Origin of the sequence: Duganella sp. Root1480D1 (assembly GCF_001427305.1) — a bacterium.
Classification (GTDB): domain Bacteria; phylum Pseudomonadota; class Gammaproteobacteria; order Burkholderiales; family Burkholderiaceae_D; genus Rugamonas.
This window is the reverse complement of record NZ_LMFZ01000002.1, coordinates 57,672-112,420: the sequence shown is the minus strand read 5'-3', so window position 1 is coordinate 112,420 and position 54,749 is coordinate 57,672. Positions and strand designations below refer to the sequence as shown.

57 protein-coding genes (2 of these 57 cut by a window edge) are annotated in these 54,749 nt (G+C 62.8%); 16 read left to right on the top strand and 41 right to left on the bottom strand.

Features of this window, described 5'->3' with window-relative positions; all coding sequences use genetic code 11:
- On the top strand, positions 1 to 655 hold the 3' portion of the coding sequence (locus ASD58_RS03950; protein ID WP_057259805.1) for an alpha/beta fold hydrolase. The gene continues 299 nt to the left of window position 1, outside the view; only the last 655 of its 954 coding nucleotides appear in the window; its start codon lies beyond the left edge, outside the window; the stop codon is at positions 653 to 655.
- Here ASD58_RS03950 and ASD58_RS03945 read toward each other — a convergent pair.
- Both ASD58_RS03945 and pcaD read right to left on the bottom strand, forming a co-directional pair.
- Positions 606 to 1,505 (bottom strand): LysR family transcriptional regulator, encoded by a 900-nt coding sequence (locus ASD58_RS03945; RefSeq protein WP_057259804.1) that lies wholly within the window; start codon positions 1,503 to 1,505, stop codon positions 606 to 608. The genes ASD58_RS03950 and ASD58_RS03945 overlap by 50 nt on opposite strands.
- 75 nt (positions 1,506 to 1,580) lie before the next feature.
- Positions 1,581 to 2,360: a 3-oxoadipate enol-lactonase gene (pcaD, locus tag ASD58_RS03940; RefSeq protein ID WP_057259803.1), complete on the bottom strand. Its 780-nt coding sequence runs from the start codon at positions 2,358 to 2,360 to the stop codon at positions 1,581 to 1,583.
- A 104-nt stretch (positions 2,361 to 2,464) separates the two neighbouring features.
- Here pcaD and ASD58_RS03935 point away from each other — a divergent pair, with 104 nt between their 5' ends.
- Complete coding sequence (locus ASD58_RS03935; RefSeq protein ID WP_057259802.1) at positions 2,465 to 3,370, top strand: LysR family transcriptional regulator; 906 nt, start codon at positions 2,465 to 2,467, stop codon at positions 3,368 to 3,370.
- Here ASD58_RS03935 and ASD58_RS03930 read toward each other — a convergent pair.
- Positions 3,333 to 4,457, bottom strand: coding sequence for a branched-chain amino acid ABC transporter substrate-binding protein (locus tag ASD58_RS03930; protein ID WP_057259801.1), 1,125 nt, complete (start codon positions 4,455 to 4,457; stop codon positions 3,333 to 3,335). The two genes, ASD58_RS03935 and ASD58_RS03930, sit on opposite strands and share 38 nt — an antisense overlap.
- A 237-nt stretch (positions 4,458 to 4,694) precedes the next feature.
- Positions 4,695 to 6,884, bottom strand: coding sequence for a hypothetical protein (locus ASD58_RS03925; RefSeq protein ID WP_057259800.1), 2,190 nt, complete (start codon positions 6,882 to 6,884; stop codon positions 4,695 to 4,697).
- A 136-nt stretch (positions 6,885 to 7,020) separates the two neighbouring features.
- Here ASD58_RS03925 and ASD58_RS03920 point away from each other — a divergent pair, with 136 nt between their 5' ends.
- The 5 genes from ASD58_RS03920 to ASD58_RS03900 are packed head-to-tail and all read left to right on the top strand — an operon-like array spanning position 7,021 to position 13,802.
- On the top strand, positions 7,021 to 7,281 hold the full coding sequence (locus ASD58_RS03920) for a hypothetical protein (protein WP_057259799.1): 261 nt from the start codon (positions 7,021 to 7,023) through the stop codon (positions 7,279 to 7,281).
- 14 nt (positions 7,282 to 7,295) lie between these two features.
- The gene (locus ASD58_RS03915; protein ID WP_229209888.1) at positions 7,296 to 9,575 is read left to right on the top strand and encodes a catalase; all 2,280 of its coding nucleotides are present in this window, start codon (positions 7,296 to 7,298) and stop codon (positions 9,573 to 9,575) included.
- Between the two features lie 38 nt (positions 9,576 to 9,613).
- Positions 9,614 to 11,239 (top strand): MFS transporter, encoded by a 1,626-nt coding sequence (locus ASD58_RS03910; protein WP_057259798.1) that lies wholly within the window; start codon positions 9,614 to 9,616, stop codon positions 11,237 to 11,239.
- Positions 11,236 to 12,387 carry an HlyD family secretion protein gene (locus tag ASD58_RS03905; RefSeq protein ID WP_057259797.1) on the top strand — a complete coding sequence of 384 codons (1,152 nt, stop codon included), beginning with the start codon at positions 11,236 to 11,238 and terminating at the stop codon, positions 12,385 to 12,387. Before ASD58_RS03910 ends, ASD58_RS03905 begins: the two co-directional genes overlap by 4 nt.
- Entirely contained in the window at positions 12,384 to 13,802 is a 1,419-nt protein-coding gene (locus ASD58_RS03900; protein WP_057259796.1) for an efflux transporter outer membrane subunit, read from the top strand. Before ASD58_RS03905 ends, ASD58_RS03900 begins: the two co-directional genes overlap by 4 nt.
- Here the strand turns inward: ASD58_RS03900 and ASD58_RS03895 are convergent.
- The 8 genes from ASD58_RS03895 to ASD58_RS03860 all read right to left on the bottom strand — a co-directional run bounded on the left by ASD58_RS03895 (position 13,799) and on the right by ASD58_RS03860 (position 24,193).
- On the bottom strand, positions 13,799 to 14,317 hold the full coding sequence (locus tag ASD58_RS03895; RefSeq protein WP_057259795.1) for a hypothetical protein: 519 nt from the start codon (positions 14,315 to 14,317) through the stop codon (positions 13,799 to 13,801). The two genes, ASD58_RS03900 and ASD58_RS03895, sit on opposite strands and share 4 nt — an antisense overlap.
- Complete coding sequence (locus tag ASD58_RS03890; protein ID WP_057259794.1) at positions 14,314 to 15,099, bottom strand: archaeosortase/exosortase family protein; 786 nt, start codon at positions 15,097 to 15,099, stop codon at positions 14,314 to 14,316. Before ASD58_RS03890 ends, ASD58_RS03895 begins: the two co-directional genes overlap by 4 nt.
- Positions 15,096 to 17,444, bottom strand: a complete 2,349-nt coding sequence (locus ASD58_RS03885; protein ID WP_057259793.1) for a VIT domain-containing protein — start codon at positions 17,442 to 17,444, stop codon at positions 15,096 to 15,098. Before ASD58_RS03885 ends, ASD58_RS03890 begins: the two co-directional genes overlap by 4 nt.
- Before the next feature lie 86 nt (positions 17,445 to 17,530).
- The gene (locus ASD58_RS03880) at positions 17,531 to 18,034 is read right to left on the bottom strand and encodes a DUF1003 domain-containing protein (protein WP_057259792.1); all 504 of its coding nucleotides are present in this window, start codon (positions 18,032 to 18,034) and stop codon (positions 17,531 to 17,533) included.
- 11 nt (positions 18,035 to 18,045) lie between these two features.
- On the bottom strand, positions 18,046 to 18,510 hold the full coding sequence (locus ASD58_RS03875; RefSeq protein WP_057259791.1) for a GyrI-like domain-containing protein: 465 nt from the start codon (positions 18,508 to 18,510) through the stop codon (positions 18,046 to 18,048).
- A gap of 10 nt (positions 18,511 to 18,520) precedes the next feature.
- Positions 18,521 to 21,619 (bottom strand): efflux RND transporter permease subunit, encoded by a 3,099-nt coding sequence (locus ASD58_RS03870; RefSeq protein ID WP_057259790.1) that lies wholly within the window; start codon positions 21,617 to 21,619, stop codon positions 18,521 to 18,523.
- Positions 21,620 to 21,628: 9 nt separating this feature from the next.
- Positions 21,629 to 22,774: an efflux RND transporter periplasmic adaptor subunit gene (locus ASD58_RS03865; protein ID WP_057259789.1), complete on the bottom strand. Its 1,146-nt coding sequence runs from the start codon at positions 22,772 to 22,774 to the stop codon at positions 21,629 to 21,631.
- 15 nt (positions 22,775 to 22,789) lie between these two features.
- Positions 22,790 to 24,193: an efflux transporter outer membrane subunit gene (locus ASD58_RS03860; protein ID WP_057259788.1), complete on the bottom strand. Its 1,404-nt coding sequence runs from the start codon at positions 24,191 to 24,193 to the stop codon at positions 22,790 to 22,792.
- 140 nt (positions 24,194 to 24,333) lie between these two features.
- On the opposite strand from ASD58_RS03860, the gene ASD58_RS03855 reads away from it, so the two are divergent.
- Both ASD58_RS03855 and ASD58_RS03850 read left to right on the top strand, forming a co-directional pair.
- Positions 24,334 to 25,695, top strand: a complete 1,362-nt coding sequence (locus ASD58_RS03855; RefSeq protein ID WP_057259924.1) for a DUF1800 domain-containing protein — start codon at positions 24,334 to 24,336, stop codon at positions 25,693 to 25,695.
- A gap of 11 nt (positions 25,696 to 25,706) precedes the next feature.
- Complete coding sequence (locus ASD58_RS03850; RefSeq protein ID WP_057259787.1) at positions 25,707 to 26,954, top strand: DUF1501 domain-containing protein; 1,248 nt, start codon at positions 25,707 to 25,709, stop codon at positions 26,952 to 26,954.
- Here the strand turns inward: ASD58_RS03850 and ASD58_RS03845 are convergent.
- Positions 26,951 to 27,481 carry an ester cyclase gene (locus ASD58_RS03845; protein WP_373994440.1) on the bottom strand — a complete coding sequence of 177 codons (531 nt, stop codon included), beginning with the start codon at positions 27,479 to 27,481 and terminating at the stop codon, positions 26,951 to 26,953. The genes ASD58_RS03850 and ASD58_RS03845 overlap by 4 nt on opposite strands.
- Positions 27,482 to 27,581: 100 nt before the next feature.
- Here ASD58_RS03845 and ASD58_RS03840 point away from each other — a divergent pair, with 100 nt between their 5' ends.
- Complete coding sequence (locus ASD58_RS03840; RefSeq protein WP_057259785.1) at positions 27,582 to 28,532, top strand: LysR family transcriptional regulator; 951 nt, start codon at positions 27,582 to 27,584, stop codon at positions 28,530 to 28,532.
- A gap of 72 nt (positions 28,533 to 28,604) precedes the next feature.
- On the opposite strand, the gene ASD58_RS03835 is transcribed toward ASD58_RS03840, so the two are convergent.
- The 11 genes from ASD58_RS03835 to ASD58_RS03785 form a co-directional block, all read right to left on the bottom strand.
- A complete protein-coding gene (locus tag ASD58_RS03835) occupies positions 28,605 to 29,054 on the bottom strand; it encodes a hypothetical protein (protein ID WP_057259784.1) in 450 nt (149 codons plus the stop codon).
- The gene (locus ASD58_RS03830) at positions 29,051 to 29,839 is read right to left on the bottom strand and encodes an FAD:protein FMN transferase (RefSeq protein WP_057259783.1); all 789 of its coding nucleotides are present in this window, start codon (positions 29,837 to 29,839) and stop codon (positions 29,051 to 29,053) included. Before ASD58_RS03830 ends, ASD58_RS03835 begins: the two co-directional genes overlap by 4 nt.
- Positions 29,839 to 30,378: an FMN-binding protein gene (locus ASD58_RS03825; RefSeq protein WP_057259782.1), complete on the bottom strand. Its 540-nt coding sequence runs from the start codon at positions 30,376 to 30,378 to the stop codon at positions 29,839 to 29,841. Before ASD58_RS03825 ends, ASD58_RS03830 begins: the two co-directional genes overlap by 1 nt.
- 11 nt (positions 30,379 to 30,389) lie before the next feature.
- Positions 30,390 to 31,277 carry a DUF6662 family protein gene (locus ASD58_RS03820; RefSeq protein ID WP_057259781.1) on the bottom strand — a complete coding sequence of 296 codons (888 nt, stop codon included), beginning with the start codon at positions 31,275 to 31,277 and terminating at the stop codon, positions 30,390 to 30,392.
- Between the two features lie 74 nt (positions 31,278 to 31,351).
- Positions 31,352 to 32,161 (bottom strand): response regulator, encoded by an 810-nt coding sequence (locus ASD58_RS31775; RefSeq protein WP_082565203.1) that lies wholly within the window; start codon positions 32,159 to 32,161, stop codon positions 31,352 to 31,354.
- Complete coding sequence (locus ASD58_RS03810; RefSeq protein WP_057259780.1) at positions 32,143 to 33,504, bottom strand: hybrid sensor histidine kinase/response regulator; 1,362 nt, start codon at positions 33,502 to 33,504, stop codon at positions 32,143 to 32,145. The genes ASD58_RS31775 and ASD58_RS03810 overlap by 19 nt, the downstream gene beginning before the upstream one ends.
- A 42-nt stretch (positions 33,505 to 33,546) precedes the next feature.
- Positions 33,547 to 34,260: a 2OG-Fe dioxygenase family protein gene (locus tag ASD58_RS03805; protein ID WP_057259779.1), complete on the bottom strand. Its 714-nt coding sequence runs from the start codon at positions 34,258 to 34,260 to the stop codon at positions 33,547 to 33,549.
- A 14-nt stretch (positions 34,261 to 34,274) separates the two neighbouring features.
- Complete coding sequence (locus ASD58_RS03800) at positions 34,275 to 36,215, bottom strand: TonB-dependent receptor (protein WP_082565219.1); 1,941 nt, start codon at positions 36,213 to 36,215, stop codon at positions 34,275 to 34,277.
- A gap of 73 nt (positions 36,216 to 36,288) precedes the next feature.
- Positions 36,289 to 36,777 carry a DUF6702 family protein gene (locus tag ASD58_RS03795; protein WP_057259778.1) on the bottom strand — a complete coding sequence of 163 codons (489 nt, stop codon included), beginning with the start codon at positions 36,775 to 36,777 and terminating at the stop codon, positions 36,289 to 36,291.
- Entirely contained in the window at positions 36,774 to 39,149 is a 2,376-nt protein-coding gene (locus ASD58_RS03790; RefSeq protein ID WP_057259777.1) for a M1 family aminopeptidase, read from the bottom strand. Before ASD58_RS03790 ends, ASD58_RS03795 begins: the two co-directional genes overlap by 4 nt.
- Before the next feature lie 162 nt (positions 39,150 to 39,311).
- Positions 39,312 to 39,767, bottom strand: coding sequence for a MarR family winged helix-turn-helix transcriptional regulator (locus tag ASD58_RS03785; RefSeq protein ID WP_057259776.1), 456 nt, complete (start codon positions 39,765 to 39,767; stop codon positions 39,312 to 39,314).
- Positions 39,768 to 39,889: 122 nt separating this feature from the next.
- On the opposite strand from ASD58_RS03785, the gene ASD58_RS03780 reads away from it, so the two are divergent.
- The 3 genes from ASD58_RS03780 (at position 39,890) to ASD58_RS30345 (ending at position 43,701) form a co-directional block, all read left to right on the top strand.
- Complete coding sequence (locus ASD58_RS03780) at positions 39,890 to 40,201, top strand: hypothetical protein (protein ID WP_156401141.1); 312 nt, start codon at positions 39,890 to 39,892, stop codon at positions 40,199 to 40,201.
- Positions 40,202 to 40,240: 39 nt separating this feature from the next.
- Positions 40,241 to 41,308 carry an HD domain-containing phosphohydrolase gene (locus tag ASD58_RS03775; protein ID WP_057259774.1) on the top strand — a complete coding sequence of 356 codons (1,068 nt, stop codon included), beginning with the start codon at positions 40,241 to 40,243 and terminating at the stop codon, positions 41,306 to 41,308.
- Positions 41,309 to 41,385: 77 nt separating this feature from the next.
- Positions 41,386 to 43,701 (top strand): CHASE domain-containing protein, encoded by a 2,316-nt coding sequence (locus tag ASD58_RS30345; protein WP_082565202.1) that lies wholly within the window; start codon positions 41,386 to 41,388, stop codon positions 43,699 to 43,701.
- A 6-nt stretch (positions 43,702 to 43,707) separates the two neighbouring features.
- Here the strand turns inward: ASD58_RS30345 and ASD58_RS03765 are convergent, their stop codons facing one another.
- From ASD58_RS03765 to ASD58_RS03755, 3 genes are all read right to left on the bottom strand, one after another.
- Positions 43,708 to 43,944: a hypothetical protein gene (locus tag ASD58_RS03765; RefSeq protein ID WP_057259773.1), complete on the bottom strand. Its 237-nt coding sequence runs from the start codon at positions 43,942 to 43,944 to the stop codon at positions 43,708 to 43,710.
- Positions 43,945 to 44,017: 73 nt separating this feature from the next.
- Positions 44,018 to 44,341, bottom strand: coding sequence for a low molecular weight protein tyrosine phosphatase family protein (locus ASD58_RS03760; protein ID WP_057259772.1), 324 nt, complete (start codon positions 44,339 to 44,341; stop codon positions 44,018 to 44,020).
- Entirely contained in the window at positions 44,338 to 44,769 is a 432-nt protein-coding gene (locus tag ASD58_RS03755; RefSeq protein WP_057259771.1) for a nuclear transport factor 2 family protein, read from the bottom strand. Before ASD58_RS03755 ends, ASD58_RS03760 begins: the two co-directional genes overlap by 4 nt.
- A gap of 139 nt (positions 44,770 to 44,908) precedes the next feature.
- On the opposite strand from ASD58_RS03755, the gene ASD58_RS03750 reads away from it, so the two are divergent.
- Genes ASD58_RS03750 through ASD58_RS03745 form a run of 3 tightly spaced genes read left to right on the top strand, consistent with a single transcriptional unit; the run spans position 44,909 to position 47,517 of the window.
- A complete protein-coding gene (locus ASD58_RS03750) occupies positions 44,909 to 46,630 on the top strand; it encodes a ribonucleoside triphosphate reductase (protein ID WP_057259770.1) in 1,722 nt (573 codons plus the stop codon).
- A gap of 10 nt (positions 46,631 to 46,640) precedes the next feature.
- Positions 46,641 to 46,814 (top strand): anaerobic ribonucleoside-triphosphate reductase, encoded by a 174-nt coding sequence (nrdD, locus tag ASD58_RS31030; protein ID WP_156401140.1) that lies wholly within the window; start codon positions 46,641 to 46,643, stop codon positions 46,812 to 46,814.
- Positions 46,807 to 47,517: an anaerobic ribonucleoside-triphosphate reductase activating protein gene (locus ASD58_RS03745; RefSeq protein WP_082565201.1), complete on the top strand. Its 711-nt coding sequence runs from the start codon at positions 46,807 to 46,809 to the stop codon at positions 47,515 to 47,517. The genes nrdD and ASD58_RS03745 overlap by 8 nt, the downstream gene beginning before the upstream one ends.
- A 4-nt stretch (positions 47,518 to 47,521) precedes the next feature.
- Here the strand turns inward: ASD58_RS03745 and ASD58_RS03740 are convergent, their stop codons facing one another.
- From ASD58_RS03740 to ASD58_RS03675, 14 genes are all read right to left on the bottom strand, one after another.
- A complete protein-coding gene (locus tag ASD58_RS03740; RefSeq protein WP_057259768.1) occupies positions 47,522 to 48,394 on the bottom strand; it encodes an alpha/beta hydrolase in 873 nt (290 codons plus the stop codon).
- A gap of 24 nt (positions 48,395 to 48,418) precedes the next feature.
- Entirely contained in the window at positions 48,419 to 48,724 is a 306-nt protein-coding gene (locus ASD58_RS03735; protein WP_057259767.1) for an NIPSNAP family protein, read from the bottom strand.
- 51 nt (positions 48,725 to 48,775) lie between these two features.
- Complete coding sequence (locus tag ASD58_RS03730) at positions 48,776 to 49,252, bottom strand: cupin domain-containing protein (RefSeq protein WP_057259766.1); 477 nt, start codon at positions 49,250 to 49,252, stop codon at positions 48,776 to 48,778.
- A gap of 132 nt (positions 49,253 to 49,384) precedes the next feature.
- A complete protein-coding gene (locus tag ASD58_RS03725) occupies positions 49,385 to 49,840 on the bottom strand; it encodes a nuclear transport factor 2 family protein (protein WP_057259765.1) in 456 nt (151 codons plus the stop codon).
- Positions 49,841 to 49,848: 8 nt separating this feature from the next.
- Positions 49,849 to 50,340 carry a hypothetical protein gene (locus ASD58_RS03720; protein ID WP_057259764.1) on the bottom strand — a complete coding sequence of 164 codons (492 nt, stop codon included), beginning with the start codon at positions 50,338 to 50,340 and terminating at the stop codon, positions 49,849 to 49,851.
- Positions 50,337 to 50,699, bottom strand: a complete 363-nt coding sequence (locus tag ASD58_RS03715) for a hypothetical protein (RefSeq protein WP_057259763.1) — start codon at positions 50,697 to 50,699, stop codon at positions 50,337 to 50,339. Before ASD58_RS03715 ends, ASD58_RS03720 begins: the two co-directional genes overlap by 4 nt.
- Positions 50,700 to 51,188, bottom strand: coding sequence for a hypothetical protein (locus ASD58_RS03710; protein ID WP_057259762.1), 489 nt, complete (start codon positions 51,186 to 51,188; stop codon positions 50,700 to 50,702). It abuts the gene before it with no gap.
- Complete coding sequence (locus ASD58_RS03705) at positions 51,185 to 51,619, bottom strand: hypothetical protein (RefSeq protein ID WP_057259761.1); 435 nt, start codon at positions 51,617 to 51,619, stop codon at positions 51,185 to 51,187. The genes ASD58_RS03710 and ASD58_RS03705 overlap by 4 nt, the downstream gene beginning before the upstream one ends.
- Positions 51,616 to 52,008 (bottom strand): hypothetical protein, encoded by a 393-nt coding sequence (locus ASD58_RS03700; RefSeq protein ID WP_057259760.1) that lies wholly within the window; start codon positions 52,006 to 52,008, stop codon positions 51,616 to 51,618. Before ASD58_RS03700 ends, ASD58_RS03705 begins: the two co-directional genes overlap by 4 nt.
- Positions 52,009 to 52,044: 36 nt before the next feature.
- Positions 52,045 to 52,704 carry a hypothetical protein gene (locus tag ASD58_RS03695; RefSeq protein ID WP_057259759.1) on the bottom strand — a complete coding sequence of 220 codons (660 nt, stop codon included), beginning with the start codon at positions 52,702 to 52,704 and terminating at the stop codon, positions 52,045 to 52,047.
- Positions 52,705 to 52,733: 29 nt separating this feature from the next.
- Positions 52,734 to 53,213: a hypothetical protein gene (locus tag ASD58_RS03690; RefSeq protein WP_229209887.1), complete on the bottom strand. Its 480-nt coding sequence runs from the start codon at positions 53,211 to 53,213 to the stop codon at positions 52,734 to 52,736.
- Positions 53,210 to 53,878, bottom strand: a complete 669-nt coding sequence (locus ASD58_RS03685) for a site-2 protease family protein (RefSeq protein ID WP_057259758.1) — start codon at positions 53,876 to 53,878, stop codon at positions 53,210 to 53,212. The genes ASD58_RS03690 and ASD58_RS03685 overlap by 4 nt, the downstream gene beginning before the upstream one ends.
- 61 nt (positions 53,879 to 53,939) lie before the next feature.
- Positions 53,940 to 54,479 carry a hypothetical protein gene (locus ASD58_RS03680; RefSeq protein WP_057259757.1) on the bottom strand — a complete coding sequence of 180 codons (540 nt, stop codon included), beginning with the start codon at positions 54,477 to 54,479 and terminating at the stop codon, positions 53,940 to 53,942.
- Between the two features lie 8 nt (positions 54,480 to 54,487).
- On the bottom strand, positions 54,488 to 54,749 hold the end of the coding sequence (locus ASD58_RS03675) for a hypothetical protein (protein WP_057259756.1). 299 nt of this gene lie beyond the right edge of the window; the window shows 262 of its 561 coding nt (coding positions 300-561); its start codon lies off the right edge, out of view; it ends in the stop codon at positions 54,488 to 54,490.

Sequence of the window (54,749 nt, the reverse complement as noted above, 5' to 3'; positions counted from 1 at the left end):
GGTGATGCACAAGTTCACTGACGCCGTTGGCGCGCACCGCTACGTGTTGCTGATGCAGGATTACGGCGCGCCAGTCGGCATGCGCATGGCGCTGGCGCGGCCGCAGGCGGTGCAGGCGCTGGTGTTCCAGAACGGGAACGTATACGAAGAGGGATTGGGGGCGATGTGGGCCAAGCGCAAGCCGTTCTGGGAGGACCGCTCCGCGCATGAGAAGGAGGTCGTCGCCGTGCATCAGTCAGTAGCGGCGACACGTGCGCGGCATATCGGCAGCGACCCCGCATTCGAAGCCTACGATCCCGATTTGTGGATGGATGAATATGCCTACCTCAATCGTCCAGGCCAGGCGCGCATCCAGGCCGACCTGATCTATGACTATCAGCACAACCTTGCGGCTTATACCGAATGGCAGGCCTGGCTGAAGCAGCGCCAGTTGCCAACGCTGGTCGTATGGGGAAAGCACGACCTGGCGTTCACTGTGCCGGGTGCACAGGCCTTCAAACGCGATAACCCGTCGGCCGAAGTGCATATCCTGGATGGCGGGCACTTCGTGATGGATACCAGGCTGGATGAAGTTGCCGCCATTACCGGCACCTTCCTCGGCAAGCTTAGTTCAGCAGCGGGTGCGTTCGCAGGTGCTGCGCCAGCAAGTCGATGAACTTGCGGACCTTGGAGGAGCCGTATTTGCTTTCGCGGTGCAGGATGTGCACTGGCCATGGTTCCTCCTCGAATTCCGGAAGGATGACCTGCAACTTCCCGGCCGCCAGTTCGTCAGCCATCTGGTAGGACAACAGCCGGCAAATCCCCAGGCCGTCCACTGCGGCGCGGATGGCAGCGTCGTTGCTGGTGACGGTGAAGCGCGGCTTCATGCGGACAGTAAGGGTATTGGCTCCTTGCCCAAACTTCCACTCGACGCGCGGGGTGATGTTGCTGGCGGCGATGATCGTATGTTGTTGCAGTTCATCGGGGTGCTGCGGCACGCCGTTCCTTGCCAGGTAAGCGGGTGAGGCGCACAGCACTCGCCGCATCTGGCCAACGCGCAGCGCCTTCATGCTGGAATCGGGCAGGGGGCCGAGGCGAACGGCGACATCCATTCCTTCCTCGATCAGGTTGACCACGCGGTCGAGGAAATAAGCGGAGACGTCGACATCGGGGAACTGCTGCAGGAACTGCACAATGCAGGGAGTAACGAAGTGCTTCCCGAACAGGACGGAGGCGGTGACGGACAAATTGCCTTTTGGCGCCGAGTTGACGCCTGCCGCAGCGTCGTTGGCTTCCTCGATGCTGGCCAGGATGTTGCGGCAGTCATCGAGGTAGCGCTGGCCCGCTTCAGTCAAGCGGACGTTGCGGGTGGTCCTTTGCAGCAGTTGCGCGCCCAGTTTTTCTTCCAGCGCGCCGATGGCACGCGTGATTGCCGCCGGCGACATGTCCAGGCTGCGGGAGGCGCCCGCAAAGCTCTCCTGTTCTCCCACGGCGACGAAGACCGTCATCAAGTGCATTTGATCCATTTGATTCCTCCTTGCAGGATCGTACACTTGTTGCGGTCCAGCGGGCTGCTACGGTGGCGACCGGGGCCGCGCAGGTCAGCGCAGGAAGTGCAGGACTGCGTCGAGGTACTCTTGCCGGCGCTCGATGTTCGAGAGGTGGACGGTCGGCAGTGTGAGCAGGCGGGCGCCGGAAATGGCGGCGGCGATATCGGCGCCATGCTGGGCGGAGGTAACGGTGTCGTCGCGGCCGGCGATGACCAGGGTGGGCGCTTCGATCAGGCGGATCGTGCGGCGCAGGTCGGCGTCGCGCACGGCGGCGAACAATCCTGCCAATCCTTCGCGGTCGGTGGCCAGCAGCATGGCGCGGAATTTATCGACGACCGGCCCGCCTGCATCGAGCATGTGCTTGGGGAACCAGTTGGCCAGGAAGCCTTCGGCAGTTTCACGCATGTCTTGCGCAGCACGCACCGTTGCAATGCGCTCATCGAACACGCTGGCCGGACCGAGCTGCGCGGCGGTGTTGGAGAGAACCAGTCGGTCGATCCGGTCGGGTGCATGGATGCCCAGCCACTGCCCGATAAAGCCTCCCAGCGACAGGCCGAGGAAGTGTGCACGCCCGATGCCCAGGGCATCCATCAGCTCCAACACGTCGCGGCCCAGGCGGTCGAGCGAATAGGCGCCGGCGGGTACGCCGGATTCGCCATGGCCACGTGCGTCGTAACGCAGTACGCGGAAGTGCTGCGACAGAGCGTCCACTTCGCCATCCCACATGTGGTAGCTGGTGCCGATGGAGTTGGACAGGATCAGGATGGGCAGATGCTCTGCGCCGTCGAAGCGGTATGCGATGCGGACATTGTCGCCGGTGGTGATGTACATGATATCGGTCCTTTCAAAAAGGTGTTTGATGGACCAGATCTTAGGTGCGCGCGCCGGGAAAATATATTATAAAGATCGGCATATCTCTGTAAGGAAAATGGACAATGAGCGCATTTACCCTGCACGACCTGCAATGCTTCGACGCGGTAGCCCGCAGCGGCGGTTTCCAGCCTGCTGCGGAACTGCTGCATCGCTCCCACCCGGCGGTGCACGCGGCCGTTACCCGGCTCGAGCAGCAAACCGGGCTGCAACTACTGGACCGCAGCGGCTACCGCGTGATGCTGACGCCAGCCGGGCATTCCTTCCACCGCAAAGCGCAAGCCACGCTGGCCGAGTTGGCTGCGCTCCAGGTCCATGCCCAGCAACTGGCGATGGGCGAGGAAGACGAACTGCGGGTGGTGATCGGCGACATGTGCCCGCAGCGCGAAGTGCTGGCGACCCTGGCCGCGTTCTTCCGCAGCCGGCCGGCAACACGCTTGCACGTGCAGGTGGAGGCGGTCACCGGGCCAACGGAAAGGCTGTACGACGGCGATGCGGACCTGATCGTGCATGGCGTCGACCAAAGCGACCCACGCATCGAGTGGATGCCCCTTTCGAAGATCCCCTTCGTGCCGGTGGTGGCACCCGGTTTCCTGCGCTTTCCGGTGAGCCGCGCGATCAAGCCTGCGCAATTGCGGGAATACACCCAATGCGTGATCCGCGACACCGCGCGCCACATGCAGGGCCGGGATTACTTCATGGTCGAAGGCGCGAACCAATGCTCGGTGCCGGACCAGCAGATGAAGAAGGAGATCATCCTGCAAGGGCTGGCCTGGGGCCATTTGCCGCGCTTCCTGGTGGAGCGGGAACTGGAGGAGGGGAGTTTGCTGTCGATTGCCGGCAGGTACCTGCCCGGCAGCGTCGAGCAATTGGTGGCTGCTCGCCGAAGCGACCGGCCGCACGGGCCGGTCGCTCAGGAATTATGGGAATTCCTTAGTAGCTCGAAATCGCAGCCGGCTGGCCGTTCTTGAAGTTGAAGATGGTCACAGGCGAGGACTTCATGTCGCCCTTGGCATCAAATGCATAGGTGCCCGATACGCCTTTGTAGCTGCCGGCCGAAATATCGGCACCAACCTTGGCCGGATCGATCGAATTCAGCTTTTGCATCGAGGCCGCGTACATCAGCACCGCATCGTAGTAGGCCGACGCGTAGACGTCTGGTTCGGCATTGAAGCGCTTCTTGAACTTGGCTTTGAAAGCCGGGCCGGAAGCCGCTTTCTCCAGCAGCGCACCGCCTTGCGCGCACAGCACGTTGTCGCCGACGGCGTCGCCGCCCAGCTTGCCCATCTCTGCGGTGCAGATGGTGTCGCCACCCAGCAGCTTGGCCTGGACGCCCAGTTGCTTCATCTGGCGCGCCATCGGTGCTCCTTGCGGCGCGTAGCCGCCGAAGAACACCGCTTGCACGTTCTTCGATTTCAATTTGGTCAGGATGGAGGTGAAGTCGACCGCCTTGTCGGTGGTGTATTCGTGGCCGGCCACCTGCAGGCCGGAAGCGCGTGCCTGCTTCTTGAACTCTTCCGCCAAGCCCTGGCCGAAGGCCGTGCGGTCGTCGATCACGGCGACATTCTTCACCTTCAGCTCATTGGCAGCGTAGAGCGCCATCTTGGAGCCGAGCTGGGTGTCGCTGGCATTAATGCGAAAGATATTCTTGTAACCTTGTTGCGTTAATTTCGGATTGGTCGCAACGGGCGCGATCAGGGCGCCGGCTTCGTTGTAGATGCGGGAGGCTGGAATGGCCACGCCGGAGTTGTAAGGGCCGACCACGTATTTGACGCCTGCATCGGCCAGCTTCTGCGCGGCGGAGACGCCGGCTTTCGGATCGCCCTGGTCGTCTTCCGAGATCAGTTCGAATTTGATCTTCTTGCCGCCGACGGTAATTGGCTTGGCATTCAGTTCCTCGACGGCCAGGCGGGCGCCATTTTCATTGTCCTTGCCGGAAAACGCTTGTGCGCCGGACAGTGGGCCGCTATGGCCGATCTTTACCACCATGTCCTGCGCGCAGGCGCCAGCGGCCATTGCCAGCAGCGCCGCTGCGCTTACCGAATGCTTCAGCTTCATCGAAGGGTCTCCCTTTGTTTGTCGATGGCGTGATTATCCACAATCCGGGCGGCGCGGCAAGCCGCAGCGCATCATGCCGCACAATGCGAGCGGCATGAAGGCATGCGGCTTGAGCTAGCTTTCTGCCGCTTTCAGCCAGCTTGGCCGGTAAAGCAGCACAGTCACTACCTGCTTCCGCAAAAGACACTGGGGAGGCCGGTGCGGAAGCAGCTATTCTCGCCAACGCGAAACAATTTGTTACGCATTGCTGTCGATTCGACTGCCAGGCGCGGGCGCCTGCGGCGTTGCAGCCGGTGCGGGCGGAGCGGGCGTTGCGTTGCCGCGGGCCAGCGAAGGCTCGCCGGGTGTGGCGCCACCGGCGCCGCCGCCGGCAGGCCCACCGGCAGGGCCGCCGCCCGGCTGAGCGCCAGCCCCGGCGCCGCGGCCGGTTGCTGCTTCGGCCGTGCGCTGGACGGGGCGCGACTGTACCGGTGCGACTGGCGCCGTGGCCGGCACCGCCACCGGCGCCGTCACGGGCTCCATGGGCGATGGGGCAGCAGGCGGCCGCCCGGAAGCTGCCGCGATATCACCGGTACGGTAGGCGGCCACCGCGGCAGCAATGGCCGGGTCGGTAGCCAACTGACGCTGGGATTGCAGGGGGGACTGGGCAGCGGCACGGCGCGCCGCTTCGGCTGCCTGGGCCGTGGCGGCATTTGCTTCCTGGGCGGCGGCAGCGGTCGCCGCTGCGGTGGCAACTGGTGGCTGTCCGATGCCGGTGCCGGCGGCCGCTCCCGGGCCATTGCCGGCCGCGATCCCGGTTGCCGTTGCTCCGCTGACTTGGGGACCGGCTGCGCTGATTGCGGCTTCCGGCGGGCGGATGGCTGTGTTTCCCGGCGGCACGGCGCCCGGCGGTGCGCCTGGCGCTGCGGCCGTCGCCGGATTGGGCGGTGCGCCGGGTGGGGCAATGGCAGCATTACTGCTTAGCGCCGCCGCAGCTTGCGCTGCCGCCTGGGCATCGCGTAGGGCTTGCCGGCGTGCTTCAAGGCGCTCCTCCGTTTGTTCGGCGGCGATGTCACGGGTGGCTTCGCGCGCGTCCTCCAGGCGCTGGGCGGTCAGGCGGTCTTGTAAGGACAAGGCTTGGGAGGTGGCAGCAGCGCGGGCGCGCTCGGCGTCGTCGGCTGTACGCCGGGCCTCTGCAGCGCTTGCGTTGAGTTGCACCTGCCGCGCACGTGCGGCGGTTGTCGCGGCTTCGGTAGCTTGGGCCTCCAATGCGGCGGATGTCGCGTCGGCAGCCTGTTGGCGTGACTGGGCCAGGCGTGCGCTGGCAGCCGCAGAGGCATCGGCTTGCGCGCCGGACGCCAGGTCCTGCTGGCGGTCCTGGAAGGTGCGCGCCGCGTTCGCGGCGGTGGCCCGGGCCTGGGCGTCGGCAGCCACCGTTTGTTGGCGCGCCTGGGCCAGGCGCGTGTCGCTCGCAGTAGTGGCCTGGGCTTGCGCTTCGGCGGCCGTGGCCTGCCGGCGGTCGAGGCCGAGGCGCGCCTCATTGGCGGCGGCGGTTTCGGCATCGGCGTTGGCGGCAGCTGCCTGCTGACGCGCGAGGGCAAGCCGCGCGGCGACCAGTTCGTCCGCCTCGGTTGTTTCTGTCTGCTCGGCGACCAGGCGGCGTGCGGTGTCGAGGCGGTCGGCGGCAGCGCGTTCGGCGCGTGTACGGCCAAGCTGGCTGGCCTCAGCTTCCTGCAGGGCAGCCCGGCGCGCCGCATCCAGGCGATCGGCCAGAGCCTGGGCGGCCAGGTCCTCTTCGCGCGTGCTTTCCAACTGCCGCGTAGTGGCGGCTTGCGCCTCAGCAAGCCGTTGCTGTTGCGTATCTTCAAGGGCATTGGCTGCCAGGGTCTCGCCGGCAAGCTGCCGCGTTTCCGCCAATTGATCGGCTGCGGTGCGCTGCTGCGTGGTCAACTCCGCCAGGTTGGGAGACGGAGTCGCCAACTCCTGCGCGGCAGCATTATTTGGCTGTGAGGCAGCGGCAGCATTCCCTGCGGCACCAATGGCCTGCGAAAGCGCGGACAAGGCGCGCTGCGGTGCCGCGTTGAATGCCGCCGCCAGGGTGTCTTCATTGGCGGAAAGGGTGCCACCGCTGGCGACGTCAATCCCGGCCTGGCTAAGTGCTGCCTGCTGCGATGTCAGCACGGCAGCCAGCGAAGGCGGTGCATTGGTATTGACGTTATCGACCAGCTGCTGGGCCGCCGCCGTAAATGCCGCTGCGTCGCCGCCATTCGCCGCCAGTTCGCGCAAGCGCCGTTGCGCCAGCACCAGGTTGGACAGGAACAAGCCAAGCGACGACACCGTTGGCGCCGTCTCGCTGGGAGAAGGTGTAGCAATGGCAGGCGCAACGCGGTCGCCCAATGTTGCCGGGGTGACCGTGGTAGCGCTGGTGACAGGGTCGATAGGAATCACGCGGCACCTTTCAACAGGGACAACCTCAGGTTGCCAGAATTCGCGGCCGCGCATCGTTAGCTGGCGCACGGTGGATGCAGGCGTGCAGCCTTATCTTGACCCTTCCACTGCAACCCAAACGAAGAGGAACCCGATCATGGACAACAACATCACCCGCAGCGAAAACCCAGCCAAAGACCTGCGTGCCGGCATGCACAGCACCATCGATAAAGTGGCGGACAATATCACCAGCATCACCGACCAGGTGGGCGCCAAAGGCGACCAGTTGAACGCTGCGTATAAACGGTTTGCGGAATCCGGCCGCAACTACGTGCGCCAGAGCCCCGGCAAATCGCTGCTGGTAGCCCTGGCCGCAGGCTACGCGGTCTCCAAGCTGCTCGGTTCGCGCAAGCACTAAGCCGGGAGCGCGCCGTGCCCACAACCGAACCTGACCCTGCCAAACGCGGCGCTGGACTGGCCGCGCAATTTCCTTACAACGTCAACAAGGCTGCGGAGCATGGCGCGGGCATACCGCCCACAGGCGCCAATGCCAGCCCTGCGGACCCGCTGGACACGGCCAGCAGCGCAAGCGAAAGCAACACCTCGCCCAAAGCCGGCGCCGGCGTTGCACCGCAGGGCGAAAACCCCAACAACGGCCCGCTCGACCGCGTGCGTACCGATGCCGGCGGCCGTCCCCTCACCACCAACCAGGGCGTGCCGGTCTCCGACAACCAGAACACACTGAAGGCCGGCTTGCGCGGCCCCGCGCTGCTGGAAGACTTTATCCTGCGCGAAAAGATCACGCACTTCGACCACGAGCGCATTCCCGAACGGGTAGTGCATGCACGCGGCTCCGCAGCGCACGGATTTTTCGAGTGCTACCGTGAATTATCGGAACTGACGCGCGCCGCGCCGTTTGCCGCCGCCGGCAAACGCACGCCGGTCTTCGTGCGTTTTTCCACCGTGGCGGGCGAACGCGGCTCCACCGACACGGCACGTGACGTGCGCGGCTTTGCCGTCAAGTTTTATACCGATGAAGGCAACTGGGACCTGGTCGGCAACAATATCCCGGTCTTCTTCATCCAGGACGCGATGAAATTCCCGGACCTGGTGCATGCGGTAAAGCCCGAGCCGCACAACGCCATGCCGCAGGCGGCCAGCGCACACGACACGTTCTGGGATTTCGTGTCCCTGATGCCTGAATCGATGCACATGCTGATGTGGGTGATGTCGGACCGCGCCATCCCGCGCAGCTTCCGCACCATGCAGGGCTTTGGCGTGCATACCTTCCGGTTGGTCAATGCGGCGGGACAGTCGCGCTTCGTCAAATTCCACTGGCTGCCCAAGCAAGGCACCTATTCACTGGTGTGGGACGAGGCTGTACGCATCTCGGGCGCCGATCCCGACTTCCACCGCCGCGACCTGTGGGAATCGATCGAGATGGGCGAGTACCCGGAATGGGAGCTGGCGCTGCAAATCTTCACGGAAGAAGAGGCGGCCGAATTCCCTTTCGACGTGCTGGACCCGACCAAGATCGTGCCGGAAGAACTGGTGCCGCTGCAGGTGGTTGGCCGCATGGTGCTGGACCGTAACCCGGACAACTTCTTCGCCGAAACGGAGCAGGTGGCGTTCTGCGCTGCCCACGTGGTTCCCGGCATCGATTTCAGCAACGACCCATTGCTGGCGGGCCGCATCCATTCGTATGTGGATACGCAGATCAGCCGCCTGGGCGGGCCGAACTTCCACGAGATCCCGATCAACGCCCCGGTGGCCCAGGTGCACAACAACCAGCGCGATGGCATGCACCGGCAGGCAATCCATCGTGGCCGTGTCGCCTACGAGCCGAATTCGCTGGCCGGCGGTTGCCCGTTCCAGGCTGGCCGCATGGGTTTCATGTCCTTCCCTGAACCGATGCAGGAAGATAAGATGCGCGGCAAGCCGGAACTGTTTGCCGACCACTATTCGCAGGCGCGCCTGTTCTGGCAAAGCCAGACACCGGCCGAGCAAATGCATATTGCCCATGCGTTCAGCTTCGAATTGAGCAAGGTGCAGGTACCGGCAATACGTGAACGCACCTTGTCGATGCTGGTCAACGTCGATGCGGCGCTGGCCGATATGGTGGCGCTGCGCCTCGGCACCAGCGTCCCGGACCCGCAACCAATGGCGACCGCGCGCGAACTGCCGACCTACCAGCCGTCGCCGGGGCTGTCGCTGATGTCGCGGCCCGGGCAGGTGGGTATCCATGGGCGCAAGGTGGCGATCCTGGTTGCGGCCGGGTGCGACGAGGCGATGGTCGATACGCTGCAGGCTGGCCTGGAAGCGCAGGGGGCCGTCACCCGCCTGGTGGCTCCCCATGTCGGCATGGTCGGCGGGCTGGAAGCCGATATGTCGCTGGAGACCGGCCCGGCGGTGCTGTTCGACGCGGTGGTGGTGCCGGATGGCAGTGCGGCAGCCGAGGCGCTGGCCGCCAACGCGCTGGCGGTGGAATTCGTGACACTGCAATACCGCCACTGCAAACCCTTGATGGTGGTAGGCGCCGGAGCGACGCTGCTGGCGGCGGCGGGCGTGCCGGCCACCTTGCCGGGCGGCGTTCCCGATCCTGGCCTGGTGGGTACAGCGCCGGCCGATCTGCAGCCAGCGTTGGCGGCGTTCATCGCAGCCCTGGCGGGCCCGCGCGTGTTCGATAGGGAGACCGATCCGCCCGGGGTATGAATTTGGGCAGCCAGCCTGGGTCGGTGTAGACTAGCCCAATGGATGAGTACGCCCCACAAAAATGGCTGCCTCACGAGCGCCCGCTGCTGCCGGGCTCTCCCTCCACGCCGCTGCACTCGGCACCCAAGCGGCTGGCCTTCCTGCTGGTGGGCCTGATCGTGGCGCTGACCGGTGGCCTGGGCAACGCCCTGGTCACGGTCAACCTCATTTATGCCCAGGGTTCGCTGGGCGTGACGACTGCGGAAATCCAATGGCTGCCTGCGGCTTACGTCATGGGCAATGTCTCCATGAACCTGTTGCTGGTGAAGTTCCGCCAGCAGTTCGGCCTGCGGCTGTTCACCGAATTATTCCTGCTGCTATATGCCGTGGTCACGGTGGCCCACCTGTTCGTGCATGGCTTGGCCTCGGCCATTGCGGTGCGGGCTGCGCACGGCATCAGTGGCGCCGCACTGACGGTGCTGGGCCTGTATTACGTCCTGCAGGCTTTTCCTGCACAGCACCGCTTGAAGGGCGTCGTGCTGGGCATCGGGTTTGCGCAGTTGACGCTGCCGCTGGCGCGCATCTTTTCCTCTGAACTGCTGTCCATCGCCGAATGGCGCGGCCTGTATTCCTTCGAACTGGGCATGGCCCTGCTGTCCTTCGGCTGCGTGCTGTTGCTCAAGCTTCCACCGGGCGACCGCGTGAAGGCCTTCGAGAAAATGGACTTTGTGACCTTTGCCCTGTTTGCACCCGGGGTGGCTTTTTTGTGCGCGGTGCTGGCGCTGGGCCGCACGGTGTGGTGGTTCGAGGCGCGCTGGATCGGTTGGGCGCTGATCGCCTTCATCGTGCTGTTCACGGCAGCGGTGGCGATCGAACATAACCGGCGCAAGCCTTTGCTCAACACACGCTGGCTGACCACGGCCAGCATGACGCGCCTGGCGATATCGGTGCTGTTGATCCGCGTGGTGCAGTCGGAGGCAGGCGGTGCGGTCGGCTTCCTGCAGGCGATCGGCTTGAACAACGACCAGATGCAAACCCTGTGGCTGGTGGCCCTGGCGGGCGCCACGCTGGGGATCCTGAGCAGCGCCCTGATCATCACGCCGCAGCGCCTGCAGCCGATGCTGATGTTCGCGCTGGCGCTGATGGCGGTGGGAGCCTGGATCGATTCCCAGGCCACCAGCCTGACGCGCCCGGAACAGATGTACTTCAGCCAGTTCCTGCTGGCGTTCAGCGGGACGTTCTTCCTCGGCCCGATTTTCGTGTCGGGCTTTGGCGCGGTGATCGCGCAGCCGTGCAACCTGATCAGCTTTTCCTTGATGTTCTCGATGACGCAGAACCTGGGCAGCCTGCTTGGTTCGGCGCTGGTGGGGACCTTTCAGGTCGTGCGCGAGAAATTCCACTCGAGCCAACTGGTCGAACACCTGACGCTGCAAGACCCGCAGGTGGCGTCGCGCGTGCAGGCGTTTGGACTGCCGTCGCTGAGCGGGGCTGCAACGCGGGAGGCCAATATCCTGGCGTATAACGACGTCTTCCTGATGATCTTCTTTGTGGCTTGCGGCACGCTGGCGTGGATGGCGCTGCATTATGCGTGGCAGGTTTGCACGGCCAGCCGTCCGGTGGCGCCGGCGCAGAATGCGCAGACCGGCATGGCGCAGGTTTCACTTTCCAACTCGGGGGCCCAATGAGCACACCACCACCAGCAAGCGAGACTCCCGCGCCGGCCGCACCGCCCGCTCCAGCCGCACCCGCAGCCCCGCCGACGCCGGACCGTCGGGCGCAATGGCTGTCGGGCATCGGCTTTGCGCTGATCGCCTTGATCGGTGTGCTGATCGTACTGTATGCGTGGCGCCTGCCGCCCTTTACCAGCCCGATCGTATCGACCGAAAACGCCACCGTGCGCGGGCAGGTGACCGTGATCGGCTCGCAGTTGCCAGCTTATGTAGCGGACGTCAAGGTGCAGGACTTCCAGTTCGTGCACAAGGGCGATTTGCTGGTGGAACTGGATTCCCGCATTTACCATCAGCGCTTCGAACAGGCGCAAGCGCAATTGGCCGCGCAAAAGGCGGCGCTTGCGAACTGGGAGCAGTCGCGTGCCAGCGCCAAGGCCGGCATTGCCCTGCAGGAGGCGGTGTTGTCAAATGCCCAGGCGCAGGCGGCGCGCGCCTCGGCCGATTACGGACGTGCGGAGCAACTGGTCGGCGATGGCTCACTCTCGGTGCGTGAGCAGGATGCGCAGCGTGCGGCGCGGGCCCAGGCGATGGCGGCGGTGGCGCAGGCCAGGGCGAATGTGGATATCGCGCGGCAGCAGGCGCAGTCCGTCACCGTCAACCGCGGCGCGCTGGAGGCGGCGGTGACGAATGCGGAGGCAGCGCTGAAGGCGGCAACCGTGGACCTGGACAACACGCGCATCGTCGCCCCAGCCGATGGGCAACTGGGGCAGGTGAATGTACGCCGGGGCGCCTATGTGGCATCCGGCGCACAGCTAATGGGGCTGGTGCCGCGCGATATGTGGGTGATCGCCAACCTCAAGGAGACGCAGATGAATGGCGTGCAGGTGGGGCAGGGCGCCACCTTCAAGGTCGATGCGCTGGATGGCGCAACGCTGACCGGACAGGTTGAGCGCATATCTCCCGCCACCGGCTCGGAGTTCGCCGTACTGCCGGCCGACAATGCGACCGGCAACTTCGTCAAGATTTCGCAACGGATCCCGGTGCGGATCCGGATTGACCAGGGCCAGAAGCTGGCGCAACGCCTGCGGCCGGGGATGTCGGTAATCGTCAGCATCGACACCTCCGCCGTCCTGAACGAGAAGGCAGCCGGAGCGCGGCCATGAAGCGCAGCGCCGCCGCCTGCATAGCGATGGTGCTGGCCGGTTGCGCCGCGCGCATCCCCGCACCGATTGAGCCGCAACTGTCGATCCCCGGGCAATGGCGCAGCCAGGCAGCCACTCCAGCTGAGCCCGTGTCACACCATGGGGTCAGACCCCAAGGTGTGACACAGGCTCAGCTGGAACGGGAATGGTGGACAGCTTATGGCGATCCGGCGCTGTCCGGATTGGTGGCGCGCGTGTTGGCGCACAATACGGATGTGCGGCTGGCGCAATTGCGCGTGGCGGAATTTCGTGCGCGGCTGGCCGCTGCAGATGCCAGCCGCGCGCCGACGCTGGGCGCCACCTTGACGCCCGCGCGCACCCGCACGCTCGCCTACAACGGAGTGCCATACATCACCAACCTGTTTGCCGGCGAATTCCAGGCGGCGTATGAGGTCGACTTGTGGGGGCGGCTGTCGCACGCCAGCGAGGCGGCAGCCCAATCGCTGGCTGCCGAACGCGCCAATGCGGACGCTGCGCAACTGTCGGTGGCGGCACTGGCGGCCAACGGCTACCTGCAATTGCGCGGCCTCGACGCGGCCCTGGAGCTGGCGCGTGCCACGCTGGATTTGCGCGAGCAATCGCGCCGGTTGGCGCAACGGCAATTTGAAACCGGTTACACCTCGCGCCTGGAATGGCTGCAGGCGCAGGCCGAATATGAGGCGGCAGCCGAGCAGATCCCGCAACTGCAGCGGCAAATCAGCGACCAGGAAAACGCGCTGTCGCTTCTGGCCGGCAGCAGCCCCGGACCGATCTCGCGCGGCAAAACCCTGGACGAACTGTCGCCGCCAGCGGTGCCGGTAGGCCTGCCGTCAACCCTGCTCCAGCGGCGCCCGGACATTGCCCGTGCCGCGCATAATGTGGCGGCGGCCAAGGCCGGCGTGCAGGCGACCAGCGAACAATTGCTGCCCACCTTCCGCCTGACCGCCACCGGTGGCGTGCAATCGACCGACTTCAGCAAATTCCTGCATGACCCGACCTTCCTGTGGCGGGTCGGGGCAGGGTTGGCAGCACCGATATGGGATGGCGGCCGCGTGCAAGCGCAGACCGATGCCGCCGCCGCACAGCGCGACCAGACGCTGGTAGCCTACGAGCAAACGGTGCGTGCCGCGCTGGTGGAAGTGGAGAACAGCCTGACAGCGTTGCAGCGCTTGCAGGAGCAGTCGGTCCAGAATGACGCGCGCCGCGCCACGGCGGCGGAGACCTTGCGCATTGCACGCAACCGCTATCGCAACGGCTATGCGTCCTACCTGGAAGAACTGGATGCCCAGCGCACCTTGTTCAACGCCGACGTGACGCGCCTGCAATTGCGCAGCCGCCTGCTGGGCGCTAGCGTGGACCTGTACCGGGCGCTGGGCGGCGGGTGGAGGGGCGACTAACTGCCTGCGTTCTTCGCGACAGTGATGGCCCACCACGGACCTCTGGTCTGGCCCAATTGCGCAGCCCAATACCAGGCCGATACGTCGCTCCACTGACCACCGTGGCCATCGGCAATGCGTTCGCGTACCTCCAGTTTTTGCGCTCCCTTCGATGCGGAGAAGCCGGACCAGCGCTCATTCCCGATAATCTTGACCGGCTGTACGTCGAGTGTGTAACCGTTTGCTTTGAAGCAGTCGCTGCTGGCATGGAGCTTGCGCGTGCCCTGGTCAACCCAGCGAATAACGATTTCTCGCTTGCCGTCGCTAAACCGCCCCACGCGGCCAGGAAAATTCTGCTGGAAGCGCGCTTCGAGCGGCGTAAGCGAAAGTGGGATGAGCTCTCGACCCTCGAAGCTTGAAGGCCATCCCGGGAAGCCTGCAACTTCCCTGGCACTTGCGTTGCTCCCTGCGGTGAGTGGAGCTAGTGCAGATAAAGCGCATAGCGCGGCGAATGCAATGGTGGCGAGCGATCTCATAGCGCACGTTTCTCCAGGAGCCTGGTCATGAACAGGATGCCGATGCCTGCGGCGACAAAACTGACGATGCCGATGGCGCTATGCGCCGACGGGGGCAGGTGCACGATGCCGGCCTCCATATAGAAAAGTGCGGTGGCGCGGATGGCATTGGCTGCTACGATGGCGGCTATCGCCAGCGTCAGCGCGGCGGCAGTGCGTAGCGACGACAGCCGGACAGCACCAGCCAATGCGCTTGCCAGCAGCAGGCCGGCCCACAGCATTTTCACACCGCTGCATGGGGCGTCGATGGCGACGAGTTGTCCATGCCAGCCTAGCATGGCGCCTTCGCGCGCTACAGCGATGCCGTTCATGCGCAGCAGGAATGCCGACAGGTCGCCGGCGATGACGCGTAGCGGATATCCCAGGTAAAACTGCAAGGTTGCGGCAAACGGCAGTGCCAGGACGCACAGGGCGAACAACGCCACGTCAAAGCGCTTACCCAGCCGGAGCCCACTGGCCAGGGCGGTGATGGCCAGCGCCAGGATCAGCGAACGTGCCGGAACGGGGACCAGGCATAGGGTGGCGGCGAGATATAAGCCAAGGCATGCGCCGGGTAGCAGAAGCGGGCGGGCTATGGCTTCCCGCTGCGGCGCTAAGATGATGACGGCAGCGGCGGCAGCCACCGCCAGCAGCCCGGCGCTGTCGTTCGAACCATCCAGTGTGCCCGTGGCGAACCAGTGCAGGACGGGCCAGCACGCCAGGCACAGGGCGGCCAGCAGCAGGGCGAATGGCGGCGCTTTCATTGGGTGCGGAAGCGGCGATGCCATGCCAGCAAGAGTACCGCCACCAGGATCATCGCCCAGGTCTCCGGTTCCGGAATGGTCGGTACGCTGCCCGGCGGCACAGGCTCCAGCCCCGCATCCTTATACTGTTCGCGGGTTTCCAGTACAACTGCGCCGGACACGGGAGTGACCAGCTGGTAGTGCGTGGCCAGTTTGACGGCTGCTGCATTCCGGGCCGGTTCTGCACTTAATGCGGCGACTTCCTGTGCGGCCCACAGGCGTACCAGGTGCTGTGACGTGCGGCTGGAATGGGACATGCTGCCGCCGTTGCGGCGTTCGCGTACCAGAAGCGTTTGCAAGGCTCCCGGCTGCCACTGCGCAAACAGCCTTCGCAACTCATCGTCAAGGTTGCCGGAGCCTGGCACTGAATTGAGGCCGCCGAGCTGTCGGGCAAGCACATTCGGGCCACGCTCCACCGGCAAGTCATACAGGACAACCTGGTTTGCGCGGCGCTCGAAGCGTTGCCACAGGGCGCCCGTCGATGGGGACTCCAGCGGTTGCGCGCCATGGACCCAGACAATCGCCCCTCGCGACGACATGCCGGCCCAGTCCCATGCGGCACTCAATGCGTCGCTGTTATCGCGCCCGCCCGCAAAGTCCAGTTGCTCAAGATACTGGCGCGTAAGGAGCGAATTGGCGCCGTTATGCAAGAACAGCGACGGTTTCTCATCGCCGGCAAATACCACAGCCATCTCGATATTTTGGGGGAAGGACGCCAGCGCTTCCTGCAACTGGCGCTTATGCTGGCGCATCGACAACGAACCATCGATCACCACGGCAACCCGCTGTGGCGGAGTGGCGGCGGCCTCGCTGACTTGCTGCACGACGATCTTGCCATCGTCGCTTTTTTCATCGGCGCTCCAGGCCAGCGCGGCAGGTTTCGCGCCGGGCATCCAGACCTTGTGCATGGGTTGCGCCGGCGATGGTTCCTCCACTTCACCACGGACGGCATAGAGGCCGCGGGGTCCCGTCTGTACATTCAATCCGGGCCCACCTTTCAAGAGGGCCTCCGATTCAAACCACACGGCGTGGCGCAAGCCAGGCGCCAGGTCGAAATTGCGTTCGCTAAAGGCCGGTAACTGGAGATGCATGGCTTGCTGGCCGGGAGGCGCCACTGGAACGGTGATGCCCAGGCGGATTTTCATATTGCCCGACGGCGGAATCGGGAACAGCTGCACCAGTATCCGGTCGTTCCCCGCTGTGGTGACCAGCAGCGGGTCGCGGCTTGTCCTGACCACTTTCGCGTAAGCCTCGCGCACCTGCGCACGGCTGCCGAATGCAGCTTCGCGCTCCTCGCCGTCGACCCACAGTGTTGCGCGCGATACCACGGCGCCCGGCGGCAGGACGACTTCGGTCCGGCCTTCCTGCTGGCTTTGCGATTTGTTGTGGAACTCCATCGTCCACTCCATGTAGCCCAGTGCGGCATTGGCATCGATCGAACCATCCATGCGCGAGGCGACAAGCGAAACGTCGCTGACGCGCTGGCCGACACTGGCGCCGCCCTGATCTTCGTCGAATGTACTTTCCCATTCGCGCATCGAGTGGTGTACCGGGGCAGGGTGGGAATTGAATACGGTGCCGGTCACCTGGTAGAAGATGGACCGTGCGCGTTGCGGGTCGCTTTCGGTCCGTCCAGCGAAAACTGTTCCAAGCAAGTCCGTCGCCTGCCCGCTCTGCTGGTAGCAAAGGCGCAGCATCAAGCCTTCGTCGCCTGCCTTGCGCAGGAGCTGGATGCCGCGCAGCCGCGTTGCATCGGATTCAGATGCGGCCATCCGCATGCCGAGCCTTGTCAGCGTGGACGGGGCGTCAATGGCCAGTAGAACGAAAAAGGCCAGCGCCACGCCCTGCCATAGCTTGCCTGGTGCCTGGCCGCTTCCTGCTTTCAGTGCCCTGCGGGCGAGCACGGCGCATGCCACGGCAAACATCGGTGAGAGGCCAAGCAGGCCAATGCCAAGGATGACGACGGCAATGGCTGCAATGGGGGATATCGGCAGGAAAACCAGGCTATAAAATATTGCGACGCCAGCGGAGAAAGCGTGCAGCAGGCGCCAGCCGCGCGGCAAACCTTCGCTGCGCATCAGTGCCAGCAATAGCCGCACGTTTGCCAGAGGGATCGTGGCATACAGCGCAAAGTGAAACGGGGTGGGCAGCGGATCGAAAAAGATCTGGCGGCACATGCCGGTAATCGATTCGAACAGCAGCGCGGCGATCGGCAGCACAACGCCGAACAGTGCGACAAAGATGGTGGTGCCGAGGGGCTTGCGCTGTCGGGTCGGCAGTTCTTCCAAGGCGGAGTTTTCTGGCATTGTGCTTCCAATGTGGATAGTGGAAGCGCAATTGTGGATGACGACTATGCGTTGATTGTGTGTTCCATGTGAAGCTGCACCGTTGCTTATTGCGAGTCCTGCGGGGTGGGCAGCAAATGGCCGTGCACTTCCGCGGTCAGCTTGTCGATGCGCTCGACCAGCTGCTTGGTGGTTTCGGTCAGTTCGGTATTCTGGCGCAGCAGCTCCATCATCTGCGCCGTGTGGCGTGCGGCCTGCTGCGCCAGCGCTTCACGATGGCGGGCATCGGCATCGTTATGGGCTTTGTCGCGCTCGGCCTGGCGCGTCTGTGCCAGCAGGATCAGCGGCGCCGCATACGCCGCCTGCAGGCTGAACGCAAGGTTCAGCAGGATGAACGGATATCGGTCGAAATGCGTGAATCCCCATACGTTCGCACCGATCCACAGCGCGACGATAACAGTCTGTGCGCCCAGGAACAGCGGCGTGCCGAAGAAGCGGGCAAACGCTTCGGCTTTCAGGCCGAAGGTATCCGCGCCAAAGGTCTTGCTCAGGTGCTCGTGTTGGCGGTGGAAGCGCAGGTGATCGCTATCGTGGCCTGGCTGGGCGCTCATGAAATTCTTTCCTAATCGATTGGGATGAAAAGCTCGCAGGCAAAGTCGCCCGTTGCCGGGTCGGCACGGAAGTCGGCGGCATAGCGCTCGAAGCAAGGACCGGGGCGCGCTGTCAGCCCCGCCGCAGGCAGTCCTTCGCTGTAGAAAGCGTGCCACACTTCGCCAATGCCGGCCGGGGTGCCGTAATAATCAGCCACCGCGTAGCGGCCGCCGGGAATGGTTGCCAGCGCCGCTGGCGGCGGCGCCGGGTCATCGTGCCCGACTTCGACGCAGGCGTCGTAGCGGCATTTTTCAGGCGGAGTGCTGCCGGGATCGTCCATTGCCACACCGTAGGTGACGCGTCCCATCAAGCCACTGGACTGCATCCACGGCGCCACCACGTCGCGCCAGAATTCGCCCAGCGCCGGGCCGAAGGCACCAGTGTGGCGCAGGAAGGCCACGCGGGCAGGTTCAATTTCTACGGTGCGGACTTTCATGGCAGGCTCCTTATTCGGCGACCGGCGCCGGTGCATGCTTGTGCGGCTTACGTACCTTGTGCACGATGCGTTTGATCAGGTGCTCGGCATCGTCCACATAGGTGAACACGGCCGGTACCACCAGCAGCGACAGCAGGGTGGAGGTAATCAGGCCCCCGATCACCGCAGTTGCCATCGGCGAGCGGAAGCTCGGGTCGGCGCCCCAGCCCAAGGCCAGCGGCATCATGCCGGCACCCATCGCGATGGTGGTCATCATGATCGGGCGGCTCCGTTTATGACAGGCGTCGACCAGCGCATCGAAGCGGCTCATGCCTTCGGCGCGTGCCAGGATCGCATAGTCGACCAGCAGGATCGAGTTCTTGGTCACGATCCCCATCAGCATGATCAGGCCGATCATGGACGGCATCGACAGCGCTTTCTGCGTCACCAGCAAGGCCACGAAGGCGCCGCCGATCGACAGCGGCAGCGCGGCCAGGATGGTCAACGGCTGCAGGAAATCATGGAACAGCAGCACCAGCACGCCGTAGATGCACAGCACGCCGATCAGCATGGCGATACCGAAGCTGGCGAACAGGTTCTGCATCTCCTGGGTGTCGCCCAGTTCCGCGCGGGTTACGGTTGGCGGCAGGTTTTTCATCGATGGCAATTGGCGTGCTTCCTCGTCCAGTTCACCGAGCGAGCGGCTGCCCAGTTCCACGTCCAGCGTCACGTTGCGGCTGCGGTTCAGCCGGTCGATCTGGGCCGGGCCGGACTCCATCGTGATGGTGGCCACATTGGCCAGCATCACAGGGCCATTGCGGCCAGGGACGGTCAGGCGGCCGATGGCATCGAGGTCGGCACGCACGCTGTCCGGCAGCTTGACGCGGATCGGCACCTGGCGTTCGGCCAGGTTCATCTTGGTCAGTTCGAAGTCGTAGTCGCCGGCAGTGGCCACGCGCACCGTTTCGCCGATGGCATTGGCGGTGACACCCAGGTCGGCCGCCCTGGCAAAGTCAGGGCGCACGATAATTTCCGGGCGCACCAGCGACGCGCTGGAGGTTACGTTGCCGATGCCGTGCAGGGTGCGCAGGTCGCGTTCCACCTTGCGCGCCGATTCGATCAGGGCGACAGGGTCTTCGGAGCGCAGCACGAGCTGCATCTTCACGCCGGTGTCCGGCGGGCCGACGGTGAAGCGCGCGCCGGGCAGGTTGGACAGCTTTTCGCGGATCATATCGTCGATCTGCGGCATCGATTCCTTGCGGTCGCTGCGGTGCTTGGTGGTGATGGTCAGCACGGCGCGGCGCGCTTCAGCCGCGGCGCCCGGTGCGAACGCGTCGCCCGAAGAGCCGCCGCCGATGGAGCTGAACACATTGGTCACCGGCTTGACTTCCATGATTGCCAGGCGCGCGCGTTCGGCGATGGCGCGGGTTTCGGCCAGCGTGGAGCCGGGCGGAAGTTCCAGGTTGACCATGGTCTGGCCGCGGTCGGCCGGGGGCACGAAGCCGGTCGGCAGCAGTCCCACCAGCATGATCGAGCCGACGAAGAAGGCGCCTGCCGCCAGTGCGGTCTTGCCGCGGTTGTTCAGGCACCAGCGCATGGTTTTCATATAGCGCTGCATGATCCAGCCGTCCTCCTGCTGCGGCTTGTGGGTCTGTTTCAGCAGGTGGGCTGCCATCATCGGCGTCAGCAAACGCGCCACCACCAGGGAGGCCAGCACCGCCAGCACGGCAGCCCAACCGAACTGCTTGAAGAACTTCCCGGGAATGCCGCCCATGAAGGCGGTCGGCAGGAACACGGCGACCAGGGCGAAGGTCGTGGCAATCACCGCCATGCCGATTTCGTCGGCCGCCTCCATGGCGGCCTGCATCGGCGTCTTGCCCATGTGCAGATGGCGCTCGATGTTCTCGATCTCCACGATGGCGTCGTCTACCAGCACGCCGACCACCAGGGCCAGCGACAGCAGGGTCACGGTGTTCAGCGTGAAGCCCATCCAGTACATGCCGAGGAAGGCGGGCAGCACCGACAGCGGCAGGGCCGAGGCGGCCACCAGCGTGGCGCGCCAGTCGCGCAGGAACCACCACACTACCAGCACGGCCAGGATGGCGCCCTCGTACAGCAGTTCCATCGAACCGGCGAAGTTTTCGGACACAGGCTCGGCGTTATCGATCGATTGCTTGATGTCGATGGTCGGATGCGCTTTGCGCAATGCTTCTACCGCTGCGCGTGCATCGGCGGCGACCTGGGTTTCGCTGGCACCCTTGGTGCGGAAGATTTCAAAGGCAACGACCTTCTTGCCGTCCTGGGTCGCCTCGGAACGCGGTTCGGCGATGGTGTCGGTCACGTTGGCCACTTGCTCCAGGCGGATGTGGCGTCCATCGCCCAGCGGGATGTCCATTTGCGACAATTCCTGCGCGCTTTTCACGGTGGCGATGGTGCGCACCGATTGCTCGGCGCCACTGACGTCGCCGCGGCCGCCCGGCGCTTCTTTTTGCACCTGGCGCAGCATGCGCGACACGTCCAGCGCGGAAACGCGTAGCGCCGCCATGCGTTCGTCATCGAGTTCAACGCGGATTTCCCGGGCCACGCCCCCGACCCGCTTGACCGCGCCAACGCCCGGAACGGACAGCAGCTTCTTGGAAACGGCATTGTCCACATACCAGCTCAGGTCCGCATCGTCGACCCGGGTGCCTTCCTTCGGCGTGACGGTGAAGGCCAGGATCACGCGGCCGGCGGTGGAAACCTTGCTGACCACCGGGTCGCGCATTTCGCCGGGCATGTCGGCGCGCACCTGGGTCACGGCGTCGCGTACTTCATTGACGGCGTCGGACAGGTTCTTCTCGAGGATGAATTCGACGGTGATGGTGGCAGTGCCGTCCAGTACCTTGGCGTAGATGTTCTTTACGCCTTGCAGCGTGGCGACCGAATCCTCGATCTTGCGCGCCACCTCGGTTTCCAGCTGGGCCGGTGCGGCGCCGGGCAGGGAGGCGGAAACGGTGACGATCGGCAGTTCGATGTCCGGGAAGTCCTGCACCGGGTTGGCGCGGTAAGCCATCCAGCCTGCCAGCGATAGCAGGATGAACAGCATGATCGCCGGAACCGGGTGCTTGATTGAGAGGGCGGAAAAGTTCACGGCGCCTCCTTAGCGTGCAGGCTTGATTGCCGTGGAGGCCTGCGCCGGCGCGCCGGCATTGCGTACCAGGTCGCCGTCGTTCAGGAAGCCGGCGCCGGCAGCCACGATCTGCGCGTCGGGCGCCAGGCCGGACAGCACTTCGATGCGCTCGCCTATGCGGCGGCCCGGCTGCACCTTGACCTGGCTCACGCGCTGGTCCTGGTTCAGGCGGAACACATAGCTGAAGCCATCGCGCACCGTGATCGCCTGCTGCGGCACGGTCAGCGCATCGGAAGCGCCCAGCTCGAACTGGCCGGTAGCGAACATGCCGGCCTTGAACGGCGCCTGCTTGCCGTTATTCGGCGGCAGGTCGACGTAGACCAGGGCCGAGCGCGTTTGGGGATCGATGGTCGGCGCCACCATGCGCACCTTGCCCGTCAGTTCGCTGCCATTGGCGGCCTTGACCACGGCGTTGCCGCCGATTTTGACGTTGCGCAGGTCGGCAGCGGTGACTTCGGCACGCCATTCGAGGCGACTCTGGCGGATCATGCGGAACAATTCGGTGCCAGGGGCGGCGACCGCGCCGACGGTGGCGCTGCGGGCCGAAATCACGCCTGCATCAGGCGCCACCACCCTGGTGTAGCGCAGGCGCAGTTCGGCCGAGGCCAGCACGGCCTTGGCCGAAGCGGCGCGCGCCTTGGCGGTCGCTTCGGCGGTGGTGTACTGGCTGATCTGCTGCGCGCTCAGGGCGCCGGTGTCTTCAATCGAACGCGCACGGTCGGCATTGGCCTTGGCTTCCGCGGCAGCGGCTTCAGCTTCCATCAGGGCCGCTTTGGCTTGCGCCACGTCCGCTTGCGGGGTTTCCGGCGCAAATACCGCCAGCACTTCGCCCTTGGTGACCACGTCGCCGACGTTGACCTTGACGTCGGACAGGCGCAGGCCGTTCGATTCGCTGCTGATGATCGCTTCCTGCCAGGCGGCGACGTTGCCGTTGGCGGTCAGCCGGATCGGCAGGCTGGTTTTTTGCGGGCGGACGGTGGTAACGGTCAGCGAAGGCTTGGCGACGGCAGGGTTCTTGTCGTCTGCCATGGCCGATGGCGCCTGCGCCAGGGCTGCGAGGGCGGTGGCGACAGCCAGGGCGGCGACGGCGGAGGGAGTGCGGTGCAGTGGTTTCATAAAGTCTTTCCGGTCTTAGGGCGCGGCAGGCGCGGTCCAGCCGCCCCCAGCTGCACGGTACAGGGAGATCCAGGCGGCGCTGCGTTCGCGCTGCAGGTTCACCACTGTGTTTTCTGCGGCCAGCCGCGTGCGGCGGGCATCTTCCAGTTCAAGCAGGCTGGCCAGCCCGTTCTTGTAGCGTTCTTCGGTGGCGGTGAAGAAGGTGCGGTAGCCTTCCAGCGCGGTCTGCGCGTCCTCGGCACGTTCCTGGGTGCTTTGCAGCGCCACCAGTGCCTGTTCCACTTCCGACACGGCCTGGCGCACGCTGGCCTTGTAGTTCGACACGGCAGCGTCGTAGCGGGCGCGCGAGGCTTGCACATTGGCGCGGCGCACGCCCCAGTCGATGAGGGGCAGGGTCATTTGCAGCGGGCCGATGGTCCAGACATTGGCGGTGATGTCCTGGCCTTCGGCATGCAGGCGGCCGCGGCCGATGGAGCCGGAAAGGCCCAGCCGCGGCAGGCGCTCGGCGCGCGCACTGGCGACGTCGTAACTGGCGGCCGCCACTTCGCGCTCGGCGTTGAACACGTCGGGGCGCTGGGCCAGCACCTGGGCCGGCACCGTTTCGATGGCAATGCCGGCCGCGGGCGACAGCTCGGCGTTGGCAGCACTGCCGGCCAGGCGCGCGCGCAGCTCCGGTTCGGGGAGGGCGGTCAGCGCCACCAGCACTTTCATTTCGCTGTCGCAGGCAGCGCGCTGGGCTACCGCGCGGTTATTGCCGTCGGCGGCGCTGGCGCGTGCCAGGGCATTGGCAGCCGTCGACTGGAAGCCGGCCTTGGCGGTGATATCGGTCAGGCGCGCCGTATGGGTGCGCGAGGCGGCATCCATGCGGGCCACGGTCAGCAGCTTTTCGCAGGCGCGCAGGCTGTAATACTGGTTGGCTGTTTCGGCGGCCACGCTGACGCGGGCTTCATGCCAGCCGGCCTGTGCGCCTTCATGGCGCGCGATGGCGGCGTTGCGGCGCGCACGGCCGCCGCCGAACAGGTCGATTTCCCACTGGGCCTGTGCCAGCAGCTGGGTGGTGGTATTCATTGGAGCGCTGGCAGACTGCTGGCTCATGCGAGTGGAGGTCAGCACGCCGGTCAGCGATGGTGCGAGGGCGGCACCGGCGGCGGTGCGTTCAGCACTGGCTGCGGCAAATCGCGCCTGGGCGCTGGCAATGGTGGGACTGGCCGCCTGTGCGGCATCGATCAATTGCACCAGCAGCGGGTCGGATTGGTGCTGCCACCAATTGGCCAGTTCACCGGTGCTGCCGTTGTGCGGCAGGGGAGCCTGCCATTGTTGCGGCGCATCGGCCGCGACCTTGTTCGCCGGTCCGGTGATGCCACAGGCGCCGAGCGCCAGCGTGGCCACCACCAATAGCGGGACCTGATATCTCTTCATGCCGTCCTTTCATTTTGCGCAACGTGAATTAGAGCATACAAATCAAACAATTAACATCCTGATACAAAGGAGTCTTTGCCCTTAATTCGGCGCCTAGCGTATAAAGAAAGATCTTCGAATCATTGTATTGGGACGACATCATGCGAGGCTGGATACTCGGTGCCGCGCTGGCGGCACTACCCCAAGCTGCCCTGTGGGCGGCGCCGCTGGCTGGCGAGCAGGCTGCTATCCACGTGCTGAACCGGCTGGCTTACGGGCCTCGCCCCGGCGATATCGAACGCGTGCGCCAGGCCGGGGTGCAGGCTTATATCGATGAGCAACTGAATCCGCCGGCCTTACCGGTGGCGCTGGCCCAGCGGCTGGACAAGCTGGAAACCCTGAAGATGAGCGCCGGCGATGCGCTGGAACGATTCCAGGAAGCACGAAATGGCGAGCAGGGCGAACGCCGCGAACTGGTGCAGCAGATGGCTGCCGAAGCGGCCGAAGCGCGCCTGCTGCGCGCCATCGAGAGCCCGCGCCAGCTTGAAGAAGTGATGGTCGACTTCTGGTATAACCACTTCAATGTGTTTTCCGGCAAAGGGCAGGACCGCGCGCTGGTCACCAGCTATGAACGCGACGCGATACGGCCCTACGTGTTCGGCTCTTTCCGCCAGATGCTGGGCGCCACGGCCCATCATCCGGCCATGCTGTTCTACCTGGATAACTGGGTCTCGAAGGCCGGCGGCCTGAATGAGAACTATGCACGCGAGCTGATGGAGCTGCATACCCTTGGCGTCGATGGCGGCTATACCCAGAAGGATGTGACCGAGCTGGCGCGCATGCTGACCGGCTGGACCTACCGGCCGAAGCGCGACGCGCAGTTTGCCTTCGATCCGCGCCGCCACGATAACGGCGCCAAGACCTGGCTGGGTAAGCCGGTCGCCGCGCGCGGCCAGGCGGAAGGCGAGTATGCGCTGGACGTGCTGGCGGTGCATCCCGCCACCGCGCACCATCTCAGCCGCAAGCTGGCGCAGTACTTCGTGGCCGACCAGCCGCCGCCGGCACTGGTGGAGCGCATGGCGCAGAGCTGGATCGCCAGCAACGGCGATATCCGCACTGTGCTGCGCACCCTGTTCGCCAGTCCGGAATTCATGGACCAGCAATACGCCGGCGCCAAGTTCAAGACGCCGTACCAGTACGTCGTATCCGCCTCGCGCGCTGCTGCCATGCCGATGCCTGAAGTGAAGCCGCTGGTCGGCATCCTGAACCGCCTTGGCATGCCGCTGTATGGTTGCCAGACGCCGGACGGGTACAAGAATACGGAAGGCGCCTGGCTTAACCCGGATGGCTTGAGCCGCCGCATCAGCTACGCGCTGGCGCTTTCCTCCGGCGCAGATGCCGACAAGGTACAGGAGGCGCTGGGCACCTCGGTATCCAGGCAGACTGCCGCCATCGTCGCCGACAGCAACGAGCGCCTGCGCGCCGCCATGCTGCTCGGCAGTCCCGATTTCATGCAACGCTAACGGATCGCGCCATGCAACGACGCCAATTCCTGAATGCCTTTGCCGCCAGCGCCGGCCTGCTGCTGCCGCTCGGGCCCCATGCCTGGGCGGCCACGATGGCCCCCGGCAGCACCTCGCCCACTGCCAAAAAACTGATCGTCGTCATGCTGCGCGGCGCCGTCGACGGCTTGAACGTGGTGGCGCCGGTGTCGGACCCGGAATATGCCCGGCTGCGCCCGAATATCGCGCTGACCAGGCCCGGCGCCGATGACGGGGCGCTGAACCTGGATGGCTACTTCGGCCTGCACCCGGCGCTGGCGCCCCTGATGCCGCTGTGGGAGCAAAAGAAGCTGGCTTTCGTGCACGCCAGCGGCTCGCCCGACGCCAGCCGTTCCCACTTCGATGCGCAAGACTATATGGAGTCCGCCACGCCGGGCGTGAAGAGCACGCAGGACGGCTGGATGAACCGCCTGCTTGCCGGCTTGCCGGGTGAAACCACGCCGACGCGGGCGCTCAGCATCGGCCCCGTGATGCCGCGCGTGCTGACCGGCGCGCTGCCGGCCACCAACCTCGCCAACGGTGCGGCCGGCACGCGCTCCACGCCGCTCGACCGGCCGCAGGTCGCCAAAGCCTTCGACGCGCTGTATGCAGGCAATGAGCGCTACGGCAAGGTATACCTGGCCGGGCGGCAGGCGCATGAAGAGGTGATGGCCGCTGCCAACGGCGGCATGATGTCCGAGATGCAGGCAGCCGATAACGGCGCGCCGCTGCCGAACGGCTTTCCCGACGATGCCGGCCGGCTCGCCACGCTGATGCGCAATAACCCGCATATCCAGCTGGCCTTTGTGGCATTGGGCGGCTGGGACACCCACGCCAACCAGGGCGCCGGCACCGGCCAGCTGGCCAACCGCTTGCATCCGCTGGGGCAGGGGCTGGCGACGCTGGCGCAGCGCCTTGGCCCGCTGTTCGACGATACGGTCATCGTCGTGATGTCCGAATTCGGCCGCACTGCGCGCGAGAACGGCAATCGCGGCACCGACCATGGCCATGGCAACGCCATGTGGCTGCTGGGCGGGAAGGTTCTGGGCGGCAAGGTGGCCGGCGAATGGAAGGGCCTGGCGGACGCCCAGTTGAACGAAGGGCGCGACCTGCCGGTGACTACCGATTTCCGCCATGTGCTGGCGCATGTGGCCGAGCGCCACCTGCGCCTGCCTGATACGGCGCTGGCGCGCACCTTCCCCGGCCTGCCGGTCGGCGCGCGCTTGCAGTTGCTGGCTTAGTCTGCAATCACGCCGAGCTGGCGCAGGAAGGCGAGGTTGTCTTCGATGTGCCAGTTGTCGGTGATGCGGCCGTCGGCAATGCGGTAGATATCGGTGGCGATGAAGTCGATCGCCTGCCCCTTGCCTTGCACGCCTTTGAAGCTGCCGGTGAAATGGCCGCGGAAGCGAAGGTGCACGATCGCACGGTCGCCGCTGACGATCAACTGTTCGATGTCGGCATGCATATCGGGAACGGCGCCGCGCACGAAGGCGGAGGCTGCCAGAGGGCCTGGCAAACCCTGGGCGCGGCCGGGCGGCAGGGTGCGGTCGGTGAATTCCGGCGCCAGTGCGGAACGGGCCAGCGCTTCGTCACCGTTGTTCCAGAACGATGCGTAGCGGCGGGCTGCCAGCACGCTGGCTTCTGCCTGCGCTGCCGGCAGCGATGGGTCGACGAATTGTGCACGCGGGCGGACCAGTTTGGCTTCCGGTGACGCATGGGCGGCTGCGATCGAACAGGCGGCCAGCAGCAGGGTGGTGAGCTGTTTCATCATATCTCCGTTGGAAAGGATTTCATGCTATTCGCTGGGGAACGTCTAAAATAGCCGTCAATTGCGAATACATATTTTCCAAATCGCGGAGAATCAAGGGATGCTCGATGACTTGCCGGCGCTAAGGGCTTTTGCGCAGATTGTTGCCGCAGGCAGCATGTCGGCGGCCGCCCGCGAACTGGAGCTGCCGCTGTCGGTGGTGAGCAAACGCCTGGCGCAACTTGAGAAAGTCGTGGGCCTGCGGCTATTGCAGCGCACCACCCGGCGCCAGGCGCTGACGGCGGACGGCGCAATGTTCCATGCCCGCGTCTTGCGCATCCTGGAGGAGGTTGAGCAGGCCGAATCGCTGCTCGCGCACAGTCGGCACCAGGTTGACGGCCTGCTGCGCCTCAGCGCTCCTGCGGAACTGGGGCGCCAGCATATTGTGCCCATCGTCGCGGATTTCCAGCGCCAGCATCCCGGCCTGCAGGTGCAGCTCGAGCTGACCGATACCGTGGTGAACCTGCTGGAGACCGGGCAGGACATGGCGATCCGTTTTGGCAGTGTGGAAGATCCCAACCTGGTGGTGCGCCGGCTGGCGCCGAATTTTCGCGTGCTATGCGCCGCGCCGAGCTACCTGCAGCAGCAAGGCATTCCCGTTCATCCTGCTGAGCTAACCCGTCATTGCTGCATCGTGATCGGCGACGCCAGGCGTACCGAATGGCGCTTTGGAGGCCGCGAAGCCGCCAGCGTGCGGGTGGCCGCAACCTTCCTCACCAATGACGGCCAGGCCGCGCACGCGCTGGCGCTGCAAGGTGCAGGCTTGGTAGTAAAATCGATCTGGGACGTAGGCGATGACCTGCTGGCCGGGCGCTTGCAGCGCCTGTTGCCGGGCCATGGCATGCCGGCCGCGCCGCTGCAGGCGATCCTGCCGCACGGCCGCAACTTGCCGCTCCGGGTGCGCCTCTTCCTTGATTTCCTGCAGGTACGCCTGACGGCTGCATGGCGTTGGGACGCGGTTGGGGACAAGAATAATGCTGAAGTTTCTTTGGAAGTTGACCAGCCCCGATGAACGGTCGGAGAACACACTCGGCGTGATCGCCGCGGTGTTCAGCCTGATCGCCCTTGGGTGGCTGGTGCTCGCTTAGACCGCCGGACCATGCTGGTGGCGGCTGCGGTGTCCGCGCAGCCAGTGCCAGCCGAATGGGCCGAGCAGGATGACGCCTGATGCCAGGTGCAGCAGCGCTGCAATCGTTCCCGCCTGCTCTTCGCCCAGGTAGTAGATGGCGACTGCGCTCATGCACAGCAACACCAGCAATGAGCCCAGGAACAAGCCGCTGCCGCGATGCTTCCGGCGCCGCCAGCCGGCCCGCATGTGCAGGCTCCATAAGGAACCCGTCAAGGCCGCCAGGCCGAAGCCGCCGGCCGCATGCAGCATGGCGGTGTAGACCCGCGCACCGCCCGGCAGCCGCCAAGGCAGATCCAATTCGGCACGCATGACCAGCGTGCCAGGCGCCAGCAGCAAGCCGGTGGCCAGCATCAGCAGCAAGGCGCCAACCAGCGTGCGCAAGAACCAGTGTGGGTAACCTTTCATGCCAGGCGTCCTCCCAGGCGCTCAAGCAAGGCGCCGCGCACATCGGCCGGTGCGATGGCAGCCACCTTGGTCAATGCATCGGCGCGCCATGCGCTGCGTGCAAGCACCGACCACACGCCTTGTTGCGGCGCCAGCCCGATGGGACCGATGATGTCGGCCGGGAAGGATGCGTCGCGCTCTGCCGCCACCTGCGAACTGGCGAAAGCAGCGTTGCGCAGCACGCCGCAGGGGCGAACGCCGCCATCTTCGCCGCGCAGGGCGAGCGGTAATTCGATGTCGCCGAAGACGCGGATATCGCCGCCGGCATTGATCCATCCGGACCTTGCGCCCGCACGGCGCATGGCGCTGCAGGCCAGGTCCACGGCGAAGCCCTTGGCAATCCCGTCCAGCACCAGGCGCACCGGCCGCCGCAAGCGTACCGCACCGGCGCTGAGCTCCACGTCATGCGCCGCACCGCGTTCCAGTGCCGGCAAGCCGCCATGATCGGGCAGGCTGCCGCGCTGGACCTGTGCGCCGCCCAGCGTGAAATCAAAATACCCGCTGCTGGCCAGCATCAGGCTGCGCGCCAGGCGCAGCAGGCGCAGGGTGTCGTCATGCACAGGAACCCAGCCGTCGCCGCCGTTAATGCGCGACAGTTCGCTGCCCGGGTCCTGGAAGCTCCAGCGCGCCTGCGCCAGGTCCAGGCTGGCAAAGGCGGCGTCGAGCGCCGGCAGGCCGGCGCCGGCGTGGGTGCCCGCCTCGACGAAAGTGCCCAATGCAGGGCGCATGCGGCGAATGACGTCCATCACACCTTGAGGAACATCTGCTGGATCACCAGCAGGCGCTTGACGCCGTCCATCACATTGCGGCACGACAGGGTTGCGCCGCTGATGTTCTGGATGTCCTGGTCCAGCTTGAAGGGATCGGAGACCGACTTGCCCGCAAACTGCTTGCGCCACGTTTGCTCGCGCACCTGGCCACCGTGCGTTTCGCGGTAGCTCATGATTTCGATGCCCAGCACTTTGCCGTCTACGCCAATGGCGGTGGCGTAGGTGATGAACTCATGCTTGCCGATCACCTCATCGACCATCAGCCAGCCTTGCAGCTTGCCGTTCTTCTCGGCGCGCCACAGCTTCATTTCGTCATTGCGCTGGCGCACGCCGGCTGCGGCCTTGATGCGGTCGCGCTGCTCGCCGCTGAATTTCAGCGTCTGCTCGCCGAACTGGGCGGCGGGGAACAACTGCTCCTGTGCTTGTGCCACCGTCAGGTAGTCGGTGGCGTAAGCCGTCGGACCGGCCAGCACGGCGACGGGAAGGAAAAAGGCATTCCAGCGATGTGCACTCATGGTGTGTTCCCTCAGAAGTTGTAGCCGACCTTCAGGCGCAGCTCGTTCCTGGTGCGCTCGATCAGGTGCAGTTGCTTTGCAGGCTGGCCGTCATAGCGCTCGCCGCCACCGCGCAGTTGGCGGAACACGGTCAGCGTCGCCCACCATTGCTTGCCGCCATAGTGCAGCGAAGGGCCGCCGAAGATGGACCAGCGTTCCTGGCCAACCTCGGTTTCATATTCGTTTTCGAACAGGGCTTCGGCACCGGCGTACCAGCCTGGTGCGAAACGGTAGGACAGCCCGGTACCGATCTTGGTCGAGATTTCCATCTCAGGGTCGGTAGGCCATTCGAAGCCTTCCGGCAGGTCGGCAATCGCCTGGCGTTTCTCGTGCGCGGCGCGCAGGCCGATATTGCCGACCCAGGTCAGTTGGCCTTCCAGGAAGTATTTCTGCGCTTGCAGTTGCGCTTCGAATTCCAGTTCGCGTTTCTTCTGGCCCGAATGCACGTCCAGCCGGCCGTATTCGAAGGATGTGTAAGCGGACAGCCCGAAATCGTCCTTGGCCGGGCTGAGGAAGTTGTACTTGGCTGCGACTTCAAAGCCCTGCAGGCGCAAGTTGGAATCGATGTCTTTCGGCAGATAACCGTTGATCAGCAAGCCCTGGCTCTTGACGGCCAGGCCGTTTACTTCGGCCGAGACCTGGAAGCGGTCGGTCACGCCGTATTCGACTTCGGTCTTGGTGTCGACTGCGCGGTAATGGCCGCTGCCCTTGTTGTTGCGCTGGGTGACCCACTGGTAAAACTCGCCGCTGCCTTTTGGCAGGACTTCAGAGCCGCGGACGTAGCCGAACAGGTTTTCATCCGCTACGGCGGGCAGGGCAGCAGCCAGCAGGCCGGCTGCCAAAAAGACGTGTTTGCGCATTGAACTGGTTTAAGAAAGTTGAGAAATGCGCAATCATAAATGCGAATCATTATCATTACAAGTGAGGGAAACCCTTAATCGTGCAGAAGTGATTCGATAGCGGCAACCAGTTGTTGCGGGTCGAGCGGGTGGGATAACAAGCTGCGGCGCCGGCCTGCGCCCAGGGTGCCCAGGTCGTCCTCATCGTCGGGATGGACCACCAGCACAGGCAGGCCGGGTGCGATTTCCAGCGCGTCCGCCAGGAAGGCCAGGCGGCCGGCTTCCAGCATGCCCAGTTCGCACAGCACCAGGTCATAGGAATGACCGTCCTTCAAGGCGCCGGCATCCATCGGGTTGGATGCCGTGCTGACTGTGTAGCCGCTGTGCGCCAGGATGGCGGCAACCAGGCCGGCATTCTCGGGCGCGGCATCGAGCAGCAGCACGCGGGCACGCGCAGCCGTGGCCGCCGCAGGCGCGGCCGCAGCGGACGGCGACGCGGGAGGCATCGGCGCAGGCGGCGCGCTGTCGGAGCGCAGGTGCGCAGGCAGGAAAGTTTCCAGTGCCGGGATCAGGACATCCGGCTCCAGCGACTTGGGCAGGCAGCCCGAAAAACCGGCGCGGCGCAAGGCGGCGCAGCCATCCGTGACTGGCAGCGCGCTGGCGGCCAGGATAGGGATAGCCTGCGTGGCCGGATCGGCGCGCAGGCGCGCCACCACGCCCAGCCCATCGAGCTTTGGCAGGTGCAGGTCGCTCAGGATCAGGTCCGGTTTTTCGCTGAGGGCCATGGCCACGCCCATTTCACCGTCGGTGGCGCACAAAGGGCGATGGCCGAACGCTTGCAGAAGGTACGTCATCAGGTCCATATTGGCCTGATTGTCCTCGATGATCAGGATGCGTGCCGACATTTGAGCGCAAGCGTGAAGGTGCTGCCTTTGCCGAAGTCGCTGCTGAAGAACAGCGAACCGCCGAGGAGGTTGGCCAGGTTCTGGCTTAAGTAAAGGCCAAGGCCGGCGCCTTCGGCGTGCCGGGTCGAGGTGTTGTCCAGTTGCGAGAAGGCCTGGAACAGCTTGGCCTGGTCTTCTTCCTTGATGCCGCTGCCGCTGTCGGTCACGCTGAACTCGGTGATCACGGCCTGTTCTTCATCGGTGCGCTGGCTGAGCGCCAGCTTGACCATGCCTTTCTCGGTGAACTTGATGGCGTTGTTGGCCAGGTTGATCATGATTTGCGCCAGCGCGCGGCGGTCGGTCTGCAGCACGATCGGCTGCTGCGGCATTTCGATGAAGACTTCCAGGCCCTTCTGCGCCGCCAGCGGGCGCAGGGTGTCGGCCACCTCGCCCATCAACTGCTGGCAGTGCACCGACTCCACCGACAGCGTGACTTTGCCGGCTTCGATCTTGGCCACGTCCAGGATGTCGTTGATCAGCGAGAGCAGGTGGCGCGCGCTGTTGCGAATGGTGTTGAGCTGGCGGTCCTGTTCATCGGTCAGCGGGCCTGGAAGCTTCATCAGCAGCGCGCCGGTAAAGCCGATGATGGCATTCAGCGGCGTGCGCAGTTCGTGCGACATATTCGCGATGAAGGCAGATTTCATGCGGCTCGCTTCCGCCAGCTCCAGGTTTTTCAGCGCGATTTCGCGGTTGATGGTTTCCAGTTCGCCGGCATGGTGGGCCAGGCGCATATTCAGTTCGATCACTTGCCGTTCGCGCGCCTGCAGTTCGCTGTTGACCTGCACCGCCTGTTCGTAGGTCGAAATCAGCAGGTCGAGGATTTGCTGGCGCTCGGCGTTGATGAAGTGCTTCTGGTCGCCCAGGTAGAGGGCGATGCCGACCTCCATGCTGGAATTTTTGCGCAGCTTCTGGTTGACCAGCATCTGGCCGATGCGGTTCAGCAGGTAGTCTTCGGCGTAAGGTTTACGGATGAAGTTATCGGCGCCGCATTCGATGCCGCGGATAATGTCCTTTGGGTCGGTCAGCGAGGTGACGAGGATCACCGGTATGTCGCGCAGCGAGGGATCGGCCTTGATGGCGCGGCATAGATCATAGCCGTTCATCTCGGGCATGACGATGTCCGACAGGACCAGGTGCGGCTTGTGCTCGTGGATATCAGCCAGTGCCAGCTTACCGTTGGCAGCCACCCTGGCATGATAGCCTGAGGACCGGATCAGCCGCCGCAGGCGCTCGGCCTGGGTCGGACTGTCTTCCACGATGAGTATTTCCAGCTCATCGGGTGCGATATCGTAGCTGGAGTCCAAGTCACCTCCAAAATGGTTGGGTGTTCAGACTATACCGTTTTTTCACCCGCCTTGGAAACCACCGTCACGGTAGGTGATGACCAGCGTATCGCGGTGGCCATGTTCGGCCAGCGGTTGGATCGGGGTCGATTCATGGATGACAGCCGCGTCGTCCAGCAACAGCATGGTCCAGGGCTCGGTCATGGTGAAGCGCTTGCCGTTCGGGCCATCGGCCTCGAACACACGGGTCTCGCCGCCCTTGATGCCGTGGCGGCCAACCAGCAGCACGGCGACGAAGTCAACGCCGTCGCGGTGTGCACCTTCCGGCGTGGGGCGGCCAATGCCGTCGGTGGTATCGATGCGGAACTGGTGGGCTTCCACATACCATGGATGCTGGCCGCGCACCTGCGCGCAGGCCTGGCCGATGGCGGCGAGCAGCCTGGTCCAGGCCGGGTTGGCGACGGTTTCCGCAGCGACCGGCTCGAACAGGCGGCGCATGCCGCCGTGCAGGGCGTTGTATTCGACCGGCTGCCAGTGCGCGCGATGTTCGGTCTGTTCCAGTGCCAGGCCGTCCTGCACGAAGCAGGAATGGCGGCGCCGGCGATAGCGGCCGCCGTCTTTCAGGTAGTTGTCCGGGGCCAGGCCGTCCCAGCTCGGGACCAGGGAATTCAGTTCATCCAGGGTGCAGCCGGCCAGGCTGGCTACGTCGGCCGGCTTGAGCAGGGCGTAGCCGGCGCTGCGCAGGGTGTGGATCAATTGGGGCAAGGGCGTCATCATGCCCCTTATTGTACTTAGAATGCGTGATTCAGGCTGAGGCGGAAAGACCTGGCCTCGATCGGGTGGAAGTGGATGTCCGCCCTGGCCCCGGTTTCGCCCTTCAGGCGCGACTCGTAGAAATAGTCGATGGCCGATACCTGGCGGTTGGCGAGGTTGAAGCCTTCCAGCTCCAGCGTGGTGCGGGAGGCCAGCTTGCAGGCCAGGCGGCCGTTGACCGTGGCGCTGGCTTTGGAACGGACCGAATTGTCTTCCACCAGCGGGCGGGGGCCGAACCAGCGCAGGCGCAAGGCGCCGGACCAGGGGCCGGCCGGGGTGACGGTGGCAGCCAGTTGCGCGACGCCTTCGATGGCGCCGGGGATGCGGTTGCCGCCATCGTCGCCGGGCGCAGCGCCGGTCCCGCGGAAGCGGCCGCGTGCCAAGGCGAGGTCGGCGTCCAGCGACAGCCATTTGAACGGCTTGTAGTAATTGGAGAACTCGATGCCGTAGCGGCGGCTCGGCCGGCCCGCTTCGGTACTGCCGGCGTCGCCCAGGTAGACCAGTTCCGAATCGAAGTCCAGCCGGTACAGGGCCAGCACGGTCTGCAGGCCTTTGACTGCCTCGCTACGCAGGCCGAATTCCAGGCCGCGCGAGCGTGCCAGCGGCGTGGCAGGGTCCTGTGCTTGCGTCACGCCGCGCGCATCATTGCTATGGAAGCCGTGGCCAGCGTTCAGGTAGAACTCCGTGCGCGACCAAGGCCCAAAGGCCAGGCTGATGCTCGGGCTGGCCAGTGTTTCACCGGCGCGAACATCGCCAACGGCAAAGCGGTAGCGGTCCAGCCGCACGCCGGCTTCGCCGCGCAGCCAGGGCGTGACGCGCAGGCGCTGCTGCAGGTAGAGGGCGGCGCTGGTCTCGACAATATGATCGGCGCGCACTGTCGCCAGCACTTGCCGCGCCTCCGTGTGCAGCAGGGCGTTGAAGATATTGTCGTTCTGTGCCTGCAAGCCCAGCGTGGTGCTCCACGCCATGTCGTCCATATGGTCATGCCAGCTATGGCTGACGTCGAAGCCGCTGGTAAGGCGGCGGTCCGGCTGGGCGAACTGGTCGCCATGCAGCGGGTCGTCCAGGAAGTAAGTGAAGTTGGAAAACAGCTCGAGCCGGTTGTTGATGATGTAGGCATTGGCGCGCGTGGTCTGCTTTTCGTCGCTGCGCGCCCAGGCAGCGGACAGGCTGAAGCGGCGCGCCTGCCCGCCATCGGTCAGGTCGATGCCGCCGAAGCGGCCCAGCAGGCCGCTGTCCACGGCGCGCTGCGGGATCTGGTCGGTGGCGTTCCATGCGCCGCGATAGGCCATGGCGGTAATGGAGTAGCCATTGTTGGCGAAGCCGTCGCTGTAGCGCAGCACCGCGTTCAGCTTGCGGTAGTTGTCGCCGCGCGTGAACGGGCCGTCGTTGTGGACGGTTTCCAGCGCGTACAGCCATGAACCGCTGTCGCCGGATTCGCGCGAGCCAGCCAGCAGGGCGCGGCCGTAGCCGTTCTGGCCTGCGGTGGCGCTGGCCTGGTCCTGCGGCAAACGGTTGGAGTAGTTGATTGCCGTGTCGCCCGCGGAAGAAAAGTCGCCGGTGCTGGCGTTGTATGGGCCCTTGCTGTAATCGAGCCGGGCCACCAGTTCGGGGATAATGAAATTCAGGTCGGTCCAACCCTGGCCATGCGCGTGGCTGCGCTGGTTGACCGGCATGCCGTCGACGGAGGTGCGCAGGTCGGTGCCGTGATCGAGGTTGAAGCCGCGCAGGTAGAACTGGTTGGCCTTGCCTTCGCCGCTATGCTGGCTGGCCACCAGGCCAGGCGTTGCTTCCAGCAATTCGCCGGGACGGTAAATGGTGCGTGCTTCAAGCTGGCGCTGCGACACGCTGCCCATGCCGGCGGAATCGGCCACGCCAAGCTGGCTGGCGCGGGCGCCTTCCACCAGCACGCGCTGCATGAAGGGATCGTCGGCATAGGCGGCCACCGGCGCAAGCAGCCCGGCCAGCGCCAGGGCCGGCCCTGGCCACCGCCTAGGGGAGCGGCTGCTCACGGCGAGCGCGGTTGAAGACGATGGAAGCGGCCGGGCGGCCCGGGCCGCTGACGTTGACGTTGTTGACTTGCTGCGGCAGGAAATCCGTCAGCACGCCGTCCAGCAGGACAGCACCCGGCGGCAGTGCGGTTTTTTCGATTTCCTGGAACACGTTGATGCTGTCGACATTGGCTTGCATGCCGACCCAGTTCAGCGCCACAGGCTTGCCGTTGACGCTGATACGAAATTGCTTTTCGAGGTAGCGACGGAACACGGCCTGATCCTCCTCCAAACCAAGGTCGAACTGGCGCTGGTACAGGTTCATCAACAGCGCCTCCACATCGTGCGCTGTGTAAGTATGAACCACTTCCGTGCTGCCGGTGCGTGGGTTGAAGCTGATCTCGGTCAAGCCCACGTGAAAATTATGGGCTTGGGCGGCGGCGCTGCACCAGAGCAGCACCGCCGCGAGGACGGCCTTGAAACGCATCATTCCTTCTTGGCGCCTTCCTTGTCACCATCCGCGTCCTGCTTCTTCAGCGGGGTGTTGAAGTCTTTCATCATGTTGTCCGGCTGGCGCGATTTGAACAGCTCCAGGCGCGAAGGCGTCACCTTGCGCGGCCAGGCGTTGTTCGACTGGTCGATGTCGGCGGTTTCCCAGTACGGGTCATGCACCAGCGATACCAGCGGCTCGTCGGTCACGATGATCTTGGTGATCTTCTTCGGCGAGTAGCGCCATACTTCGGCAGGCACGCGCTCGATGTACTTCTTGCCCGACTTCAGTTCGATCTGCAGGATCAGCGGCGTCACCAGGCCGCCCAGGTTGGAGAAGTCCACCAGGTACAGGTGCTTGCCCTGTGCCAGCAAGTCTTTTTCCCACTGTTCCAGGTCCTTGGTCGACTCGGCAAACTTGTTTCGGTCGGCATTGGTGACGGTGTAGTCGTCGTGCTCGTTGTAGAAGTCCTTCAGGGCGGGCTGTTCGTCCACCTTGCGCACCATGCCCTTGTTGCGCTGGTCGATGATGGAGACCGGCTCCGCATCATGCTGCGCCTTTTTCCAGGCCTTTTCCGTTTCCGGATTCTTGGTGCTTACACCGTATTCGCTGATGCCGTCGATCGACACGTCCACCGCATCGGTGGTGTAGAACCAGCCGCGCCAGAACCAGTCAAGGTCGGTGCCCGAAGCGTCTTCCATGGTGCGGAAGAAGTCGGCCGGGGTAGGGCGCTTGAATTTCCAGCGGCGTGCATATTCGCGGAAGGCGTAGTCGAACAGTTCGCGGCCCAGCACCGTTTCGCGCAGGATGTTCAGCGCAGCGGCAGGCTTGGCGTAAGCGTTATTGCCGAACTGGAGCAGCGACTCCGAGTTGGTCATGATCGGCACCTGGTTCCTGGAACGCATGTAGTCGACGATGAAGCGCGGATCGCCGCGGCCTGCCGGGTAGTTGTCTTCCCATGCTTCCTGGGCCAGCGACTGCACGAAGGTGTTCAGGCCCTCATCCATCCAGGTCCATTGGCGCTCGTCGCTGTTGACGATCATCGGGAAGTAATTGTGGCCAACCTCGTGGATCACCACGCCGATCAGGCCGTACTTGGCGCGCTTGGTGTAGGTGATTTCGCCGGTCTTCTTGTCCTTCACCGGGCGCGGGCCGTTGAAGGAGATCATCGGATACTCCATCCCGCCCACCGGGCCGTTGACGGAAATCGCGGTCGGGTATGGGTAGTCGAAGCTGTACTTGTTGTACTGCTCGATGGTGTGGATGATGGCGGCGGTCGAATACTTCTCCCACAGCGGGTTGCCTTCCTTCGGATAGTAGGACATGGCCATCAGGTTGCTGCCATCCTTCTTGTAGCCCTGGGCATCCCAGATGAACTTACGCGAAGAGGCCCAGGCGAAGTCGCGCACGTTCTTCGCCTTGAAGTGCCAGGTCTTGCTGCCCTTGGCCTGGTTCTTCTCCGCCTGCTCGGCTTCGGCCTGGGTCACGATGACGACCGGGGTCTTGCTGGTGCGGGCCTTGGCCAGGCGGTCGCGCTGGGTGGCGCTCAGCACCTCGTTCGGGTTTTGCAGTTCGCCGGTGGAAGCGACGATGTGGTCGGACGGCACGGTGATCTGCACGTCGTAGTCGCCGAATTCCAGCGTGAATTCGCCGGAACCCAGGAACTGCTTGTGCTGCCAGCCGTACACATCGTAGTAGGCAGCCATGCGCGGGAACCACTGGGCGATTTCGAACAGCGCGTTCTTGTCTTCGCTGAAGTACTCGTAGCCGGAGCGGCCGCCCAGTACTTTCTGCTCATTGATCTTGTAGGTCCAGTCGATGGAGAAAGTGAACTTGTCGCCCGGCTTCAGCGGCTGCTGCAGCTCGATGCGCATCATGGTGCGGTTAATCGTGTACTGCAGCGGCGCACCGCCGGAAGCCTTGACGGAGCCGATCTTGAAACCGCCGTCAAAGTCGCGGCCGGCCAGGATATTGCGCAAGCCATCGTACTTCATGCCTTCTTCTTCGCCTTTGGCGCGGCCCCAGGCTTCGCGCGAAGGCGCGGTCATGGTCATGCGGGCGTCGGAATCCGATTTGTAGATATTCTGGTCGAGCTGCAGCCACAGGTAGTGCAGGGTATCCGGCGAGTTGTTGTGGTAGGTGACCTGGCCGCTGCCCGCAATGGCGCGGTTGGCCTCATCCAGCGTGGCACGGATCGTGTAGTCCGCACGCTGCTGCCAATAGGCGTGGCCCGGAGCGCCGGAAGCGGTGCGGTACTGGTTGGCGGAAGGCAGCAGCTCTTCGAGCTGGCGGAACTTGTCGTCGAATGGCTCGGCAGCGAAGGCCGTCGCCGTCAGGCAAAGTGCGGCAAGGCCGAATTGAAAACGTTTCATCGAATCCCCAGGCTTGTTGTAATAAGTGCTGGGCTATTCTAGAGAGCTTTTCCCTGCGTCACTTCGTTTATTTGTAAAAATCCTGCAACATAAAACAATAAATGGGGACGTACCCCATTTTTCAAATTATTGCTTCAAAAATGGGGTACGTCCCCATTTTTATCATGCGTTGTTCATCAGGCTGGTGCGTAGAACCGACAGCTCGCGTTGCAGGCGGATCACCTGCTCCAGGTCGCAGCCGCTGGCGCCGAGCACGCAGGCGGGCAGCTTGGCGCCTTCGTTGCGCAACTCGCTGCCGTGCGGGGTGAGGGCGATGATTACCTGGCGCTCGTCTTGCGGGCAGCGGGTGCGGGTGATCAGTTCGGCCTGCTCCATCCGCTTCAGTAGCGGCGTCAGCGTGGCCGAGTCGAGGAAGAGGCGGTCGCCCAGGGCGGACACGGTCTGCTCGTCCTGCTCCCACAACACCATCATTACCAGGTATTGCGAGTAAGTCAGGCCCAGCTTACGCAGCAGCTTGCGGTATAGCTTGTTCATCGCCAGGGATGTCGAGTATAGGGCGAAGCACAGTTGCTGGTCGAGCTTGGGGACCTGCTGCAGGTCAAAAGTTTTCGTATCCATGGCCGCAGTATAGATAGTGCACTATATAATTGCAAGCAAATTTTCCCGCCGACCTTGCCTGATGAGGAATCTTTGACTATCGTTAAAGTGCCCGTAACCTGCGCTGGGCAAAGGGGATGACAATGAATCAAATGAATCACTATCATTCAGGCGCCTACCCAGTGCCCGACCAGCGCGGCGCGGAGCCCGTGCTTTTCCTGGTCGAGCTGGACCCGCAGCGCGTGGTGGATGGTGTGCGTTACGACGAAAACTACCTGGCTGACGATGTGCTGGCCTGCGGCACCATGCGCGAAACCTGCCCGATTTGCGAAGAAGGCCACTTGCAACTGGTCCTGCGCCAGAAGAATGTGCGGGTGGCGCACCTGTTCTGCATCGAATGCACCCGGTGTTTCGGCGCTTTCCTGCCGGATGGCTCGCCGGCGCTCGCTGACTAACATTCCCTGTGCGAAGTTCCCGTGCGGTATCATGCCGCAATGAAGAGCCCAAAGACCAAGCCGCTGCTGCTGATCGTTGATGGATCGGCAGACCACCTGCAACAGCTCAGCCATCTGCTGGAAGACAAGTACGCCGTGCGCCTCGTCGAAGATTGCGACACGGCGCTTGCCGCGGCGGAGCAGCTTCCGCGCCCCGACCTGATCCTGGTGGATGTCGTGCGGGATGGCTTTGCTGTTTGCCAACGCCTGCGTGGCAACCCCGACACCGCCAGCATTCCGCTCATCGCGATGATCGATCGCGGCCAGCCCGACCTGGAGCAGAGCGCTCTCGCCGAAGGGGCCTCCGACGTGGTGGCGCGCCCTCTGGTGCCGGAACTGCTGCGTGCTCGCATCGCCACCCATGTGCAGTTGCGCGAAGCGCGCGCCAAGGTGCAATGGCAACGCACCCAGCTCAATGAACTGGGCCAGATCGCCGATGCCGCGGCATGGGCGATTGCCAGCCTGGCGGAATGGCGCGACGAGGAAGATCCCTCGCACCTGCGCCGCATCCAGCATATCGTGCTGGCGCTGGCGCGCCAGTTGCAGGGCAATCCGCGTTTTGCCGATGAACTAATCGAGCCGCATATCCCGCTGCTGTTCAAGGCTGCACCGCTGCACGACATCGGCAAGGTGCGCATTCCTGACGCGATCCTGCTCAAACCGGGCCGCCTGACGCCGGAAGAATTCGAGATCATGAAGCTGCACACGGTGCATGGCCGCGATGCCATCGCCGGGGTAGAGCGCGAACTGGGCTTCAGCAACGCCTTCCTGCGCTTTGCGCGCGAAATCACGTACAGCCACCAGGAACGTTACGACGGATCCGGCTACCCGCAAGGCCTGGCCGGGGATGCCATCCCGGTATCGGCGCGCCTGGTGGCGGTGGCCGACGTGTACGATGCGCTGGTGTCCAGGCGGGTGTACCGTCCAGCCTTTACCCATGAAACTGCCATCGAGCTGATCCGCCAGGGCAGCGGCGAACAATTCGACCCGGATGTGGTCGATGCACTGCTGGCCGCCGAGGAACAGGTGATGGAAATTTCGGTTCGCTACCAGGATGCGACGGAGTAACAACGGCTGACCGTTTCCCCGGCGTATTGTGGATTTCCCTATGCTATAGTCGTCTCCACAGTCCCGTCGGAGCAAGCATGCGCATACACGGATACCTGGCCTTTATTGTCGGTATTTGCGTTACCGTGTGGGTCTGCATGTTCGTGGTGAATGTGCAGGACCGCCAAACCAATGAAGCCTTCCAGCGCGATACGCAAAAGATTGCGCGCGATACCCAGCTTCGCTTGCAGACTTACTTTGACATGCTGCTTAGCATCAAGGGCGTGTTTGCGGTCAAGGACGATGTCTCGCGCGTGGAATTCAGCCGCTATGTGCGCGAGCTCGACCTCAAGCGCCGCTATCCCGGCTTCCAGGCCATCCAGTTCGTCCGGCGCGTGCCTTCGGCTCAACTGGATGCCTATGCGGCACGCATCCGCGCCGATGACAGCCTGCAAAGCGGCGGCTACCCCGACTACAAGGTGCATCCCGCATCGGTGCGGCCGGAGCATTTCCTGATCGAATACAACGAGCCGATGCGGGGCAATGAAAATGCCTTCGGCCTCGACCTGGCCGCCTTGCCGCCGCATTACAAGGCCCTGCAACTGGGCAAGGCCACCGGTCGCGTGGTGGCCACTGAGCGCATTACGCTGGTGCAGGATGCCAGCGGCCAGCCTGGTTTCGTGGCACGCGCGCCAATCTACCGGCGCGGCGCATCGCTCTTGACGGAGCAGGAACGCGATGCGGCCCTGGTCGGCTTTGTCGCCATCGTGTTCCGCGTGAACGACCTGATGTCGGAGACCATCGACAGCCCGATGCTGCAGCATCTGTATGTCAGCATCAACGACGCGGGCTATATCAACGACGGCGGCAATACGCCGCCCACGGTCGACAACCTGATGTTCAACAGCTTTGGCAAGCTTGGTTCCGGCGAGCGCATGCCGCCGCTGGCTGGCCTGGTCAGCAAGATCCCGCTTGACGTGGGCGAACGGCGCTGGGTCATGAATTTCGAGGGGCATGCGAGCGAGCGCTATAGCCGCGACATCCGGCTGATTTCCGTGATCGGCCTTGCCGGCTTCATCATCAGCGCCTTGATCGGCGCGCAGATCATGACGCTGCAGCGCCGCCGCACCCTGGCCCAGAAGCTGCGCGTTACGGCCGACGAATTGCGCGCCTTGCAGGACAGTGCGATTGTCGGCATCGGGCTGTTCGCCAATGGCATGATCGTGCGCTGCAACCGCGGACTGGAGGAGATGATGGGCTACCAGCCGGGTCAACTGGCGGGCCGTTCCTGCAATATGCTGACCGGTGGCCTGAGCGATCCTTTTGCTTGCGTGGCCGATGGCACCTCGATGCATTTCGAGCTGGAACTGGCCAGCGCGAATGGACGCCGGCTGTGGTGCATGGTGAACGGGCGCATGCTGGACCAGAACGAGCCGCGCAAGGGCTGCGTGTGGGTGATCATCGATATCACGGAGCGCAAGCAGACCGAGGCAGCACTGGTCGATACCAAGCATGGACTGGAGCGCAGCCTGAGCGAGCTGGCGCTGCAAAAGGCCAATGTGGAAATGGCACACAAGGATTTGTCGGCCGTGCTGTTGACGTTGAAGCAGGCGCAGGCCAACCTGATCACGTCCGAGAAAATGGCATCGCTTGGCGCACTGGTGGCCGGCATTGCGCATGAACTGAATACGCCGATCGGCAATAGCTTGCTGACTGCGACGGCCTTGAGCGATATGTGCAAGGAGTTCGAACGCCAGTTGAGCGAGGGCGGCATCAAACGCTCCGCGCTCGATACGCATTTGAAGGATGCACGCATGGCGTGCTCGATCATCACCAATTCCCTGACGCGCGCGGCAGACCTGATCCACTCCTTCAAGCAGGTGGCCGTCGACCAGACTTCCGACAAGCGGCGTTCGTTCAACCTGCATGGGGTGGTGCACGATACGCTTGCCACCTACTCGGCGCAGCTACGCCGGGCCAACTGCGAAGTAAAGGTGTGGATGCCGGAGACGCTGAACTTCATCTCCTATCCTGGCAGCGTGGGGCAGGTGTTGAGCAACCTGATTCAAAACGCCATCATGCATGCTTTCGAAGGACGCGACTCAGGCCATATCACCATCAGCGCGGTTGAAATGGACGAGGAAAACGTCGAACTGCGCTTTGCCGACGACGGCAACGGCATGAGCGCACGCACGCTGCGACAGGTGTACGATCCATTCTTTACCACCAAGATGGGGCAGGGCGGCTCAGGGCTGGGCATGAACATTGTCTACAACCTTGTCACCGGCGTTTTGCGCGGCACCATCCACGTGGAATCCGAGCTTGGCAAAGGCACGACCGTGATCCTGACCTTGCCCCGTAAAGTCCCCGCGAAAGACGAACTTGCGGAGTCCGACCTGCTGCACGCTCAGTAGTTGCTGTCAGGCGCGCAGGTCTTCCACGACTTTCAACGCCACGCGCTCCGCCTCGGCCTCTGCGGCATGTTGGTCCATTAAAGTGAGGTCTGCCGACACGCGACGCTTCGGATAGATGTGGGTCATGTGCATGGGGTTCGCCGAAGGGGCAAAGATGGACACGTAGGCGCCCCATTGCTTGGTGCCTTCCAGCAGTTCGCCCGTGTACTCGATCTCATAACCGTCAACGCTCTTGGTGGGCATTGTCATTCTCCCCGTGGCGAGAAACTCCAGCATAGCAAATAATCCGGACGGCCTTTTTCGAAGTCCATTTTCCTTAGCGCAGGAACTTGCCGGCTTTGATTTCCAGAAGACGCACCAGCTCGGGCTGCATGTATTCGTAATCGTCAGGTATATCAAGGCAGATCACGCGTTTGCCGTTCAGGTACGACCTGAAATTCTTCGAAAGGCGGTTGCGATGGGCCTTCTCCATCACGAAGATAATATTTGCCCACGAGATCTGTTCGGTCGACAGGGGCACGTCGGCATCATTGCCCAGTCCCGCCGAATCGGTCTCCACTTCGGGCCAGCTCGCGAATACATGCTCCGCGGTCGGGCTGCGCAAGCGGTTCTGGGTACAGATAAAAAGTGCTCGTTTCATGGAATCCTGGTTACGTGGCTTACAACGATCGTCCAACTACCTTTAACACGCACCAGGGTGTCGGTGAATCGGACATCCAGCGCAAACGGCTTGCCGCCAGAGCTCCCCTTGAGTGAGGTGATGCCCTGCACGATGGCCGCATCGCCATACACACGTGCTGTCATGCTGTGATTTTCAAAGCGATCGTACTGCGGATCGCCGTCGCGAACTTCCTGGATGGCTTGCGCGCGGCTTTGGACTTCGGAGTTTGAGCTCACGAGATTGAATTCGGGAGCCAGCAAGCGCTCCAGTGCTGGAATATCCCGTACTCGAAAAGCTTCGCACGCTGCTTGCGTGACGGCCATCACTTCCTGCTGTGGCGTAGGCGACGCCATCGCCGAATGGGTGGCAAAGGCTGCAACAAGACAAAGCGTGCGAGCAAAGGTCATGGCGGGTCTCCAGGAATTTTGCTCGAATCTTATCAAATTTAAACCAGGTCAAGAAAATCAAAAATCGCGGTCGCGACGTCGATGTGCACTATATTTAGTGTGTAATATCTTGCGTAACACAACATGTAGTTAGAAAGCGATGAATTCGACCCGCAAGACCACGGTGGACGTGCAGTCCTCGATTGACGAATATCTGCAGCAACTCGACTGGCGCGTGAATGCCAATGCCAACCAGGGCTACTCTCTGGGCGGCATGATCCTCAACATCTCCGGCAAGATGGTCGCCAATTACTGGCTCGACCACGTCTACCCGCGCGAGGTCGGCGAGGCCCACCGCCACGCCGACATCCACATCCACGACCTCGATATGCTGGCGGGCTATTGCGCCGGCTGGTCGCTGCGCACTTTGCTGAACGAAGGGCTGAACGGCGTGCCGGGAAAAGTGGAATCGGCTCCGCCAAAGCATCTTTCCAGTGCCGCCGGCCAGATCGTGAACTTCCTCGGCACGCTGCAGAACGAATGGGCCGGCGCGCAGGCGTTCAGTTCCTTCGATACTTACATGGCGCCCTACGTTCGCAACGATAAGCTGGAGTACGGGCAGGTCCTGCAAACCATGCAGGAGCTGATCTACAACCTGAACGTGCCATCGCGCTGGGGCACGCAAACGCCATTCACCAACCTCACGTTCGACTGGACCTGTCCGGAAGACTTGCAGGAACAGGTGCCGGTGATCGCGGGCAAGGAAATGCCTTTCACCTACGGCGACCTGCAAGCCGAGATGGACATGATCAACCGTGCGTACATCGAAGTGATGATGCGCGGCGACGCCAAAGGGCGCGCCTTCACCTTCCCGATCCCGACCTACAACATCACACCGGACTTTGACTGGCATAGCCCGAATGCTGAATTGCTGTTCGAGATGACGGCCCGGTATGGCCTGCCTTACTTCCAGAATTTCGTGAATTCGGAACTCAAGCCGAACATGATCCGTTCCATGTGCTGCCGCCTGCAGCTCGACCTGCGCGAACTGCTCAAGCGGGGCAACGGCCTGTTTGGCTCGGCCGAACAAACCGGCTCGCTCGGCGTGGTGACGCTGAATTGCGCCCGCCTCGGCTACCTGCACGCTGGCGATGAGGAGGCGCTGCTTGCCCGCGTGGACGAACTGCTTGAACTGGGCAAGACCAGCCTGGAGATCAAGCGTCAGGTGATCCAGCGCCTGATGGACGGCGGCCTGTTCCCCTACACCAGGCGCTATCTTGGTACGCTGCGCAACCACTTCTCGACGCTTGGCGTGAATGGCATTAACGAAATGGTTCGCAACTTCAGCGGAGACCAGGAAGACATCACGACCGAAGCCGGTGCTGCGCTGGCAATACGCCTGCTCGACCACATTCGTGCCCGCATGCTGGAGTTCCAGGAAGAGACAGGCCATATGTACAACCTCGAGGCTACGCCGGCCGAAGGCACGACATACCGTTTTGCGAAAGAAGACCGCGCCCGCATGCCGTCGATCCTGCAGGCAGGCACGAAGGATATGCCGTACTACACCAACTCCTCACAGCTTCCGGTCGGTTTTACCGACGATCCATTCGAAGCGCTGGAGCGGCAGGATGAACTGCAAAGGAAATACACCGGCGGCACCGTGCTGCACTTGTATATGACCGAACAGGTATCCAGTGCGGAAGCTTGCCGCCGCCTGGTGCAGCGCGCCCTGACGCGCTTCCGCCTGCCGTACATCACGGTTACGCCGACATTCTCGATTTGCCCGAAGCACGGCTATTTGAGCGGCAAGCATGAATTCTGTCCGAAATGCGATGAGGACATCATTGCGCGCAAGTCGCGCGAACTTTCACCTAACTGAGGAGATATGCATGACCGCCAACCAGCCAAACCAGGAGATCACGCTCACCAACGCGGAACGCCAGCCTTGCGAAATCTGGACTCGCGTAATGGGCTACCACCGCCCATACTCGTCCTTCAATGTCGGCAAGAAGGGCGAATTCAATGAACGGACCTATTTCGTCGAGCGCCAGAACAATGGCTGACAGGGGGCTCAAGGTCGGCGGCTACGCAAAATTCACGTCGACCGACTATCCCGGCGAGTTGGCGGCGGTGGTATTCGTCCAGGGGTGCCCCTGGCGCTGCGGCTACTGCCACAATCCGCACCTGCAGCCCCGCGACGGCAAGCCGGCAATCGCCTGGCGTGATTTGCTCGCCTTCCTCTGCAGCAGGGCAGGCTTGCTTGATGCCGTAGTGTTCTCCGGCGGCGAACCAACCCTCGACCCCGCACTCGAAGATGCCATGCGCAGCGTGAGGGCCCAGGGCTTCAAAGTGGGCCTGCACACCGCGGGCATCTACCCTGAGCGCCTGAAGCAGGTGTTGCCGCTGGTAGATTGGGTCGGGCTGGATATCAAGAGCTCATTTGAAGCCTACGATGAAATTACCGGGGCCAGCGGCAGCGCGCAAGCTGCCCGTGCCGCTGCTCGCATTGTGATTGAAAGCGGCGTGCCATACGAATTCAGGACCACAATCCATCCGAAAATCACCACGCGCCAGCACATCTCCACGCTGGTCCAGCAGATTTCCGAGATGGGTTGCGAGACCTATGCGCTGCAGGATTTTCGCCCTGTAGGCTGCAGCACGCAGGACTTGCTGAAGCTATCCAGCGAAGGCGCGTTGGATGGCGAGTTAATCGGCCAGGTGAGGTCGCGATTCCGCCAGTTCACGCTCAGGCGATCGGATGGTTAGCCAATCAATTCGCCATCGCTTCGCGCAAGATCGCCCCGGCCATGCTCATGGCTTGCCTGCCTTCCGCGAGCTCCTGGTAGTAGTTGGGCCAGAAGTGGAACATCTTCGGCCATATTTCAAGCCGCACGCGAACGTCTGCCAGAGTGGCTGCACGGGCGAGAGCGATTGAGTCGTCCAACAGCGCTTCGGTGGCACCGACGAAGATGTTGAGCGGAGCTAAGCCGCGCAGGTCCGCAAAGCTCGGGGAGGCCAGCGGCGTGGTCCGCGGCCGGTCGCCGAGATATTGCGCGGCCAGGAACAACATGAGCTCCCGGTTCAGCACTGGATCACGTTCGGCATTGCGCGCGTAGCTCCCTGCCGAAATTGTCATGTCAGTCCATGGTGAAAAAAGGACCGCGCTTGCCGGCTGGGGTAAGCCCGACTCGCGCAAGCGTACCAGCATGGCAACCGCCAGGCCCGCGCCCGCGCTATCGCCTGCGACCGCAATTTTGCGGCCGCTGCCCAGCAGGTATTTATATCCATTGACAGCATCGTCCAGCGCATGGGGGAAGGGGAACTCGGGCGCGCGCCGATAGTCCAGGGCGAGGGACTTCATCCCCGCCTCGCGAGCCAATTCGCTGACGAAATGCCGATGGCTTGCCAATGAACCCCAAACGAAGCCGCCGCCGTGCAGGTAGAAAATCACGTCATCACCACGCGCTGAGGGAGTCGAGGTCCATTCGGCGGCGACGCCGTCAACGGCTACGGCCGTGACATCGACGTCTGCCGCTGTTGGATAGCGCTTGGCCAACGCATCGCACGCTGTTCGCCGTTGTTCAATGGCGAGGGTCGCCGGCCTTGCGCGAAGCATGGCTTCCAGTCGTTCAAGCTCGCTCATTGGCCGGCACCTCCTGTTTACGCGTCAGGCAAAGACGGGACGGAAGAAGCTTCTTTCGTAGCTGATGAAGCAGCGCGTTTCCTCTGCATACTTGAACGCTGCCTGGCATTCCGGATCGTCGAAAGACTTGGTGCGGTATTCCTCATACTTCGCCAGGCTTGGGAACGAAAACATCGCCAGTGCCACATCGCTCGCGCCTTCGGATGGCAAGAAGTATCCGTGATGCGTACCGCCAAACTTCTCGACCAGAGGGATCCAGATTTTGCCGTAGTGCTCGAATTCCTTGAGCTTGAACGGGTCGATGATGTAGCGTAGATAGCAGGTGATCATAGTCTTCTTCAGGAGTGATGGATCACCTAGTATATGTCGAAGCCAGATTCATCATGGCCACCAGCCGTTATAAGGACTTTCGGCGGTGCGGCCCGTTGAGTCGGTCCAAAGATCTTCTGGCTGCGACCTGTCCCGGTGCAATATGCGGTCATGGTCGGGATAGGTAATGCGGTCAACCTCCGCCCGGGTTCCGATCACCATGCACCGCGCCGTAGACTGTCCCTTGTTCCAAAGATAGTGGCCAAGCGGGCTCCCATGCGGGAATGTCGCGGCATCGCCGGGGCCGAGGACGGATTCGGTCTCGCCTTCGACAACAGTGATTTCACCATCCAGGACGTACACCAGCTCATCTTCTGACTGGTGCCAGTGCTTGATTGACGACCGCGTGCCCGGCATGAGCACATGGATAAACGCGCCAAACTGGGAGAGTTCGCCGGGCTCGCTGATCCACTCCTCGCGATTCAGCACTCCGGGCCTTGAGGTTTCAATCGTTTCGAGATGCCTCTCCGAGGCGCGAATTATTGGCATCCAAGCTCTCCCAATGGGTGGTCAAATTACTTCCAGTAGCGATTCCAGATGCGATCATGATAAGCGATCAGCAAAGGCTCATTCAGCACGTAGTCGTGAATTTTGCTGGCAAACGGATGGCGAATCTCGGCGTTATGACGTGATGGGACTTGCCATTGCTTCCGCCGTTCCCTTGGCAGCGATACGGTGCAGGGTCCGTTCCAATGCTGCGGTGTCGGGATAGATGCGGACACTGGTCACGCGGCCCCAGCGAATTTCGATCAGGTTGACGCCTTCGGCGCTCGTCTTGACGCCATCGGTTCCGGTGTTTGTTTCGGTCCAAATCGCCTCGACCTGCGTGCGCCACGGCCAGCCAGAAACCCTCACCTCATGAACGGTGAAGTTAATGCCCTGTAGAAGGCGAAGCAACCGTTCGTACCAGGCACGGATCGCCTCCGGTGTCTTGCGCGTACCGGACAAGGCGTGCGTGCCCACAAAGTAATGTGTAGCATTTGACGCCAGTTCGTCGGTCACTGCTTCAATTCGGCCTGCACTGAGGCCTGCGAAAACCTTTGTGATCTTGCGGCGCACGATAGCGTGATACATCATGCTTCTCCTTAAATCGACTGGTCAAGCGCGCGATTCCAGACTTCTGCTCCTTTTTCATGGGCGTCGACGCCCTCAAAGAAGGACTGCACTACCATATTGACGTCAAAGTCATCGCATTCTTCCCATTGCAGCAGCTTCGGTTTGAAGACTCGAAAATCTCCCGATGCGGCAGGCTTGTATGGAACGGCCATTACAGCTTTGGAAGCTGGAGAGAAGTAACTCCTGATTTCAATGATGATGGCATCGTACTTCTGGCCCTGGACAGGAATGCGCCCATCGTAGACCAGAACACCGTCGTTTGCATCAGCTTCATTGGATTCGAGTTTGTTTTTCCCGAGCTCGACCGATGCGCCCAGGTCGTCACCTGCGAGCAGGCGTTCCATCTGTCTTTCATCGTTCTCACCGCTGTGGGCAAACATTGGAACCAGGCCCTCGCCATCGGAGACGCACCAGATGGCATGCGCTGCAAAAAAACCAGCCAAATTGAAAGCTGTAATCATGGAGATCCTAACCAGAGAAGGGTTGCGACGGCAAAGAAGAGGATCCACGACAGATGCCGGCCGCGGGTGAAGTAGATGGGGAACAGGCCTGAGACCAGGGCGATGATGCTGAAAACCTGAAGCACTGTTTTGGTCTCGAGCTGATTTCCCGATGCCAGGAAAACGAGGGCCGCGATGCCCCACCAGACCAGCGTGAGGAGATGCCAGACAAACCTCAGCGTACCTGTAGTGAAGCCGGTTCCACCGAAAAGCTTGGGCATGTTATCGCGCTTGAAGAGGCGAATCAGGATGTAGCGCTCGCCCAGGTATGAGTGGGCAAGGCCGGTGAGGAAAAGCAGCAATGCGGCGATGGTCAGCATTTATGGACGTACCACGATCGTCAACTTGTTACTGTAGGATTGGGTTGGAACGACACTGAATCCGGATATGGCATAAGTTCCAGGTTTGGAGAACTTCACCCTTCGATCATGCCTGTCGGCGTCGGCTAGAGTTGGTACGTCCATACGTGCCAAATTTGGCGGATCGATGCGCCAGCCGAGATTGTCGGCGACCTCGCGTTCATACCCGGACATAGGTTTTGAAAACCACTCGGTTCCCTCTGGAAGTTGTGATAGCTTGGTGCGGACCCAGTCGCCAGTCACTGTGCGTGTTGCGTTGAGCGTAATCCATTCGTCCACCTTGGCTTCGCTTGGCCCCCTGATTTCTACGCTGACCTTTACGTTTGGAGCGGCGACATAGCCGAATTCCGGCAATTGCTCCGGCACCTGCAGTTCCGGCGCGGGCGAATCCCCTTTTTCCCCGCAGGCTGCAACTGCGAGCGCGAGCGATAGGACCAGGAGCTGTTTCATGGCCTGCTCCGTGGAGCGCGTCCGCGCAGGATATCGAGCCGGTTCGCTGGAGCGTCAGGGGCCAGGAAGTCGGGAATAGTGAATTCGTCGCGCTGCGGCCTGGAGAGGAATGCTACAGGCCATTCCGTAATTCGCTCTTCGCGGACATGGATGTATTGGCCCGGCTCAGGCTCGTCGATGTATTCGCGCTGGAGGACCAGGGCAAGGGGCTCTTCCGCCCCCGGATTTTCATCGGCGAATTCCTCGGCCTCTTCAAACGTTTCGAAGGCATAGTAGTAGTCGCTGCCGTCATCTTCGTCTGGCGCACCACGCTCCGGGTGGCACCACACCCGATACTCGAGGACCGCATCCCACACGTAACCGCCGCCAGCTTTGGCAGAGGCGGGATATTCGCCGACTTTTAGTGGATCAAGAACTGTAGGGTAGGTCATGATTGGATTTGCTTGCGGCGTGAGACGAGGAATATTACAACGGCTCCGAACATGAATGCCCAAAATTTTTGTTCGAGCAGCACCTGGATCAGTGCGAAAGGCCCATCAACGAAGGCGGCGGTGAATAGTACGAACACTGCGCCCGCCAGCAGGTGAATGTAAGGTGCTTCAGGCAGGCCTCCTGCCCATATGGTCAGCAAGGCACCGGCCGCTCCGAAAAGGAACGAAATAACCAGGATCAACAAGCCCAGGTCCAGCATAGGACCGTCATCGGTGTACAGGGCCGCGTCTAGAAAGAAGGCCGGCAACAGAGTACCAAACAGCCATGCCGCGCCGGACAAGGCGCCGATGGCAAATACAAGTCCCATCTTCAGTTTTGTGTTTTCCATGTTTTGTGACCGGGCGAATTCAGTTCATTGATTTGTTTAGTAGAACTCTCCGACTTCGGCGATAGATTCGGCGCGCAATGCGTTCCGTAGCGCGTTCACGAATTCGGTCTCTGGCAAGGAATGTACTTCTTCGGAAAAGGCGGGAAGGTCTTTGCCAAAGTCGAGGATCACCGCTGCTCGCCAATATCCTTTGTAATCCTTCGAAGCGAGATGCTTCATCGCGAAGTCTTCGATGTGGAGCCTTACGTTCGGAGCTGTCGCATTCGTGGAGGGGAAGGATTCGGCGTAAGCAATTTCATAAAGTTCTTCGTCTTGGTAAGCGAAGGATGGTTGCTCTGCCAGTTCAAAGAAAAGCCCGTCAGAGCTCCAGTGGACCCTGTAATCTTCGCCAAGCACGAAGAGGACGTTCATGAGATAGCGCTCTTCGTCATCGCATTCGTACAGTGACGGTCCGGCGAGGCGCGCTACCGCAGCGCCGTTAGTGCCGTCGAACTTGAACGCTTTCCCCGCCAATCCTTTTGGAATGCTTGCATCTGTGGTCCTGCGGGGTTTTCCGCCTGCGAGATCGACAACTTCCAGGATCGTGTCGTTAAGGCCCCAAGAAGCGAGCACCTTATTGACGCGCTCGAACGTGTCCGCCGCGGGATGCCAGCTTTCGTCGTCTACAACGAGAAAATGACGATATTCCACACCCATTCCTTACTCCCTTCATTAGTAGAGCCTCGTCAGAAGACGCCAGCATTTCCGCGTTCGAATTGCTGCCGCCACTGGGCATAGCCTTCCAATTCCTCTTTCGAGACGACAGCATGCCCGACAAGGGATTGTCCCGCTGCAGCGCCTGGTGCCCGGTTTGGCACTAGCGCGACTTTGACCGTCCATTTCCCTGACTGTGCGGCGGCGCGCGCCTCCTCAAATGAATTGAATTCAGACGCGCCAAACGCGCTGGAAATAACGAGCAGGAAGTCATCCTCGGTGGCGACAAAGGCCTTGCCCTGGATATTGATTGAGGCGCCCGCCTTGTAATCAAACCGGTCAACTTTAAGAATTTTGTTGACTGAAAACTTGCCGTCGGAACGTTTGCTGACAAGAAGATCCCCCTCGTGAAATGGGAATGTCTTGTACTCAGGAGGGAAGAAATTGCCGGCTTGGATGGACATGGTGAGTGACATCAAGGTAAGAAAGGTCAGGATTCGGATCAACATCATTTCATTCCAACGAAAGTAAAAACGCCGATCGCGAGTAGCCAACTGCCCATAAGGAACAGCATCGGCAAGAGAGTCCATCGGACAACGGTATCTTCCCATTTCCTGGGATGTTTTCCTCGTATCAAAGGGAGGAGAATGTGAAGGCCATTGAGCCCAAGCATCGGCAAGAGATTGAATGCTGCGCCTTTTGCGCAGAGAAGTCCTGCATAAGCGATCGACGAGTGCGAGCTGGCAAAATCCTTACCTGCGCGCAGATATGCCTGTGCATCGGAAAAAGGACTGACCGCCCCAATGAACAATTGGCGGAAGGCGCCGAAAAATGCCTCTGCTCCCTCATGCCCCAATGCCAGCATCGCCATAAGCAAGACCGATCCCGCGCCGGCAACTGGTACTGCGATCTGCTTCCAGACCGGAGCGTGGTCAAAGGCGTCGGCCAGTTCGGAATCGGAGAGAAGTTCCGCGCGCGAGTCTTTCATTCGGACATACCCGCCAAGCAGGAACCACCCGATCCGAACCTTTCCGCGTTCCCAGATTGCTGCACCGGTTCCGAAAGAGACTTTACGAACAGGGATGCCAATCGAGTGTGCTGCCAACGCCATTGCGGCGACGTGAACAAAGGCGGTAACGCTGAGAAGAACGATGGCTTGGGCCAGCCAGGGCATCATTTTCTTTTCCTGGCTTGGTGTTCAAGGTATTCCATAAGAACTCACTCCTGCAATTTTTTCCTCATTCATAAGACCACCACTTTGCGATCTGGCAGTATGGCCAAGGGCCAGTTGCCTTGGCAGTAGATTTGCACCAGTTTGCACCAGAAGCCTTCTTGCCCAACAAGGTCTCAGCAGCCGCCATGCGGCATGCATATCGTGCACCCGAAAGCGCTGCGCCTGTGAGGTCCGTGCCACCGCTTTTGAAAGCAGGAATCTCGCCGCAAGAGCGTTGGGATTGCACCGCAATCTTGAATGCCGCGATCTTTGCCGCCACGAGCTCAGATGCCAGCCCTTTCTCATTTGCTGCTGTTGCCAATGCCGTACCATGAATCGGGTCGGGCTCATCGTTCGTTGTCGGAAGCCAGGACATCGCCGAGTAAGGGTAGGCAGGCTCCCTTGCTTGCCCGGCTCCGAACTCTCCTTCCCTGGCAGACGAAATAAATTCCCTCCAGCCGGCCAAATCCTTGATTGGTACAACGAACGCACTTTCCTCCGCTTCACCTATGCGTGTGAACCATTGCGCAGACGAGATGGCGTCCAGGATTCTGCTAGAGCCCACCAGATCTCCTAATGCTCTGGCCGACGAATCACCTCGCCGGGCCTTGAAGCGGGCACGCCGAATCCGGAAGAAACGGAGCGCCGAAGCGATTCGAACGCACCGTTCATGGACTGATCGTAACCAGCTGGATTTGCCGCGAGATGCGGCCATGCGAAGCGCAAGCCAACGACTACGTCGGCGAAGGGTTTCTTGGCATCGATGATTGTATAAGCTGTGCCTTGCTGGCTAGCCTGTTGGGTGTAGATGGTCCAGCCTTCGAGCGTACTGACT

What these genes read in the sequence shown, in the direction of transcription:
- ASD58_RS03945 (WP_057259804.1), bottom strand. Translation starts at nt 1,505, where the DNA reads ATGGATCAAATGCACTTGATGACGGTCTTCGTCGCCGTGGGAGAACAG.
- pcaD (WP_057259803.1), bottom strand. Translation starts at nt 2,360, where the DNA reads ATGTACATCACCACCGGCGACAATGTCCGCATCGCATACCGCTTCGAC.
- ASD58_RS03935 (WP_057259802.1), top strand. Translation starts at nt 2,465, where the DNA reads ATGAGCGCATTTACCCTGCACGACCTGCAATGCTTCGACGCGGTAGCC.
- ASD58_RS03930 (WP_057259801.1), bottom strand. Translation starts at nt 4,457, where the DNA reads ATGAAGCTGAAGCATTCGGTAAGCGCAGCGGCGCTGCTGGCAATGGCC.
- ASD58_RS03920 (WP_057259799.1), top strand. Translation starts at nt 7,021, where the DNA reads ATGGACAACAACATCACCCGCAGCGAAAACCCAGCCAAAGACCTGCGT.
- ASD58_RS03910 (WP_057259798.1), top strand. Translation starts at nt 9,614, where the DNA reads ATGGATGAGTACGCCCCACAAAAATGGCTGCCTCACGAGCGCCCGCTG.
- ASD58_RS03905 (WP_057259797.1), top strand. Translation starts at nt 11,236, where the DNA reads ATGAGCACACCACCACCAGCAAGCGAGACTCCCGCGCCGGCCGCACCG.
- ASD58_RS03900 (WP_057259796.1), top strand. Translation starts at nt 12,384, where the DNA reads ATGAAGCGCAGCGCCGCCGCCTGCATAGCGATGGTGCTGGCCGGTTGC.
- ASD58_RS03895 (WP_057259795.1), bottom strand. Translation starts at nt 14,317, where the DNA reads ATGAGATCGCTCGCCACCATTGCATTCGCCGCGCTATGCGCTTTATCT.
- ASD58_RS03890 (WP_057259794.1), bottom strand. Translation starts at nt 15,099, where the DNA reads ATGAAAGCGCCGCCATTCGCCCTGCTGCTGGCCGCCCTGTGCCTGGCG.
- ASD58_RS03885 (WP_057259793.1), bottom strand. Translation starts at nt 17,444, where the DNA reads ATGCCAGAAAACTCCGCCTTGGAAGAACTGCCGACCCGACAGCGCAAG.
- ASD58_RS03880 (WP_057259792.1), bottom strand. Translation starts at nt 18,034, where the DNA reads ATGAGCGCCCAGCCAGGCCACGATAGCGATCACCTGCGCTTCCACCGC.
- ASD58_RS03875 (WP_057259791.1), bottom strand. Translation starts at nt 18,510, where the DNA reads ATGAAAGTCCGCACCGTAGAAATTGAACCTGCCCGCGTGGCCTTCCTG.
- ASD58_RS03865 (WP_057259789.1), bottom strand. Translation starts at nt 22,774, where the DNA reads ATGAAACCACTGCACCGCACTCCCTCCGCCGTCGCCGCCCTGGCTGTC.
- ASD58_RS03860 (WP_057259788.1), bottom strand. Translation starts at nt 24,193, where the DNA reads ATGAAGAGATATCAGGTCCCGCTATTGGTGGTGGCCACGCTGGCGCTC.
- ASD58_RS03855 (WP_057259924.1), top strand. Translation starts at nt 24,334, where the DNA reads ATGCGAGGCTGGATACTCGGTGCCGCGCTGGCGGCACTACCCCAAGCT.
- ASD58_RS03850 (WP_057259787.1), top strand. Translation starts at nt 25,707, where the DNA reads ATGCAACGACGCCAATTCCTGAATGCCTTTGCCGCCAGCGCCGGCCTG.
- ASD58_RS03845 (WP_373994440.1), bottom strand. Translation starts at nt 27,481, where the DNA reads ATGAAACAGCTCACCACCCTGCTGCTGGCCGCCTGTTCGATCGCAGCC.
- ASD58_RS03840 (WP_057259785.1), top strand. Translation starts at nt 27,582, where the DNA reads ATGCTCGATGACTTGCCGGCGCTAAGGGCTTTTGCGCAGATTGTTGCC.
- ASD58_RS03835 (WP_057259784.1), bottom strand. Translation starts at nt 29,054, where the DNA reads ATGAAAGGTTACCCACACTGGTTCTTGCGCACGCTGGTTGGCGCCTTG.
- ASD58_RS03830 (WP_057259783.1), bottom strand. Translation starts at nt 29,839, where the DNA reads ATGGACGTCATTCGCCGCATGCGCCCTGCATTGGGCACTTTCGTCGAG.
- ASD58_RS03825 (WP_057259782.1), bottom strand. Translation starts at nt 30,378, where the DNA reads ATGAGTGCACATCGCTGGAATGCCTTTTTCCTTCCCGTCGCCGTGCTG.
- ASD58_RS03820 (WP_057259781.1), bottom strand. Translation starts at nt 31,277, where the DNA reads ATGCGCAAACACGTCTTTTTGGCAGCCGGCCTGCTGGCTGCTGCCCTG.
- ASD58_RS31775 (WP_082565203.1), bottom strand. Translation starts at nt 32,161, where the DNA reads ATGTCGGCACGCATCCTGATCATCGAGGACAATCAGGCCAATATGGAC.
- ASD58_RS03805 (WP_057259779.1), bottom strand. Translation starts at nt 34,260, where the DNA reads ATGATGACGCCCTTGCCCCAATTGATCCACACCCTGCGCAGCGCCGGC.
- ASD58_RS03800 (WP_082565219.1), bottom strand. Translation starts at nt 36,215, where the DNA reads ATGCAGCGCGTGCTGGTGGAAGGCGCCCGCGCCAGCCAGCTTGGCGTG.
- ASD58_RS03795 (WP_057259778.1), bottom strand. Translation starts at nt 36,777, where the DNA reads ATGATGCGTTTCAAGGCCGTCCTCGCGGCGGTGCTGCTCTGGTGCAGC.
- ASD58_RS03790 (WP_057259777.1), bottom strand. Translation starts at nt 39,149, where the DNA reads ATGAAACGTTTTCAATTCGGCCTTGCCGCACTTTGCCTGACGGCGACG.
- ASD58_RS03785 (WP_057259776.1), bottom strand. Translation starts at nt 39,767, where the DNA reads ATGGATACGAAAACTTTTGACCTGCAGCAGGTCCCCAAGCTCGACCAG.
- ASD58_RS03780 (WP_156401141.1), top strand. Translation starts at nt 39,890, where the DNA reads ATGAATCAAATGAATCACTATCATTCAGGCGCCTACCCAGTGCCCGAC.
- ASD58_RS03775 (WP_057259774.1), top strand. Translation starts at nt 40,241, where the DNA reads ATGAAGAGCCCAAAGACCAAGCCGCTGCTGCTGATCGTTGATGGATCG.
- ASD58_RS30345 (WP_082565202.1), top strand. Translation starts at nt 41,386, where the DNA reads ATGCGCATACACGGATACCTGGCCTTTATTGTCGGTATTTGCGTTACC.
- ASD58_RS03765 (WP_057259773.1), bottom strand. Translation starts at nt 43,944, where the DNA reads ATGCCCACCAAGAGCGTTGACGGTTATGAGATCGAGTACACGGGCGAA.
- ASD58_RS03760 (WP_057259772.1), bottom strand. Translation starts at nt 44,341, where the DNA reads ATGAAACGAGCACTTTTTATCTGTACCCAGAACCGCTTGCGCAGCCCG.
- ASD58_RS03755 (WP_057259771.1), bottom strand. Translation starts at nt 44,769, where the DNA reads ATGACCTTTGCTCGCACGCTTTGTCTTGTTGCAGCCTTTGCCACCCAT.
- ASD58_RS03750 (WP_057259770.1), top strand. Translation starts at nt 44,909, where the DNA reads ATGAATTCGACCCGCAAGACCACGGTGGACGTGCAGTCCTCGATTGAC.
- nrdD (WP_156401140.1), top strand. Translation starts at nt 46,641, where the DNA reads ATGACCGCCAACCAGCCAAACCAGGAGATCACGCTCACCAACGCGGAA.
- ASD58_RS03745 (WP_082565201.1), top strand. Translation starts at nt 46,807, where the DNA reads ATGGCTGACAGGGGGCTCAAGGTCGGCGGCTACGCAAAATTCACGTCG.
- ASD58_RS03740 (WP_057259768.1), bottom strand. Translation starts at nt 48,394, where the DNA reads ATGAGCGAGCTTGAACGACTGGAAGCCATGCTTCGCGCAAGGCCGGCG.
- ASD58_RS03735 (WP_057259767.1), bottom strand. Translation starts at nt 48,724, where the DNA reads ATGATCACCTGCTATCTACGCTACATCATCGACCCGTTCAAGCTCAAG.
- ASD58_RS03730 (WP_057259766.1), bottom strand. Translation starts at nt 49,252, where the DNA reads ATGCCAATAATTCGCGCCTCGGAGAGGCATCTCGAAACGATTGAAACC.
- ASD58_RS03725 (WP_057259765.1), bottom strand. Translation starts at nt 49,840, where the DNA reads ATGATGTATCACGCTATCGTGCGCCGCAAGATCACAAAGGTTTTCGCA.
- ASD58_RS03720 (WP_057259764.1), bottom strand. Translation starts at nt 50,340, where the DNA reads ATGATTACAGCTTTCAATTTGGCTGGTTTTTTTGCAGCGCATGCCATC.
- ASD58_RS03715 (WP_057259763.1), bottom strand. Translation starts at nt 50,699, where the DNA reads ATGCTGACCATCGCCGCATTGCTGCTTTTCCTCACCGGCCTTGCCCAC.
- ASD58_RS03710 (WP_057259762.1), bottom strand. Translation starts at nt 51,188, where the DNA reads ATGAAACAGCTCCTGGTCCTATCGCTCGCGCTCGCAGTTGCAGCCTGC.
- ASD58_RS03705 (WP_057259761.1), bottom strand. Translation starts at nt 51,619, where the DNA reads ATGACCTACCCTACAGTTCTTGATCCACTAAAAGTCGGCGAATATCCC.
- ASD58_RS03700 (WP_057259760.1), bottom strand. Translation starts at nt 52,008, where the DNA reads ATGGAAAACACAAAACTGAAGATGGGACTTGTATTTGCCATCGGCGCC.
- ASD58_RS03695 (WP_057259759.1), bottom strand. Translation starts at nt 52,704, where the DNA reads ATGGGTGTGGAATATCGTCATTTTCTCGTTGTAGACGACGAAAGCTGG.
- ASD58_RS03690 (WP_229209887.1), bottom strand. Translation starts at nt 53,213, where the DNA reads ATGATGTTGATCCGAATCCTGACCTTTCTTACCTTGATGTCACTCACC.
- ASD58_RS03685 (WP_057259758.1), bottom strand. Translation starts at nt 53,878, where the DNA reads ATGATGCCCTGGCTGGCCCAAGCCATCGTTCTTCTCAGCGTTACCGCC.